This window comes from Psychrobacillus sp. FSL K6-2836, assembly GCF_038003085.1.
Classification (GTDB): Bacteria; Bacillota; Bacilli; order Bacillales_A; family Planococcaceae; genus Psychrobacillus.
On the sequence record NZ_JBBOOM010000003.1, the window covers coordinates 57,672 to 99,544 of the forward strand.

Genomic DNA, 41,873 nt, shown 5'->3' on the forward strand with positions numbered 1-41,873 from the left:
AAATGACCGTGTTAAAACGATTTTAGGAATTTAATCCAATTTAAAAACAAAGGCAATTTGGGATAAAAAATAAGTTTCTTATTCAACTAACGGGTGCTTTACTTCAAGAAGGAGTGCGGCCTTTTTTCTTATTGAACTAACGCAGCAGGTTAGTTTAATAAGAAAAATTGATTTATGCTTATTTCAAATGGAAAGTAATTTAAATTTGGAACCTCTATTTTTTATAAACGTATTAAAGTAAGTGGCAGGTTAGTTGAACTAGAAATTATAGATGAGGAGATAAAGGTATGAGTGAAGACAACCTTAACCATCTAAGTGATGGTATCAGACAAATTGAAAGTCAATTTAAAGAAAAAGTTGAACCGTTTCGTTCAGATTTGTGGCGATACTGTTATCGGCTTACCGGATCTCCTTGGGATGCAGAAGATTTAGTACAAGATACCATGCTGAAATCACTTTCAATCTTGGCAAAATTGTACCAGCCTGTTAAGACAAAATCTTATTTATTTCGGATTGCAACAAATCTCTGGATTGATCAACTAAGGAAGGGAAATGGCAGATTTACACTCTCTAACTATGAATTATTAATAGAGGATAAAACCACACAGAATGATTTTTTAGTAATGGAAAACTTGGAATTGCTTATACAACAACTTACCCCTATCCAATATGTTTCCTTACTATTAGCAGATGTATTTCTATTCAAAGGGAAAGAAATTGCAGAAATTTTAAATTCGAGTGAAAGTGCCGTACATACAAACTTAAGCAGGGCAAGGAGTACATTAAAACAAAAAGAAAAAGGAACAATCAAAGAAAGAAGCTCATACATAAGAGAATTAAAACCATCTGAAACGTTTAAAGTTATGCTGAAAGGGCTGCGAAATAAAGATCCTAATTTAATTATCTCTGTATTAGACGACAACATAGTAACCGACATTACACATTCCAGCTTGGAAATCGGGTTGGAAGAATTAAAGAAAAATTCTTTGAGGGATTGGAAAGAAGTTGTGGATAATCAGAACGTGATCGTTCCTCACTATATTGAATTATGGGGAAGGCCCGTCATTGTAGAATTGGAAAAGAAAGAAGATGCCCAATTATACTTGAACAACATCTACTTTTTGGAAGCGAGCAATACCAAGATAACATACTGGAAGTATTACTGTTTCTCATGGGATTTGATGAACTATGCTGCTGCTGAGTTGAACGTAAAATTAAATGCTAAATATTTTTATCACATTTTTTAATATTCTTCGTAAGATTTTCCCTCTAAACTACGTTATATAGTTGAAGTTCCTTTACAGGATTTCAATTATTAGAGAAGGAGTGATTGGATGACTAGTCCAATTAGAAATCAAATAAACACAGTGTTTATCCATGTGAAAAATTTAGAGAGATCGGTCGAGTGGTATTGCCGTTTGCTCGGCCAGGAGTATGAACCTTCTGAAATTATAAGACCGGTTTACAATCTGAAAATCAATCATTTCACAGGATTGACTTTGGATGCAGGACCCGAAGGAGAAATAAAGGAAGTAGAGGCACTCCCCTATCCTTTGTTCAACTTTCATACGGATCAAATTCAGGATGCTTATGCATATGTGGAAGAACTGAATTATGAAATTGCTTCAGAAATTGTTCAATTTGATGATTTTGCATTTTTTACAGTTTTAGATCCGGACAAAAATACAGTGATGGTTTGTACAGGTTAAATAAAAGATATTGCATGCGCTAATCTGAAAATGGTTGGCGCATTTTTTGTAGAAACAGTTTATATGCTAATAAAAGGAAGTTTGTGAATAAATGTACTTAAACTAACGGGTGCTTTACTTCAAGAAGGAGTAAAGCCTTTTTCTTATTTAACTAAAGACGCAGTTTAGTTGAATAAGAAGGATTTTTTATGGTTGTGTTGAATAAGTTAATATATGTAAATTATTGAACAAAGGGGATGCTTTACTTTCAATCTGAAGGTGGGTGGCACTTTTTGAAAGAATGTCAAAAGTAAGCCGTTAAGGAGGGGTAGGTATTCCTAAGATTAAGAAGAGGTTTTTACCTTTATTTATTTATATTCCTTTGATAACAATACTTCTTTTAACATTGAAGACCAACTTCAATTTGACTGGTTATAATTATTACTTGGATGAAGAAACGATGAAGTTAACGATTGAAGAGGGCTTCGTAAAAAAAGAAACGTACAATGTGCAAGATTCTCCAATTCAAGCGATAAAAGTAATGTTGCCAATTAACAAAGCATATGACATGTGGGGACTTACTATCTTAATATCCTCGCTTTTTATTACAGGCTTTTTCTTATTATTTTTTAAACCTTCGATACCAAGGAAAAATGTGAAATTGTATGTCACCGTATATTTTATATTCCTTACCATCTTTATTATTTGGGATATTTACGTACACAAAGAAATTATTAAGGAAATATCAAATGCTCTAAATAGTTTATAAAGATAGAATGACCTTTATTTTTCAAAATGGTGTTCCATATTTTTTTACCTAACGGAGTGCTTTAGCAGAACAAGACATATGGGTTATCATGGTGATAGGAAGTTGTATAGGGGGTGTCTAAATGATGTTGTTCCTTCAAGCATTTATTGGTTCAATTGTAATTCATGTAGTCTATTTTTTCGGTATGATGTTAGTCGGTTATATTAAAACAAGAAATTATAAACCAGATTTTGCAAGTGCTTGGGATAATGTAGAGACACTTCAAAGTGAAGTGGTTTTTAGTAAGGTTAATTCGCATTTTCTTTACCTATTCACATTTGTAGGAGTAGCTATACTATGTGGAATTATAATAAAATTCTTCAACTAACGGGTGCTTTAGTTTAAGATTCGGAAACCGAAATAAAATGGCGACGTTCAGTAAATCTGAATATTGCCATTTTTTGTATATACTCAATCTCAAAAACGATAGTTATTGAGATCTTTTATTTTGTCTTCATTTTGAGGAGAATCATAGGTAATTTGTGTATCAGAATATTGCTCAAAATCTATGTATCATTAACTACCGTTTATGGTATATTTTATCTAGAGGTGGCTAAAAAATGAGTTCATACATTTACGGGTATGCCCGAGTGAGTACTCGGCAACAAGAATTGGATCGACAGTTAGATTTATTGAAGGAATACAATTGCAATGAAATCTTAACGGAGAAAATGTCTGGTACAAAATCAGATCGACCAGAGTTAAATCGGTTAAAAGACAAATTACGTCCTGGCGATGTGGTAATTGTGGAAAGCTTCTCACGATTAGGAAGAAGCACAAAGGATTTAATTGACTTGGTGAATTATTTCGAGGAAATCAATGTAAAGCTTATAAGTATTAAAGAAAAATTTGATATGTCTACTCCTCAGGGGAAATTGATGATGACAGTGTTCCAAGCATTTAGTCAGTTTGAACGTGATTTGATTGTGCAGCGTACAAAAGAAGGGTTAAAAAGTGCTCGGGCTCGTGGACGTAAAGGTGGTCGACCACAAGTCAATGAGAAAGAAATTAGAAAGGCTATTAACCTGTATAAAACCGAGCAATATAGTGTGAAGGAAATTGTTGAAATGACGGGTATTAGTAGAGCCACGTTGTATCGCTATGTAGAGAAAGAAAAAATAGAAACGAGATGAGTTGTTGCTGTGCAAATCTGGAAGAAGGAGTGCTTTGTATGAACAATGAACCAGCCCCGTTAACTTCTTATTCTGAAGAACAAAGAAAAACAGCTGTTCAAAAGTTTCGTATCATTGAGCCTTACTTGATTGGCGAAAAGAAGTTGAACACGATTGTTGGAGAGACTGGATTCGCTAAACGCACGCTTCATTATTGGATAAAAGCATATGAACTGTATGGATTATGCGGATTAATTCGCCAAAAACGTTGCGATGCCAATCACTTTAAACTGGAAAAAGAAGTAGTATCGGAAGTTGAGCAGTTGATTTACCAATATCCTAAAAACTCACTTACATCAATTCACCGTAAAATCTGTTCCATCTGTGAAGAAAAACAATGGCAGAGACCAAGTTATGCCCAAGTTTATGCAATAGCCAAATCTCTTTCATCAGCGGCCAAGACATTAGCTACTGACGGGACAAAAGCATATAAAAATCAATACGATTTAATCTATCGTCGAGAAGCCAATTACCCAAACGAGTTTTGGCAGGCCGATCACACATTATTAGATATTGTTTTAATGAATGAAAAAGGAAAAGATGAACGACCATGGCTAACAATCATTTTGGATGAGTACAGTAGATCAATTGCTGGTTATTTTTTATCCTTTCAGGCGCCTTCAGCCATTCAAACAGCTTTAGCCCTGCACCAAGCAGTATGGCGAAAGAGTCATCAAGATTGGAGCATTTGTGGTATTCCAGAACATTTTTATACAGACCATGGCAGTGATTTTACATCAAAGCATTTAGAGCAAGTTGCCATTGATTTAAAAATCAATCTTGTATTCTCGACTGTTGGTGTCCCAAGAGGTAGAGGGAAAATTGAACGCTTCTTTTTAACGGTGAATCAATTGTTTTTACAGGACTTGCCCGGTTATATACACAACAAAAAATCCGAACCCCTCCTCTCCCTACATGAACTAGATGCAAAACTAGAAACCTTTATAATCAATGTTTACCATCAACGTGTGCATGGAACGACAAAACAAGAGCCAATGACGCGATGGAACCAGTCTGGATTTTTGCCGAATATGCCAGAAAGCTTAGAGCAACTTGACTTATTATTATTAAAAGTTGCCAAAGCGAGAAAAGTACACTCAGACGGAATACACTTTCAAGGGCTAAGGTATACAGAACCGAATCTCGCTGCCTTTGTTGGGGAAACGGTTGTCATTCGTTACGATCCACGAGACCTTGCGGAAATAAGAGTATTTTATAATGACCGTTATTTATGTACAGCCATTTCACCTGAAATAGCCGATTACACAGTAGACTTAAAAGAGATTGTTGCGGCTAGAAACAACCGAAAACGCACGTTACAGAAACAAATCACACCTGAGAAAACAGTAATTGAAGAGATCGTTGAGTCTAAACAATTTGAAACAAGTTCAGAGAAACCAAAGTCAAACTTGAAGAGGTATTTCAATGAATAGTACACAACCCTTTATTGAGACAAAAGAGTATAAACGGTTCGTGGAATTTTGTGAGGCCTGTATCAAGTATAAATATATAGGCATTTGCTATGGTCTGCCTGGTGTGGGAAAAACTCTATCTTCGAGACACTATTCAAATTGGGACTACGCTGATAGACAAATAAATTATAAAGCTGGCGACAAAGTAAGGATAGATACAGATGATCGGATACTAAACTGTCATACTCTTTTTTATACCGCGCCAGCTATTAGAGCATCCAAGTTAACTGCAGAACTTGATATACTAGGTGCTAAATTAAATTTGGTGAAGTCTAAATATAATGAAAAAACATATGGCATAGAAAAATATACAACAAATTTTTATGAAGGTATTCACTTGATTATTGTCGATGAAATTGATCGCTTAAAATTACAAGATTTAGAACAACTTCGTGATATCTATGATCAACGTAACCTAGCCATAGTATTCATTGGAATGCCAGGGATAGAAAAACGATTAGCACGTTACCCGCAACTTTACTCTCGCATTGGTTTTGCGCACGAATTTCAAAAGCTTAGTAAAGACGAGATGCACCATATCTTAGAATACAAATGGGATGAACTTGATATCTCTATTAAAAAAGAGAATTTCTCCGATTATGAGGCGCTCACAAGTATCATGAAAGTCACAAATGGAAATTTCAGACTCATTCATCGGCTATTTACTCAGATGGAACGTATTCTTGAAATCAATCACCTGACATCCATTACCTCAGAGGTCGTAGAAGCTGCACGAAATAGCTTAGTGATTGGACGTAAATAAATGAAGAAACCCAGCTAATTTTCTAGTAGATAGTTAGCTGGGTTTTAACGTTTTCAGTGCAAAATAGCACTTAAAACTAGTGCAATTAATACCCTAAAGTGACAAAGAGCGTTTTTTTATACTTATGATGTAACAAAACCCTGTACATTATTCTATGTTCAATAACGAATGGCATTTTATCTTATGTTACAATTAGAGTATAGAGAAAATGCGAAAAGAGTGATTTTATTGTTAATTGGCTATGCACGTGTATCAACAGGATTACAAAATTTGGATTTACAGACGGATGCGTTAACGCAACATGGTTGTTCTAAAATTTTCCACGATAAAATGAGTGGGACAAAAAAACAACGACCTGGTTTGGAAGAAGCATTGGAGTATGCACGTGAAGGAGATACGATTGTTGTTTGGCGATTGGATCGATTGGGACGCAATATGCAGGATTTGATTCAGATTGTAAACACACTGAATGAGCGTGGTGTGACTTTCCATAGCTTGCAGGAAAATTTAACAATGGATAAAAGCAATGCAACAGGGCAATTGATGTTCCACTTATTCGCTGCCTTTGCAGAATTTGAACGGAATCTGATCGAAGAACGATCTGCAGCTGGTCGAGCAGCTGCAAGAGCACGTGGCCGTCTTGGTGGTCGGCCTGAGAAATTTGGACCGAAAGATATTGAAATGATGAAAGATCTTATTAATGGAGGTACACCAATCAAAGATGTGGCGGAAAGATGGGGTGTTTCCCGAACCACTATTTATCGCTATTTGGAACGTAAGTGATCTGACATCTAAGAGAGACAAGTTGATTTTGCAGCACAAGTAGGTCGATATTACAAAAAACATCCAAGCAGATATCGTCGTGATAGATATGCCATTGTTCGACAATACCCAATATAAACATAGCTTAGGACATTTATTGCGGACCTTGTGTTAAAGACCCTATCTTGGATGGCAAAAGAGGAACACGATCATATTGGAAAACGCCGAAGTGAAGGAACTCATCTGGCTTCGCAGAACCGTATCACCTTCAGCTTACCCTTTCTAAAGAAGAGTTCAAATTGTTCTATGATCGGTGGAAATCTGAGGATATTACTGCACTGGAGGATATTTGTTAATTACATACATCCTAGAAAATATGAAAATATTTACTAAAGATGTATAATAGAAGCACCTCAAAAAGAGGTTGAGTCAAGATCATCTGGATCGAATTCAGTAATATGGCTAACTTGTAGAATAATCTGCAAATTCCGAGGAATATGTGAATTATTTATTAGCGACAATTTAAAACTTAAAGTGGTTTTCTTTAATTGAATACCGCCCATCACTTATGATTTTTATAAAAAGGGTTTATTTGGAGGAATTAGATGAATAAGATCTTTAATCAATATAAATACTTTTTGGATGAAAACTACGAAAAAATGGATATCTTTGAAAAAAGAATCTCTTCACTAATATACGAGAATTTTGAAGAAATAAAAGGTTTGTCAAGTAATCAAGGTAAACGTGGTAAAAAAGTAGCTGATTTGATAGATAAAAATAAGAATAATATTAAATTAAAACCAGAGAATATAAATCTTGGACTGAAAGAAAGAGTCGGAATATTTAGACTGAAAAATATTCAAATAAAGAATTTCCGTGGTTTTTCTGAGGAAGTAGATATTGATTTATCAAAGAACTTCACATTTGTTTATGGTCCCAATGGTACTGGTAAATCAAGTTTTTGCGAGGCATTGGAGTACTCACTATTAGGTAGTATTGAAGAAAGCTTAATGAAGAAAATACCACTAGATCAATACATAAAAAATGTCTATACAGATACAAGCAATGATCCTGTAATTTATTGTTTTAATGAAAAAAATGAAACTGAAGTATTACAAAAAAATAATGAAATGTTTTCTTTTTGTTTTATTGAGAGAAATAGGATAGAGAAATTTTCCAGGATTTCTGCTGATACTCCGAATTTAAAACAGCAAAGATTATCTTCTTTATTCGGCTTAGATGAGTGGAATAATTTTGTGAAAAACTTTAATTCAGAGATTACAAATTATTTAGTTGATAGTAATGCAGACGAGAGACTCTATACAAAAGAGAAGAATACTTTTGATATAGATATAGGATTCCTTTCTTCTATTGATAAACAAGTTAGTCAGTATGATGATAGAGTCAAAAAGGTCTTAAAGAACTATCATGAATTTAAGAAAATAAGTGAATTTATGAATTTTGCAGAAGGTCCTTCTGGTGAAAACGGAAGAATTCAAGTATTAACTGATTTAATAAGAGAAAAAATGCAAATAAAGAAAGAATCTAAAGAAATGGTTTCTCAGTTGACAGAAAAATCAAATAGTATAATAAAATTAAATGAGCAAATTATTTCAAATGTAAAAGAACTATCTGAATTTAAGGAAAAAATGTCTTTGAAAATTTTTTATCAACAAATAATAAATATGAAATCTTCTGATAAAAATATTTGTCCTGCTTGTCATTCAGTACTATATGATGAAAACCAGCACCTCTGTGTTCCTACTGACCCTTATAATGATGCCAAACAATATTTATCTAAGCTACATAAAGCAATTAGTTTAGAAGAAGCAGTTAAAAGTGACAAGACCCTATTTTCTAAAGAAGTTATATCCTTGAATAAAATTATGAGAACATTGCTTAATTCAATCAAAGTCATTGACTACAAATCAAATAATGATTTTAACTTTATGGATTTTTCAAGTTTTGTTGAAGATTTAACTACTAACAACAAGAATTTTTCGAAAGAACTTTTTGAAAGTTTTAATGTTGAATTAGTATTAATAGATGAAAAAATAGGGTTACATAACAAGAAAGTAGATAATGTAGAATTGGACAAAAAAGTATTAGAAGAAGAATTATTGAAATTGAAAAAAGATAAAAAAGAAATTGAAGAAATAAAAATGGGTTATAAGATTTTAAAGAAATCAGAAACGGAAAAAAATATAAAATTAGAAGAATTCCAAAAGAAATTAGATCAGCTAAAAGAAAGATCTGAAATGGAAGTCCAAGAAAATGCTATAAATAATGAATATAGAATGGCTTATAAAAGATTATTGATTAAGTTGGAGGAATATTCTCAACAATTACCTATTCAACTAGTCTCATCACTGGAGAGTAAGACTCTTGAAATTTACAATGAAATTAATAATAATGATTTGGTTGGTGAACAGTTCGAAAGTATAAAACTTCCTAATAATCCCAATGAAAAAATACTGATATCCTTTAATAATAATCCTAAGAAGAAATTAGACGCACTATTAGTATTGAGTGAAGGACACATACGATGTTTAGGTTTATCAATTCTTTTAGCAAAAATTATTCACGACGATCTACCGTTTATCATTTTTGATGATGTTGTAAATGCTATTGATGATGAACATAGAACGACTATTGCTAAATTGATAACAAGTCATGAAGAAATAATTTCTAAACAATGTATTATAACAACCCATGGCAATAATTATATAGAAACCCTTGAAAATGAGTTTAGTCCACAATCTTATAAAGAAAAGGTAAGTAGAGTTACTTTTAAAAAGCCTTTAGAACAAGGGAAAATACATGTTGATGGAACTAAAACTAACAATCTCTTGATAAAAGCACAAAATTATTTTGAAGATTATGATTTTAGTAATTGTCTAACTTGTTGTAGAAAAAGTGCAGAAAATCTTTCTGAACAAGTATGGAATACTTATTATAAATTTTTTAGAAAACCAATAAAAATAAAATTGGATAGAAAAAGTTCTTATGCCCAAGCAAAAGATGTTTTTGATGTATTAATATCTGAATTAAGTAAAAGTAAGGTCTCTGCATTTGAGAATTTAGTAGGTTTAATGAAAGAAGTTGTTGAGCATGACAAAAAAACACATATACTATGGAATATAATGAATTCTGGAACTCACCATTCTAATAGAGACTTTGAATTCGATAGTATTCAGATCAATGAATTGTTGAGTTTGTTAAATGATATTAATAATGAAATAAGTATAGAAATTAATGTTAATGGTTCCAGTGTACTTACGTATAAAGGAGAACGTCAAGTTTTACAGAGTAAGTCTGAGATTCTTTATTCACAACAAAAGGATACTGTTTTATAAAAACTGAATTTAATAAACAAATAAGCACTACGAATTGCAGTGCTTATTTGTTTTTTTGATTATCTTTTTAATCCGTTATTTCAATGTTTGTACTTCAAAACAGAACCCGTTAGGTAAGCATCAAATAATAATGCTGTAACAGAAAAATGGATACGCTCATGAAATTTTAGAGATTATATAAACATTTGTTGCATAAATCCCTTTTTTTGATTCTTTAGTGATTCAATTTTACTGTTTTCATAATCAATTTTATTATCAAGTGTTGAGAAAAAACCGGATATTTTTTGTTGTTCTTTTATCGTCGGAATCATAAATTCCATATTTGAAATAATATTCCAATCGACTCTTGGCATTTTTGACCCGGAAGACTTGTTTGCGTACACCATAAAGTATTCAGTTTGAATAAAATAATATAGAAATTTTTTCTCAAGATTTGAAACACATGGACTTAAAACCCAAATCTCTGTTGAACACATACCTTCTGAGTCGGAAAACCAATATTTTTTTAAGTACGGGCGTAACTTCCCAAATAAAACCGATTCTCTGCTAAACTTGTTTTTCATACTTGTCTGATCAACATAGTTTGTATCTTTTATTATTCTTCCACTTCCAGATTCAATATTTTCAAGCTCAATACACATGTTTAAATCAGAACCATCTTCTGGATTTACTTTAGGACTCTTATTTGATACTACATTCCCAAACAAAAAAGACTCCCACTCCCCAAAATCCCCCCCATTCTCATCCTTAAACCGCAACTCTTGACTAAAAATCTTCTGCATAAGCCCTTTTTTCTGCAGTTTCAACAACTCAACTTTTTCTTGTTGCTTTTGGATTTTTTTATTCAATCTGTCAAAAAAATTAGCAATCTTAGCTTGTTCTGCTAGCAATGGAACGTTTAGTTCAAGTTTACTTAATCCTACAATTGTTAGAGCCTTTTGATTAGATCCGCTAGCAAGATCCATTACTTTTTTCTTAACCACACCTGAATCTAATGAATGGTAAAGAAAATTATTATTGATATCTTCACTTATATTATTAATCCAGATTAAATTTCCATCTTTAAAGTAAAAAGTAAACTCTTCTGGTACAATCATCAAATTACCAATGGTTCCCACTGCAGTAATTAAAATATCTCCACCATTTGGCGCACCAAACTTCGAATTTAACTCATTATACTTTTCTTGGGATATATATAAGATATCCTTTGGTGTTTTACCAGCATTAATTTCTGATATTTCTTTACCTCTAAAAAAAGGAATACCCTCATTGACATAATCATTAGCATATATTCTCTTGCTAGACCCAACATTTGCTAAGTCTCTTAACCTGAATTTTTTATATTTAATATCCTTTGTAAAGGTTAATTTAGGCACATTCATCTCCTACACCCCTAACTCTTTAAAATAATTCGTTAATTCCACATCAATTTCTGCGATCTCTTCATTAATTTCTTTCAAACGTTTTGAAACAGCTTCTAAATCGATTGCTTCTTCTTCTTCAAATGTATCAACGTAACGAGGAATGTTTAAGTTATAGTCATTTCCTTTGATTTCATCTAATGATGCTGCATATGAATATTTCTCAATGCTTTCACGACTCACGTAGGTTTCAATAATCTTTTGCACGTTTTCATCTGTTAAGTTGTTTTGATTCTTCCCCTTTTCAAACTCGTTAGAAGCATCTATAAAAATTACGTTATCCCCAGCTTCTCTCCATTTCTTGAATACTAAAATACATGTAGGAATCGATGTCCCAAAGAAAACATTAGCTGGCAACCCAATAACTGCGTCTAAATAGTTCTTATCTTCAATTAAATATTTGCGAATAACACCCTCTGCACCGCCTCTAAATAGAACGCCATGAGGAAGTACAACAGCCATAGTTCCGTTATCATCTAACTGGTGAATCATGTGCTGAATAAACGCGAAATCGGCTTTCGATTTTGGCGCGAGCTTTCCGTATGCACTGAAACGGTCATCATCTAAGTATTTCGAATCTGCACTCCAGTTAGCGCTGTATGGAGGATTCGCTACCACAGCTTCAAAACGCATGTCGATGTGGCGAGGGTTTTCTATAGTATCGTCATTTTTAATATCAAAGTCTGTGTAGCGTAAGTCATGTAGCAACATGTTCATTCGCGCTAAGTTGAATGTAGTTGTCGTAAGTTCTTGTCCATAAAATAATCGAACATTGGATTCTTTGGCAACACGCAACATAAGTGATCCTGATCCACATGTTGGGTCATACACATTTTTTAAATTGCGTTTATTGTGCGTGACTATTTTCGCCAATATTTTAGAAACTTGTTGTGGTGTGTAAAACTCGCCCGCTTTCTTCCCAGCGTTGGCAGCGAATTGAGAGATGAGATACTCGTAGGCATCACCTAATACATCAATATCAACGTCATCATGTAAGAACGGAATTTCATTTATGCTCACCATGATTTTGGCAATAAGCTTTGAACGTGACTTCACATCACGTCCCAATTTAGTAGAGGTTAAATCCATGTCGTCAAATAAATTTTCGAAATCCTGTTGGCTACTTGTTCCTAAAGAAGACTGTTCAATTGCTTTAATAGCTTTATGTAGAAGTTCAATATCGAAGGTCCCTTTTTCACCTTTATGAATTTCTTTGATCATCGAAGAGAAAAGAAATTCAGGTTCAATAACGAAACCGATTTCTACAAGTAATGTTTCAATTAATCCTTCTTTATATTCTTCATCTTTCCATGCATCTTCGTAAGCAATGTTGTCTTCTTCTAGTAACTTTTCAATACGTGTTTCTGTCTTTTCAGAAAGATAGCGATAGAAAATTAATCCTAATATGTAGTTTTTAAAATCATAAGCTTCCATTTGGCCACGTAAGTCATTCGCCATCGTCCATAGTTTTTTATGCAATTCTGCCTGTTGCAGACGTTGTTTTTCTGAAGTTGTCATATATAAAATCTCCTCAATTTATGAATACTTTCGTACGTTTGAATAAATAAAATCTTTCACGGCTTGTACGCGTTTTCGCTTTTCTTTAAATGGTGCTTTGATAGCATCATTGATCTCTTGGTCAGGGGAAACCCCTTTATATTCAAATTCACGTAAGAAGTATTCTAGTTTTTCTTCCGCCACTTGGACTTGCTGTGACATGTCTTTAATTTCTTGTTTGCGTCTTTCATGTTCGAAATCACGAAACTTTTGATCCACAGAATCGTTTTTCGAAAGCGTTGGAGCTACTTGTTTTAAGAATTCAAGTAATAAATCTCGTTTTAATCGCATTTCATCACTAGCTGAAGCATTTACTTCTTTAATCGCTCTTCGAACAGCTGCATCACGTTCATGTTTATTATCAAAGTTTATATTACGTAATAATTCCAGTATGTAATCCACATCAATACGATCCGTTTGCATGAGTTCAATTTCAAAATCAACGTCATCAATAACTGATACTTTCAGCCCTTCTGGTTTCTTATTGATTTCATACAGGTGCAGATATTTACTTCGATAATCTTGGTACGTTTGTTCATCAATCCCCAAATCCTCTGCTATAAAATCAAATTCTACAAACGTTTTAAGTTTTGTAAGGACTTTTGTGAGGTCTCGGAAAGCTAGAATGAATTCTTTTTGTTTTGTTTCTCCCTCAAGATTATCCACCACTTGAGGAGACTCGGCAATTTGAAGTAAAACTTCCAACTGATCCTTAAAATCGGCCAGATATTGACTATATTCTTTCATTAATACGACACCTGTATCTCCCGTTTGAGAGAACAAACGTATCGCTTCGTCAGTAGCGTCTTTTAAGTTGCGATAACAAACGATATTTCCGTACACCTTCTTTGCACCTTCTATACGATTCGTGCGGGAAAAAGCTTGAATTAAGTTATGGTACTTCAAGTTGCGATCGACATAGAGAGTGTTAAGTGTTTTCGCATCAAAGCCCGTTAAAAACATATCAACTACTATTAACAAATCAATTTGTGCAGTCTTTACTTTCTTCGAAACATCTGCAAAATATTGAGAAAAGGTATCTGTTGAGAAGTTGGTGCCAAATTCTTCATTATAGTCTGTAATGATACGCTCTAAAGAATGTCTAGAATGTTCTTGATTTTCAACGCTTTCTTCATTGGTTCCATAAGTAAAAATAGAGTTAATCTTCAGTGAAGTGTCTAGTTTCTTGAAAGCATCGTAATATTTAATAGCTGCAGAAATACTTTCAACTGTGAAAATAGCTGTGTATTTTTTATTGCTTGTTTTATTTCCGTGAATTTCAGTAATGTGCCTTGCAATCATGGTGATTCTAGAATCTGCTATCCACAGCTCTTGTTGATCAATACCAGGGGCTTTTGTTACATCGTCTACCCCTTCTTTCCCTTTAATGGTCCGAATATATTCCACCGAAAAACCTAATACGTTACCATCATTAATAGCATCTTTAATCAGGTACGTATGAAGGCAGTCTTTAAATAAATCAGATGTTGTACGACCATCTTGGCTTTTATTTGCTACAAAGCGAGGGGTACCTGTAAATCCAATATATTGTGCTTGTTTGAAATGTTTTTTAATGAGACGGTTCATTTCACCAAATTGAGAACGATGACATTCATCAATAACAAATACGACCTTTTCATTCTCATAAAGCTTCATGATAGCTTCGTACCTTGGATTCTTCACAGCATTTGCCATCTTTTGAATCGTGGTGATAATTCGCTTTCTAAGTGGATCTTGCAGTTGTTTCACTAAGACGTCTGTTTTATCTGTTGTATCAACTGAGCCTTTTTCAAACTTGTTAAATTCTTGCATAGTTTGCGTGTCTAAGTCTTTTCTATCGACTAAGAAAATCACTTTTTTAATCTTCTCTTCTTGCGACAGAAGTTCACTTGCTTTAAAAGAGGTAAGGGTCTTGCCACTTCCCGTTGTATGCCACACATAACCGTTTTCTTCCTTCTCAAGCGTTTGTTTGATGATGCGCTCTACAGCATAAATTTGATAAGGACGCATGACCATTAAGTGCTTGTCAGTTTCGTTTACAATCATGTATTTACTGATAAGGTTTTGAATCATTAGGGGGTGGAAAAATGATGTTGTGAAATCATCTAACCGTGCAATTCGCTTATTCGAATCATCTGACCAGAAAAACATATGACTCTTCATCGGTTCGCGATCAGAGTTAGCAAAATACTTTGTATCCATGCCATTTGAAACCACGAAAATTTGCAAATAGTTAAATAAACCACCGTAAGAGTCTTTGCGGTATCGCATGATTTGGTTGAAGCCTTCCGAAAAGTGTAGTCCACGTCGTTTTAACTCGATTTGCACAAGTGGTAGTCCGTTAATGAGGAGCGTCACATCATAGCGGTTTGTATACCTGCCTATTACAGTTGTTTGATGCGTTACTTGAAGATGATTGTTCTTGTAATTTTGTGTATCAAATAGCAGTAAGTACAGCGTGCTATCGTCATCTCGAGTAATCGTTTCTTTATCACGCAGAATTTTGGCAGATTCAAAAACACTTTTCCCTTCTATTTTCAGGAGTAAGCGTTCAAATTCTTTATCGGATAATGGAGATCCATCTAGCTTTTCTTTATTTAGGCGGTTAATTTGATTGCGAAAATTTTGCTGTAAGTGTTCTATGGAAGGGATTGAAACTTTTTCGTAGCCAAGATGAGTGAGCTGACGAATCATTTCATTTTCCAGTTGTTGTTCAGATTGATACGCCACGTAAATCCCCCTCACCTTCAATGAATCTATATAAGACAATTCTACCATATTTTGAAAGAACTATTCTCTTAATAATCAACTGTTATGTGGCAAGTGTATTGTTTTTTTAAGCGTTAAAAAATGCATTATTATGCTTTTAATTTGTAACGTTAGATGTGAAGAATAGTAATTATAAAATACAAGAAATGGGTAAAATCATTCCCATTTATATGTTTCGTATTTTAAATAATTAAGCTTACTAGTCCATCTTAATCCAGAAAGCTCTGGAAGTAGATTCCTATGATGCCCCCAATTAAGAATATGTATATTCTGCAACTCAGAATCTGGAAGCGAGGATATGCTTTTCGAATTATAAGCAGGTTTATGAACGTAAATTAGTAAGCGTTCAGCTAAATCAATTTCTTTTGACCATATTTCATAAGTTGGATTTTGCGGGCCATGTAATCTTCCAACATAAATTTTAATATTATTTGAATCATTAGTATTAATCCAATCCTCTTGAAAAACTCTTTTTCCGATTGTTTGACAATCTGATTTACCAATATACAATAAAACATCATTACCATAAATTGGATGATTACCGTAAATCTGATAGATTCCATAATCAGTATCTTCTCTCATTAAAGAAGGGAGTTCTATTAATTTATATGGACCTTCCCATTGAATCTGAATCAAATGTGCTTTAGCAATCTCCATTATTATCTACATCCTCTTAAATTGTAATTATAATTTACTATATATTAACAAGTATAATTTGGATATGTATGTATGATTCCAATAGCTAGGTTTAACACAGAGCAAAGTATAAATAAAAAGAACCGCAAAACCATTAGTGGTTTTGCGATTTTATAATCGAGCATTAAATTCAGACTAATTTTGCAATAATAGAGTTTGATCACTTTTAGTGGTTTTACTTTTAACCAGATCAATAATATATTGTCGGCGGGACCATATCATAAAATTCATATCATTTTCGTATATAAACGGTGGTTTAATAGATAAAAGAGCTTAAAATGTATTATCAACTTCTTATGCCTGGATCTATTATGATTTCCGACTTCTCATTCTCATCATGTTCTTTAGAATCTAATTCTTTGGGATCCGATATTATTACGTCCATCTCAACTCCTATAATGTTGACTTCCAAATTACTATCAGTAAAATTATATAAATTAACTTGTGGAGCATCCCCACCTTGCATGGTGATAATTAAGCTTAATATTGAGATTAAATCTCTTAATGATTGAAAGACGAGAGAGGAATTTACAACACCATAAGTCTTGATTATTTGTTTGTATATTGTAATCCAATACCTGGTAAACTCATTATCTTCAACCTTGAATTTTTCATCTGGATCTGATGCATCTGAAAGCTCTAAGGAGAGATTTAAACTACTTAATGTTTGTAATGTTTCACTTAAATTTAGGTTTTTTGTTGATAATTCATTAAGAACTGAGTTTACTGTTTCGTGGATTTTTGGTATTTTCAATGCTGCTGTTGCAATTTCATTTCTCCGCGTTGCGATTATTCTCATGGTGTCCATTAAAGCTGTTGATGAACCAAAAGAACCTAGTACTACACCCATATCTCTTATGCTGTCCAATAAAGCTGGCGATGAACGTAATGATTCTTGTACTGCACTAATACTTCTCATGGTGTCCATTAAAGCTGTTGATGAACCAAACGAACCTTGTACTACACCCATATTTCTTATGCTATCCAATAAAGCTGGCGATGAACGTAATGATTCTTGTACTGCACTAATACTTCTCATGGTGTCCATTAAAGCTGTTGATGAACCAAACGAACCTTGTACTACACCCATATTTCTTATGCTATCCAATAAAGCTGGCGATGAACGTAATGATTCTTGTACTGCACTAATACTTCTCATGCTGCCCAATAAAGCTGGCGATGAACGTAATGTTTCTTGTACTGCACTAATACTTCTCATGCTGTCCAATAAAGCTGGCGATGAACGTAATGTTTCTTGTACTGCACTAATACTTCTCATGCTGTCTAATAAAGCTGGCGATGAACGTAATGTTTCTTGTACTGCACTAACACTTCTCATGCTGTCCAATAAAGCTGGCGATGAACGTAATGTTTCTTGTATTGTACTATTACTTCTCATGCCGTCCAATAAAGCTGGCGATGAACGTAATGATTCTGCAGTGTAATTTTGAAGACTTTCTTTCAAATTGTTCTTATTATTTTTTGGACTCTTAACCATTTGTTTCAGCTCTCCTTTAATTTAAATAGATTCACTACAAATGGATTATCAACAAACAGTTCTAGATTGTAGTTTAGATTGTATATCCCCTTGCTAGATTACCTTGTTGACAATTCGAGACTCGCTTCTATCCACTTATTTTCATTTAGAGACAACAAAACACCTACACTCTTAATTGTACAATAATATCTTTTAAGTTATGTAAGTGAAATGAGCGTTTAAATAAAAGACGATTTGACCCTTGCACAGGCTAATCGTCTTAAAATCATTATTGATTCATATATTCAATTAACTTCTTAATGCCTTCTTTACTAATCCACGCTTCCCCAATTTTCACTGCCTCATTCGATACCTTACCCGTTATGGCGCAGACATACGATTCCCGGTGAGGTTCTACAATTATCTGAGTATCAGTATGAGAAATATCAATTAGATCACCAACTTCTAACTTAAAGCGATCTAGGATATCTTTTGGAAGTACTATCCTCCCTAATTTCCCTACTCTTTTCGTATGCAAATGCTACACCTCACAATTCTTCTACTTTTTTAACTCATTTATCTTTTTATTCACTTCATTTATCTTCTGTTTCGCTTCAGAAACTTTCAACTGGTCTTCGCTTTCATCGATGGTTTTCTGTAATAGTACTTGTTGTTCTTCTAATGCTTTTAATTCTACAGCATTTTTCTCTGCAGCTATTACAGTATCCATCAATCCATCATTTTCTGGAGCTTTTTCACTCACAAACATTTTAGCTTTTTCAACTTCACCCGTTTGAAGCAATGCGTTCACAACATGTGTTTTTCGTTCATCTGTTAATTCTACCAAATTCCTGTTATTAATAACTGTCTCAGGATCTTTTGCTAAAACCCCTTTTGCAAATGCTATATGTGGATTATCTACCTTTATCAACTCTTGCAGCCTATCTAGCTCTTTTGTTTTGTTTTGATTCGTTAGATACTCCGTGATAAGACTTACAGCCTTTTCATCCTGTTCAAGTAATTTTTGATATTCACCTTGTTCCAACCATAGTTGGGTCAATAGATTTTGATGGTCTTCACTCAAAGAATCATACTCGTTTTTCGAAAGTCTATCCATCAATTCTTTTGATTCACCAAGAAGCGCTTGTACATACAAGGGTTCCATGTTCGTTTCTCCACTAGCAGATGATACTGACTGATTGGTGGATAGTGCACTTTTGTTAGCATTAGTCAAAACCAAGTTAAGTACAATCGCAATTATTACTATCCCGACGGTTCCCAATAGAAACCGTTTGTTATTTCCTCTAGATTTTCCAACCACCATCGGCTTCTTTGTATGATTATTATCTAAACTCACTATACGACGTTGGTCCGTATTGTTTGTTCTAGCAATTTTGAAAGGAGTACGTTGCAAAAACGATGCAACCTTATTATTGGCCATTCGTTTCTCAAATTCTGCTTGTTCCTGTCGCTTTCTTTCTTGAACTTCCTCATTCATTACTTCAATATATTCTTTTATCTGGTGAAGCGAATTCAACCGTAAATAAATCATTTCCGTGAATTGAATAACTTCTTCTCTTTGTTCAAAAAAGTCACTACGTTTTGGACGCCCAAAAACTTGTTCCAGATTTGTTAGTGAAATTACTATAAGCTCTTTCACTATATTTAAAATAGATGTATCGTTCACAATGTCTAAAGCGTCGTTCTCTATAACCATAACTTTGACTAACTGGTTTTCCTCATCTATCAGTAAATTTTGTGCGTTCCATAGAACCTTTATTTCTTTATTCTTTGCAAGCTCAATTAAGGATAAATAATATGGTAGCTTATCTTCCAAATACATCGTTTTAAGCGAATTAAACGATTTATAACCCGTAACATCATAAGCATAACAAACCTGCCCAGACTGAAAGTTAATATCCTTGGCAGGTACTACTTGAGGGTGCCCCTGTAGCAAGTTCATTTTTTCCCTATACCTTTTTTCAATTAAATCCATTTCTTGTGTATTAAAAGTCGATAATGGCTGTAAATAGGAAATGGTATTGCCACTGACCTCAATAGTACCGACTTTATTAGCAACCGTTCGAAGTACCATCTCACTTTCACCCTTTCATCTAATTGATAATTATTGAAGTGGCGGATATTTCGCTAAAACTTCATCTACTTCTTTCCTAAATTCCTCTTCTTCAGCTTTAACTTCACTTTCAGGAACATCAGATTTTATAGATGCAAACTCTTGATCCCATTCTTTAAGATTGAAATTTAAAGAGTTAATAATTGGGTTAAAAGAAAAATATAGTTCGCCTGATTCACCTTTTACAAAGCTAATATAAGTCGATTCACTACCTTGTTCATTTGAATAGATCATATCTACATTTGATAATGTTAATTCATCAACTTCAAATTCTTCGGAACTATAAATAACCCACTCCTCTTTACCTACATCCAGTGTAGGGACATTAATAGAATCATAATTACAATTACCAAAAGTACAATCATCTGCACTCTCTGGAGAATAAATAGCTTTCAAATCTCCTCTATTACTAATTAGAGCTCCTGGAAATTTTTCAAGAAAAGGTTTAATTACTACTTTTTCACTCATTGCATTCAACTTTTCAATAAATACTTCATTATCTCCAATATCAATTTCCTTTTGAGATATTGCCCTATTAGCTTCACTTTCGAAGACTTCAAGCTGTTCATTTAAGTCCTCAACCATTTTAATTGCTTTTTCTTTATCTTTTTCGGAAAATACTCTGTTTGTTTTTTCTTCATCACTATTTTTGGTTTCAACCTGGTTACATCCAGTAATGAAGAATAAAAGTAACACTGAAAATAGGCTTAACAAGATTCTCTTTTTCACGATATTCATCCCCTTATCTTTTCGCATATCTAGCCACATACTTCACGGTTGATCCAACTGCTTTCGCAGAGCCGGTGGAAGATCCAAATTGATTTAATAAAGTAGGGATGGTTAGCCCTACAATGAAAAACAACATGCCAATTAACATATTGCCACTTTCCAAGCTAATCAGCGTTTTGACACCGAGCACAAAACACAACAACTGCAGTGTTAACGTCAAAATGTTACTAACAACAATCTTGAGCCATAATCCGAAGAAATTATACTGATCATTGACTATAGTAGGAATCGCTAATACACCAGAAATATAAAGAATTACAAATAGCACGGTTCTATACATAATGGATAAGAAGAATACAAACAGAATAACAGACACTACAAACATTAAAATAATTCCATATCCCACAGAATTAACCGCCATTACTTGCATGACATTATAGTGCGTAGCTGGATTGGTTAGCATCGTCTCCGTCAAAAGATGTGTTAATTCTAGTATCCAATTGAATAATTGCGGGTATATACCTAGTAATATTGCTCCTGTTATAATCGCCACAACTTTTTCATAAAGGGTGTTCATGCCTTCATCCCCATTAGCTGAATACAAAACAACGATTTTAACCGTCTGCCACAATATAAAAATAGAAGTAATCGTCCAAGCTAAGGATTTGAAGTTCAGCATATATCCTTCATATGTGGGGTTTCCAGTGATCGTGGTAGAATCTAACTGGAACTGACTAAAACTATCAAGTGCCGCAAATACAAAACCACTAACAGTCGTAAAAATAAAGCCATTAGTTTGGCACATGACTTCATACCACTTACAGTCAAATTGGTTGGTTTCGTAATCGTATTTATCTAGAAATAAAGTCTTCTCCATATATCCTTCTGCACGATTTACTTCTTCTGCAGGCTGAATTTTTTCGTATTCGGTTAGGGTATCTTCCATAAAATCTCCTTCGGCAGCACTCACAATCAAACTACCTAAAGATGAGAATCCAATCAGGAAAAGTATCAAAACTAATATCTTCTTCATCCTGTTCCACCTCCCATGAGTAGCAGGAAAAGAATAAGAGTTGGAATGAACACGAAGAAAGCGAGGCGGAGGACAATGCCTTTTTTGATTTCGATTTCTTCTTGCTCACTCAGTGACTGGCCATACTGCAATTCATAATAGCGTTTTGATTTATCAATCTCTTTTTTGGCTAGACGATCGATAACCTGATCGATGAGTCGTTGCATCTGTTGTTGCCTTCTTTGGATCACAGCCAATAAATCCATTCTTAACACCTTCCTTCAACTCACTTAAGACGTGATTTTTTTTACTACTTCTTCTGCAGAGCTAAGCGGCTCTAATGTATGCTTATCGACTTTATATTCTCCTTTCTCTTTCACCCACTCAATCGTTGACATGAGGAATAGCACGGATTGATCTCCTGGTTTTACAAATTCACCTTCAATACCTGTTAACGTCACTTTATAGATAGCATATACGCGCATATCTTCATCTTGCTTTCGCACCGAAATATTAAAGACTTCAATCTCTTTCATTTCGCTGATAGAACCATCGTTAAATTCACCAGCATCTATCATTTTTTGTGATTCTTGTTGATACCTTTTGGTAAAATGATCCATCGCTTTACCTTGCATCGAATCATGCAAAAATGTCTCTGTCTTCGTAAACAACTCATTTTCTTCGCTGGCAGCTAGCTTCATACCGTCAATAGTATAGGACAGCTTTTCATTCTTGTTCTTTAGCTCATTGTTAGAGGACCATAAGTTAAAAGCCAGTAACAATGAAGCCACTATTCCGATGAGTAGTAAAATACTCAAGAGTCTCGGTCTTCCTTCCATCTCCTTACTCACTCCTTCGTTTCTTGGGTAAGATATGTCATTGGATCAACACGATTGTTAAACATACTGCCCAAATGGATTTCGAAATGAAGATGGTCGCCTGTCGAACGTCCTGTTGTGCCACATGCACCTATAACCTCTAACTGACGTACTTCTTGTCCTACTTCCACGCTGATTACACTTAGATGAGCGTAAGCACTGTAGACATTGTTTTCATGCTGAATGACAACGATATTGCCGTATGTGTGAAGAGGTGCATCCGGAAACTCTGCAAAAACTACTCGCCCATCTTTCGCTGCATAAATTGGATCAGGGTTACTACAAGCAAGGTCCACACCCTCATGTTTGCTTATCGCACCTGTGATAGGATGAACGCGCACTCCGAAGTTTGAATTGATTGTGACGTTCGGTATCGGCTGCACAAAATCCCCAATCTGAACTGTACAGTTCATTGTCAAACCACCAAGGGAACTGACAATCGTTGTGATATTCGGTACCCAGTGTGCATTTAAATTAGTTGGATCATTATCTGCCCCTATCGGTGCATACACCGACCCCAAATCAGCAATCGTGACCAATCCATCTTTTATAATGCGGTTGTGTAGCGTCTGCCCCATCGCTTCTAATCCTTCCTCTAACGTCAAAAACGTCATCAATCCATCAGATCCCATTAACCCTCCAGGATTATTCTTCTTTATAACAGCGCTCGAGGTACCATTCGTGGTTTCATGTAAAGCAATCGCAGCCATCAAAACGGGATCAATTCCTTGTTTGCTTGCAATTTCAATAAAAAGTTCTCCTTTATCCGAAAAGACACCTGAGATGCTCATTTTCGCGTTCCAGCGCTCTTCGTTGATTTCTCCATCTACCGAACAATAAGCACCTCCTGCGAAGCCTGAGAGGGCATTTATGTTGCTATTGGGGTCCTCCAGGTTAAAGGATTTATCTTTTCCGTTCATAGCCATTACAAAAGGGATGATGAGCACCAAAGCTACGCTACCTAAAACAATTAGCCCTAACGGATTGAACAACACTTTCAGAAGGAGGAAATGTCCAATTGTCTTGGCCGTTTCTTTCATATTCATCCCCTCCCCTTCTAAATGGTGATATCGTTGATACTTTTTTGGTCAAACCACAGCATTTCCGTGACTTCGTTGAGCTGGACTTCGAGTTTGATCTTTTTGGAACCAGTGTAGAAAATTCCCTTTCCTGCCTGTTCTTTTTTCTTCCCATCTTTTAAGATGAGCGTCTCTCTTTCCCCTTTGGAAAAGGTGTTGCCTAGTTCTTCTTCCAGATACTTCAGCTCTTCCTCACTCATCGGTAAATACAGACGCTGAATGGATTGGGTAATGATCGCTTTTCCATAATTCCGGTTTTCGTCTCTTGCGGAAAGAAAATCTTCTACCGATTGTGAGGCAGTAGTGATGCCACAATTGAAGGAGCGCAAGACTTTCATCATAAAATAGATAAACTCCATTGCTTTTGGAACTTTCGGATCGGCGATCACATGTGCTTCATCTATAAAAATCTCACTAGGCTTTCGATCACCACTCATAATCTCGTAAGTCGTATGCGACAGAATGTTATAAAAAAGAATGCGTTGAATCTTTTCATTGTTGCTCATCTCTTTCAAGTCATAGCAAACCAGCTCATTATCGATGTTTATGTTCGTGTGACCGTTAAAGAGCTCCGAATACATCCCCGATACATACGTTTTAAGCGTCGTGTGGAAGTCTTGCATGGACTCATATAAATACGTATCTTTATTCCGGTCCTCTTCAATCAAATCATATAGATCCTGCAGCGTTGGATAATCGGTCACTTGTAGACCATTCGTGTTCGTTGAATCACTGATGCCTTTATTTGCGTAAGCCTTTTGAATATAGCTACTCAGAATCTCTTCTTGGAGATCTGTCATACCGCTGTACATTAACCGGAACATGACGAGAAGATTAGAGATTTTCGTTAACAGGATATTACCGAACTCGGTCTCTTCTAATTTGATTTTGTCGTTCACTTTCGGTAAATCAAGCGGGTTTATTCGGTTCCCTCCTTTTAGTTGAAACTTCACCCATGCACCGCCTAAATCAGAGTAAGCTCGTCCAAATTCACCCTTTGGATCAATGGTGATTATTTTTCTGCCTAGCATGTGTTTATTGGTCATGTTCGCAAAGAGGTACGTAGACTTTCCAATCCCGGAAATCCCAATAACGAACTCATGTCGGTTTAGTAGAGTCGTATCGTCTACAATGACTACATTTCCAGTCGTCATGTTACGACCCTTGATCAGTCCTGTTTGGGAGAACATTTCATTTTCATGGAACGGAAAAAAGTAAGATATGGCTTCTGAGTTACTCATTTTGTACGTCAACTCATTCACTTTGTTTTCATTTAGGGGCAAAAAGGAACGGTAGGCATCAATGGCACGGTCTGTCGGGTTATGAACAATACCTATTTTGGAGAACTTGCTTTTAACGGTTGTTGTCAATTGATCTAGCTCGCTGACGGAACTTGCGACCAAATGAATGAGTGTATGAAATAAGAAGATTTTATCGTTTCGGTATGCCAGATTTTTTAACATCTCCGATGCACTATCAATTTGACCCTGCGCATCAATCAACGTGTTTTCATCGGCAAACCTCGTATTCATCTTCATCCGGTTTTGTTTAATACTTTTAACGAGCTGCGTGCGAACTTCACCCGTCTGATACTCCTGGACATAATTGACGATGGAAACATTCTCGGGAAGTTCTGTGACCTGCTGAATTTTATTTTGATCTTGCACCGGATCATAATCAACAATCAGTAATGTTCTCGTGTAGTTTGCACCGACACGTACATACGAGTCAAACTCAGTGATATTGTCTGGAGCAAGTACCGTTAAGAGGGATCGATTCATCCCACCAATCGACTCTTCAAATGTCTCTTCCTGCTTTTTTTTAGAAAACTTCTGTTTGAACCAGTTCATCCCTACACCTCCTACTCGAACCGTTCATTCATCTGGTTCTTATAATAGTTTAAGAGTTCTTTTGCTGTATTCTTCCCGATGATCACGTCTGCATTGGCATTTGTCTTATTGATGATATTTTCCCCTTGCGCCTGGGCACTTTCAAAATCAATACATGCATAGTAGAACTTTAACAATTCATCGTTATGAAGGATTTTCACATCTAGCTTTTCATAACCGCTAAGCATCTGTTCTAACTTTGCTTTTAGGATATTCGCGGTTGTATCGATTTTCATATAATCCTTATCCGTACTTGTCATGGGTGTTGATATTACGACATAGCGCTTTCTCGTCACCATATTCTTTGATTTTTGAATACGTTCAATTTGATTAAAATACCCCTGCTTCAAAACTCGCTTGGCATAAGAAGAATCCGACTCCAATTGCTCATTGAACCACATCAGATAATTCGTTAAGTTTACCGGTTGGGCCACTTGCATCAGCTGGACCTGCTTTTCTCCCGTGTCATTTAAAAATGACTGATAGGCTTCCAAAACTCGTTCTTTTGATAACTCATTCATTAGTGATAGATTCACAGAGGACACTTCTAGTACTTTAATCAACTGATGACTGGAGGATTCGATGCAACCATTGGCAATATTGGATAACCCTAGTTCCATTCGTGTATCGCCAGCTTTTCGGTTCATCGGTAATTCCCCTTTCGCGTAATAGAATTCTTTTTTGCGGTGATTCGCTTTAAACTTCCAAATGATTTTATATTGCAACAACGACAAGTTTTTCCGAACAGGATGCTTGTTTAATTGAAAAACAGCAACGAGTAGAGTAGGTGTAAAAGCTATTAATATCGTTTTTTGATCTAGCATCCCCATACGATAAATAAAATAAGAAATCACAATCCCTAAAATAATAAAGGGTGAGAGGATGAAAACATCTTGGAATGAGATATTCCCATACAGATATTTCTTCGTATCAATGTTTAAGGGCAACTCTACTTTTCCAGAAGCTCTTAATCGTTCCTGCCGATCAAAATATTCTTCTGAACGCATCTTCATCACATCTTTCTAGTTACAGATTCGTTTGAACATATTCAATCACTGGTTTAGCAAGTAAGAATAACACCACCCCTATCACACATAATTTAATCCCGTTCTTAAACTTCGGAGACGATTGTTCATCACCCGCCCAAACCCCAATGGCACAAATAAGTAACCCGATTGCGAAAATAGTAATAAACGTTCCTTGCATATCACTAAACAATGTATTTAAGAATCCCTGAATTCTCTCAAACATTTTTCCACCTCCCAAATCTTGTTATTTACACCTTAACAATTTGCCGACATTTAGGCAAGTGAAAAATCCATAATTTTCCTAGGCATTAATAACCCTTTTAAAATAGTACTTAAGTATTGTAATTCATCAAATAAAGCTTACCAACAGACTTTATTGTTAAAATAATCAAAAATAATTTTAACATTTAGGATAAAAAGAGCTAAAAGAATTATCCTCTTAGCTCTTTTAACAATTGTTCTCTTTTCATTTTCATTTCCTCACTCAGTTCCTCTATTCCTTCGCTTTTTTTAACACGCGATTCTCTATGTTCTTCAAACCACTCTGGTACCATTTCTTCTTTCTTGATTCCTTGTGAAGCTTGCTGTTCTCTAATCCATTTCTGTTTATCTTCCACCGCTTTGGTTAACCTGGCAGATATATTTTTGATCTTCCCTTTGGTCTTTTCCAGTGAATATTGAAGCGCACTAGCGTATTGATAGTCGGTTAATATCCCAGCATGTGCTTTATAATGGCGCTCGATGTCTTTTACCTTAATCATGTCATCCATCAATCGCTCTTGATTATCGATCAAAACCTCTTGTAGCATAACCGGTATATCTAAACTTGCAATACCCTGATGGATAGATACTTCAGTATCATTAAAGTCAGTATGACTAAAATCAGTATCATTAGTGTTAAAATTTTTAACTTCTTGAAGTAAAGAATTTTTACTTCTGGAAGTTAAAATATTTAACTTCTGTTGAGGCTCTAAGGATGAAGAGGTTTTTTGTTCTAAATTAAATGCTTTGATATCCTCTAGATCTGCCACAGGTTTCAATAAAAATAACCTGTTGGACTTAGATAACCCCATCCTTTTTTCCTCCAGCAAATCACATTTCTGGAGTTCTTTTTTTATCTTTATCACGGTTGGTTTACTGCAGTTCAAAATCTCTCCTAATTGTTCATTCCCAAATAGGAAATAAATACTGCCCTCTTCATCAAACCAATCATTTTTTATGGACAACTCTAATCGATCTTGTAACAATGCATAAGCAATTTTAGCGTCATTGCTCATTTTTTTATATAAATCATTCGTAAAAAAGACTTTGGGAAGACGATAAAAGCGCTCTGCTACTTGATCCGATATATTAAATTTATTGTTCATCAAAGATTCTCCTTTCTCCTTAATTCCTTAAGAAAATGCTGGGTATATCTAATGCTGCAAAGAGTTTATATATAAAGTCTCTTTATTCACAAGCCCGGAAACCCATGCTATACTGAACATAATTGAACTAATACATTCAAAAATTTATTGAGGTTAAGTAATCAAATTTTTTATGATGAAAATTCTCAAAAAGTATTATAATCATCAAATTTTAACTTATAAGATAAATTTTAAATGCAGTATACCATACAATGCGTCAAAAGAATATGATTCCTTGAAAGGACTTTCCAACTATGACATCCAATATTGAATTAGATATATATCAAAAAATCGGAAAAGCCTTAAAAGACATACGTCTGGAAAAGAAATTAACCCTCCAACAGATTGAGAAAATGAGCGATCAATATGCCACCAGGATTTCTAAAGCAGAGAATGGTAAAGTAAACCTCTCCATCGGTTGGATTATTCATTACTGTAACGTTCTCGATGTTAACCCTTCCGAAGTATTCACAAGAGCTTTTGCTGAAGACTTTAAATCTAAGCAGCTAGATATACTGTTCGATAAATTTGAAACATATAAGTCATCGCAATCATCCAAAGAATAGGTATCCATCCGTTAATCGATGGATACTTTTTTTGTTGAAAAAATGATGGATTGATGGATGCAGAAATAAATTGATAAAGGAAAAGTCTAAATACGTATACAGATATGTAATGGCAGACTGGACAATTAAGAAGTATTGAACGTAAATAGGTCATAGACCCTTGGTCTAACTGCATTTTCAACTGTTTTTAATGTTTCCTGTAACAATTCCATAGCTACTGCATTGTCCTTTTCCTCTAGCATGCTATTGATAGCCTCATAATAGATTGCACGATTCGTCTGGTTGTAATTTAAGGCACATTGAAGAAGCACAGAAACAGAAGTTAATCCCGTTTGTGCCTTGCAGCCTTTTCCTTTTGATCTCATCATTATTTTTGTCGATTGCTTCACTACCTCGTTAAATGTGCTTCGTGATATACCGATCTGTTTACACAACTGATTTTGTGTGGTCCAAATGACTGGACTTGAAGTGCTTGCTTGTTCGTTGATAAAAGCTAAAATATCCGTCTCCCATTCATCATAATGACTTCGTTTCCGATCTTTTCGTGCCTTTTTGAATTTGTGCCAACCATTACTCGACTGGATATTAACCTCTTTTCCACTCCCCCACTCTTCTAAGAGTTGTTGTATGTAGGATGAATGGGGACCTTTAAAGCGACCTTTATAAGCGCTGGCTACTATTTTTCTAACCTCAGAATGTTTAAGTGGTGCATGTAATGACGAATTAACCTCATCTAGCAAGTTAAACGTATTACTTTCTTCTTTTCCAGCACTGTAGCAAGCAAGTGCCAATGTAAACAAAAGATTGTCTCGCCCTATTTGCCCTGCTTGTCCTTTTACATGTTTTGCAGCGAGTAATTGCTGGAACCACTCTTCTTGGGTAACATCATGCATGGCTTTCTGTTCATGAACCACAAACAAGTGTCGTCCATGATCATCGTCTTGTCGTCTAGACCATTCGATCAAACTCCCAAAATCAAATGTCATTTCTTTTGAAAACCAACGAATATTTTCATCTTTAGGTATTCTAAAAAAGCCAAAGTCATTGCAAGAAACATCCACACCCTGCAAAACTTTCGCTAAACTTTTTTTTATATTTTCTGATATACGCTTGGCAACTTTTAATCCACGATAATTATTTTTATTCGAAATAAATAAAGGCTTGTCCAATACAAAATAAACTTGAAAACCTTTTGGTGTTTCCAAGATAAGTGTAGGGACTCCGATACTTTGATCCAACGCTGCAGACAAAATTTCTGTATAAGATTGTCTTTTCGAATCAATATCTACAACAAATGTATTAATTTGTTGTAGATTCGTCTCCACATGGCCTTTTATGTATTTTCGATGCTCATTAGTATATGTGCCATAGTTAAATATATTTGGTGTCCAATGAGAAAGTGACTCGCTGTCTTCTATAACGGATTCTTTTGACGTTATAATATAACCTTTTACTCCTGAAGAAGAATGTAAGTCTTCTTTGGAACGTGTCACAAAGACAACACCTTTTTTATTTCGGCTATATGTCTCATCTTCATTCAATCGGTTTGGTAAGGATGCGCGTGAACCGATCTTTTTATATTTCATTAATCCTTCGTGCAAAATTAAATCAAACAATAATGTCAAATCTTTCACTACGCATCTCCTTCCTTTGTTATTAATTCCGAGTATTTTTAGAATCTCTCGAACTATTAACAAAGTATAGAAGATAAAAAACCCTTGTACAATAAGGGTTTGAGCGTTTTTCGAAAGCTGTCTACATGTATACAAATATACATGTAGACCCATATACATGTAGACAAATATACTTGTAGACTCATATACATGTAGATAAATCTATCCATATACATGTAATCACGTATACAAATATACATGTAGACAAATCTACATGTATACAAATAGGAATAATATTTTATAGGAGAAATTGTTGTTATATAGGGATTTTTTTGTTTCTCAAGTTCTAAATTCCAACAATTTCTTAAAACAAATAAACTACGTTTTTTACTTTTCTTCATTCATATACATATCTACTTGTAGACTTGTATACGAATATACTTGTAGACTCGTATACATGTAGACAGATTTACATGTATACGAGTCTACATATCTACATGTATATTCGTATACAGCTTTTTAAAAAGGATGAGTTAGCGTATGCTATCCCATCCTTTCCTGTTTTATTTCATTTTTCTCTTATAAAGTTCCAATATAATCTCAAATTGCTTTCTCTCGTCTTTGGTTAAAATATTCGTCAAATAGTCATTAATCAGTAAATCTGTCACCTCATCGACTGTCTGTGCAATACCTAACGTCACAAGAGCGTTGAGTTTGCTTTTGGTACTCATATTCACCCGAACCGTAGTGGATTTTTCAGCAACCAGATTACTGACCGTCGTTTTCTTAGGTACCGATACTGGAGTAGATTCAGGTTCTTGCACTTTCTCTGGAACTGTTTCCAGATCTTTAATATTAAATGTATTTTTAGGCACGACCGTCTGGCTTCTCTGAATTTTTCCAGGCTGTTTTTTTCTAAGTAAATCAGACATCTACAACCTCTCCATTCTCAGTCGGTGTGTGTTCTCCATTAATAGCAATATCCAGCCGTTCAACAAACTCCCTAGCAACCTTTGTATAACTTTCAATAACGTTTTTATCATGCATGTCATTTTCTGTGATTCCTGTCATGTCAAAACGTTTTAATCTCTCCATTTGTTTAACCACATTTTTAAAAATATTGTGATCTCCAAAAATTTCTTTCGCTGTATCTAATGTTTGAATATCAACCGCAGCCCCGTTCTTCCATAATACAGGGAGTATACCTAAAATATCTAAATCTGCATCATAATCATCGATTAGTGTCTGTAAGTAAGTAGTAAACCCTTCCGCACCTTGTAAACTTCTTTCTTGTGTTTGTAATACCACGACTACAAAGTCTGATGCATATAAGGCTGAATCGGTAATGATCGAGATGGTAGGAGGAACATCAATAAAAATGAAATCATAGTCTTCTTTTAATGGCTCCAATAATGTTGAAAAGAACTGCACACGGTCAATTTCTTGAGGAAATTTCTTTTCCAATAGTTTAGGATATTGTGCAAAATCGCTAAAACTAGGAAGCAAATATAAATTTTCTTTTATCTCGGTAACAATCGAGCTTAAATCTTCCTCTTGAATAGCCGACATTAATGTTTTTTCATACGTTACAATATCATCTTCAATTGTTGCTTTTGTTCTTAAAAATAGACTCGTAGCATTGGCTTGAGGGTCTTGATCACTTAATAATACTTTATATCCTAGGTTTGCCAGACAGTAAGCGATCATCGTACTATTAGTCGTTTTACCAGTGCCACCTTTAAAGTTTCCAAATGTAACGACTTGGCATGATGCGTTTTTCATGAAGAGTCCTCCTTTAATTAGTAAATTATGTTTTATATTAATGTATACTTGTAGACACATAGAAAAAACTGATAATTTAAAAGTAACACTAGTAATATATAATTGCAATATAATCTATGATATTTATTGATATTATTAGCTTTTAAATTATTTTTTCATTTGTATACATGTATATTAATATACATGTATACTTGTATATTCGTATACATGTATATGAAAAACCCCTAATTCTATTTTGAATTAGGGGTTTTGGTAATATTTATTTCGTTTATTATAAAGTACTCTTAGATGCCTTTATCAGCTCACCAATTTGTTGGGGAGACAGACTTAACACCTTATGAATGGATTCGATCACATTTTCGCGAGGTCTATTTACTGATAACTCATCTACTAACTGATTAAACTTATCACTTATTATTTGCTTATCCATGGATGCCTCCTACTTTTTATGCCCACCAAGTAATTTAGACCTCTTCACTGCAGTTCCAGCATCCGTATAAGAAATAGCTCGAAGTAGTGCGGCGGAGCCATATCTATTACGTATACTATCCATCGCAGTTGCAAGCTTCCGATTCTTCCACTTTTCTTTTTCAAATAAGCTTAACTGCATAGAGTGCTCATCTTCTAATTTAGTGATGGTCACTGAAAGTTGTCTAACTGGTTTTTGGGTATAATTTTCTTTGAACAACTGCTTACATACTTCATAAATTTTCATCGTGTCATTCGTCGCTTCATGTATGGTTCTAGATCGACTAAAACCTCCACCGAAAGCATTCTTACTATAACCTAACCCGAGAGAGATTGTACGTGCAGCCTGATACTTATCCCGTGCACGTTTTCCGACATCCTCACACATTTCCAGAATGACCGCTAAAACCTCTTCTTTCTTGTAATAATCCCGCATAAGTATCTGACTTTTACCGTAGCTTATTTGTTTATCTATTATGGGTGCACCAAGTTCCGATAAATCAATACCGTTAGCATGATAAAGGAGTTGATTCCCCATAACGCCAAAGACCGATTCAAGGGTTTTTAAATCAGAGTTAGCCAGATCTCCCACTTTAAAAATGCCCATTTTGTTAAGGTTTCTTTCCATATTGGGACCGATCCCCCACATTTCGGATAAAGGGGAAACTGGCCATAGCTTCGTTGGAACATCATTAAAAGTCCATTTTGCAAAACCTGTCTTCTTTCCTTCCAAATCAAGGGCTAGTTTTGCCATTAACATATTTGGTCCCATACCAGCTGTACTGTTTAATTGAAGTGTGTCTAGTATTTCACGTTGAATTTTAATAATTGTTTCCTCAGGTGGACCCCACAATTTCTCGGTTCCAGTAAGATCGATAAAACTTTCATCAATCGAATAGACATGTACTGCCTCTGCAGGCACATATTTGTGGAGGATTTCCGTTACAGCCATCGACATATTTAAAAAATATCCCATCATGGGTTCAAATAATTTAATCTCCGGGCTGTTGGGTATTTCAAATAAACGCGTTCCAGTTTTTACTCCAAATCGTTTCTTCATGGCTGGACTTGCGGCTAAGACTACACTTCCTTTTTGATCTAAGCTTCCCACAACTGCAATAGGAACCGTTTTAACGTCTAGATCATGTAGAACTGCCATACAGCTAGCATAGAAACTCATCATATCAATGCAGGCGATGGAGCGATTCGGAACCTTGCTATAGTCAATCATCGGTATAGCCCAGATTATCGTTTTCGTCCTGTTGTTGTTCCCTCATTAAACAGCGCCTCTTTCTTTAGGAAACACGGGAGCAACTGCGAGTACATTATCGATTAGAAACGTTCTTTTCGCATGTTGGTTAAAACAATAGGCGTGGAATAGATCACCTTGAACCTTAATGATTTTCACTTTTCGCTTACTAATTTCACCGGCTTTGGAAAGATACATCAACTCAACCAACCATCCATGCTTCAAATACTTTAACAATTCACTACGCACATTTGTTCGCTCCTTTTCTCTTCATTATATGCGAACGTATGTTTTATATCCATAGAAATTATTGTTAATTAAAGAGATAAAATTGTCTCTCAATAAGCAAAGCACTGGTCATATAATGCCTTAACAAAACAAAAGAAGTAGTCAATAGCATGCCAAGATCAGTAAGTCCCTAAAAAGAAAGAACGCTAAAATCAGCGTTCTTGTATTAGGGCATTTTTTCGATTTCTCTCGCCATACGGAAACGCCAAGGGCGTGCGTTCCCTTCAACATTGTGCGTTCAACTAAAGCAATCAGCCCGGCAGATTCTGCCTACCACTCTGCTATCTAAGTTTCACCTAAAAATGCAAGGACCGTTAAATTTTTTTTGCTTAACGGTTACTCCTACAAAATAAATTTAAGCTATTGCTGTGCAATTCCTTGTCATTTTTATTGCTGCACATGTTTACATGGCATGCCAAGAAATCGGAAAAAATTCAGCCTTCCGACTTCGATTGCGGCTCACAAAATCCAAAAAACATAGGAGGAAGTAAAAATGACAAAATTCAATCCAATCTTTGAAATCGTTCGTATCAAACAAGAGGTTCGCGAAAATCATGAGGCAACAGAAGTTTATAAGGTCCGGAGTCCAAGGGATTGTGGCATGTTAGCAGTAGATTTAATAGGTAGCGAAGATAGAGAAGTATTGCTTGTATTATGTTTAAACACAAAAAATGATGTTGTAGCCATCCATCGTTGTCATGTAGGTTCTCTAAATTCAAGCATAGTACATCCCCGGGAAGTATTTAAGTCAGCAATTCTCAACAATGCTGCAAGTATCATCATTTCACATAATCATCCTTCATTTAATTGTTCGCCAAGTAGTGAGGATATTGAAGTCACCAAACGCATACACGAAGCCGGTATACTGCTAGGAATCGAACTTCTTGACCATATTATCGTGACACCAAGTACGTTCTTAAGTCTAAAAGAAAAAGGATATATGTAAAACAAGAGGGGAAATCCCCTCTTGTTTATCTTTTGATAAAAACACGGCGGATTAACTTTGAAAGTTTAATCCGTCGTGTTTTTCTAAATAATAGATCCAAATACTTTTTTAGTTGATTTAAAAAATCTGCTATTTCAATACTATATATATCTAATGTGCATATATTATTAAAAAATCAAAGGGTGAAAACCATGAATGAAAAGACTAGAAAAGATAGTTGGACGGTTGAAGAAGACAATCTTCTTAAAAAGATTATTTTAACCAAGATTGAGCAAGGATTAACGCAAATTTCTGGTTTTGAAGAAGCAAGCACCTTGTTAGGACGAACCAAACAAGCTTGTGCATTCAGATGGAATAAAAACCTTCGCCCATTCCTAATAAAGAAAGAAGAAACCCCTAAAAAGACAACAGTTAACGAAAGTTTTGTTTTACCATCTATTAAAAACCATCTGGAGCTAGCAATGGAAAGCTATGGCGAGCTTGAACAATCGTATGCTCATATCTCTCAAGAATATAACTTGTTGAAAAGAGATTATGAGCAATTAGTGAATTGGGTAAAGCAAGGAATTACGCAAATAGATAAAGAAAGCACACTATCTTAGAATAGTGTGCTTTCTTTATCTATTTTAACGGTTTTGATATATCAAAGTGACCGATTATTTCGGAAAGCGAATATTTAACTAAAGCACGACGTTAGTTGAAAATCACCTTCTCATTTATTACACATTATGGTCGTATTACGTCTCAATAATCTTCTAATATGGTTGTTTACATAAAGTGACTAGGCCCACTCTTCAACTCCATACCAATGTTGAAATCTAAATCGTTAATAGAACGAACAAAGGCTAGTTCATCACACCCATATAATCCAGATGTATTAATATTGTTGTATTCCACTACTTTTAGGCCATTCTTTGTTTCCGCTACGTCAATTACAAATGCCTTGGCTAGTGGAAATCTATCAATCATTTTTTTTGTATATTGCAAAATGTCCTTAGAGGGTTTTCGAGTAGTATCTATGTTATTTCCTACCTTATAGCTTGAACCAGTAACAATTTCTTGATTCACTACGAAGAAACGATATTCTGCTTCTATTTCTTGTATGGGTGAAATCATTAAAGATTGTCCGATATAAGGGCTATTTTCGTTCTTGCTTTCACGTTCTTTCCAAGATAAAAAATCCTCTTTTGTTACTGTCATACCCGGAATTAGCTTTGTATTTCCGGTAGGTCGAATAAAGAATTCGTCCGCCATCGGTTCAAGTTCTGACAGTTCGCCGATTACAAAATGCTGATTTAACAATTCGCTACCTAATACATCACGAAACACATCAAATTCAAATTGTTCATTCATGAATGAACCCGGTTCTAACTCCATATCTTCTGCTATCTCGGCAAAAGTCTTAGAGCCATAGACCATGACTGGCTCATTTAAAACATATTCTTGTATTACCTTCCCTGAGTTATCCAGCGGCATCTTATTTTCCTTATCAATAACAGAAAGCGTTTCATCTTTATTTACTCGAACCAGTAAATAATCAATAGAGCATTTCTCTAACGCATTTGCGATTCGGATACTATTTGCTGAGCTGTTTAAGAACTCCTGTACCAACCATTTCATGTTTAAATTCACCTGTTTTCTCTTTATGGATTTTCTATCTAAGTTTGGTCTAACTGCACTAACAAGAATGGAAGTGCACTGGCTAAAGCGATAGCAATCTCTTTTTTATTACTAACTATTTTATCTGATATAAATAAAATTATTAAAATCAAGAAATTGAAAGCTGATTAAATTTCAGGTTTTTTAGTACGCTATTGCGACATAAAAACTCCCATTTTCTTGTTCAACTAAACTGCAGCGTTACTTTAAGTGAAACCTTTCACAATTTATAACTATTTTACTATAAAAATCCAACAAAAAAAACACCTCTCAGTCCAGAGAGGTGTTTTTAACGTTCTTTTATAAATATCAGTAACCTACTTTAATGTTAAGTTACCAACTTTAATATCAGGTTACCAACTATAATGTAACTGTCCAATAATTGTCCAGTTACATCATAGTTGGTAACCCCAAAAATCAATAGAAGCAACGAAATATGGATGTTTCAAAAAACTTTAATTTACATCATAGTTGGTAACCCATTCAATGCCGCTTTATGGTTTTTACATTATAGTTGGTAACCCACTGTCTTTCTTAATGTTATGTTTTTAGTTTTACAATATACAATTATTTTTATATTGTTTGACTAGTTCGAGAAACGAATATTCAACTAAGCACCTGTTAGTTTAAGTGCATTGTTTCACAAAAATACTTTAAATTTTGCTAATTGCCAAGAGCTATTTTCCTTATGGTTAATAATTCCGTTTAATCATTAGGGAAATAAATTTGAATCCAATCTAGCCATTTTCCTTTAAGTGAAGAAATCAGTTCTCCGCCCCCAAAGGTAATAGAACCTTAGTGTGAAGCCTAGATAATCCAATCCAAAACTTTATTGAACCAAAACCTTTCGCCATAGCCATCCCTTTCTTTCTTGTTAATAAATTCGGTATGTTCTACCATTTTTTTCTAAAGCTTAAATTAGGTTTAAGATCAAGAACTTTCATAAAAATTACTTCAAAACTGTAAAAAATCAGATTATCCAACCTATTACCAATTACATTTCCTTTTTTAAAAATCAATCAGATAGCTATTTTCGTATTCAATTAACCCCCCTCTTAATAAAAAAAGTAATTATCAAAGTAACTTATTCTAAACCTATCTGAAGAATATTCCCATCTGGATCAGATAAAAAGAATACTCTTATATTATTTTCTCTTCTACTCAGAACTTTAAAGTTCTCTGACTCCAATAATCTATAGTAATAGAATATTTTATATGGATTTTCTTCCTTTATTGCTAATGAAAGCTTTTTAATCGATACAAAACTATCAGAGGGATTTTTAAATGAACCATTATCAGTTTCCCTTAAATTCATTCTAATTCTGTGAAGAGATGTCTTTATCGATTCATTACTTACCCTTAACATTTGAGATATTTCTTTTGAACTGAATTGAAAAACGTCCTTTAATGTAATTAACATTGCTTGTCGCAAAGGTAGTTTGTAAAAGAGGATTTCTAATAAACTATCCCACTCGGGGGAATGATAAGAACCTGCAAAAATCTCTGTTCCTTCTATTAGAATTTCAGACTTTTTCCGTTTACCATCAATGAAATGATTTCTTGCTGTTTTGTACAAAAACGATAAATTTAAGTCCCTCTCAGAATCTCTCAGAAAAGCTTTATAGCATTTAATAAAAGCTTCTTGTACCAAGTCTTCAGCGTCCCATTTATTGTTGGTTAGAGTAAGACAATACCTATATAATTTATCCGTATGATCCTCAAGTTGTAGTTTCATAAAAACCTCCTTGAACTAAATAATAAATTTTTGTAACTTTTCATTTATTATAATCGTTAGTAATATGAAAAATAAACAAGGAGGAAAAATTATGTTTAAAGTAGGCGGGATTTTCATTCCAGTAACAAATCTTGAACGTTCAAAGAAATGGTATGAAAAAAACTTAGGATTAATAAAAGTTGATGAATGGCAGGAAGAGGGACAAGATTATGGAGTTGGCTATATTTTTAAAGGTGACACTGTAGGGCTAACCTTAATTAAAGTCGAAAAACCACAGGTAACGGAGTTTTCAACAATCGGGAAAAACAAAAATGTTTATTTTAATTTTTTGGTAGAAGATATTATGCCTGCTTATGAACAGCTCAATAAGAATGGAGTCGAGACAACAGAAATCCATGATTACGGTCTTATGAAGGGTTTTGACTTTGTAGACCCAGATGGAAATTCCTTTAGTGTTGTTAGTGAGGAAAAGCATTCACCTTATCATCCTGAAAACTTACTTAACTTATAAGATAAGAACTAAAAAGTGGACTTCATTTATTTTGGTCAGTCCACTTTTTAAAACCATATTTTACAAAAACGACTCCTCCATCTACAATCGTTCATAAACTAACCTGTACCGTTAATTCAAGAAGAAAAAGCTTTCCTTACAGGCAGCCACTTGTTTAAGTAAACCAGCTAATAGGATGTCAATATTTTTCTTTAAAATTTGTATTAATCTTATGATATACTATTTTGTGCATGACAAATAGCCCTCCAAAAACCTTCTGGAAGGTTTTCTCTTAATTACTTGTAACCAGTAATTACGCTATATCCTGGAAAGATTCTTTTCTATTTAATAAAGCATAAACCCAATGAAGCAGTTTGTTTATGCAGGCTACTATTGCCACTTTGGAAGGCTTTCCTTCTGATTTCTTCTTGTCATAGAATTCTTTCAGCTTTTTGTTTCTTGAGCTTCTGATACCGCACAATACGGCAAGATACAAAGCATGGCGCAATCTACTCGAACCTCGTTTAGTAATCCGATTGGTTGTGGCGGTGAACTTTCCTGATGAGTAAACACTGGGATCCACTCCCGCAAAGGCAACCAGTTTTTTCGGATGACTAAACCGATCGATTTCACCAACTTCGGAGATAATCGTTGCAGCGATTTTTTCTCCGATCCCTGGAATTGATTGAACAATCTCGTAATCTTCTAATTCATTTGCCAAGGTCACTATACGAATTTCCAACTCTGAAAGATGCCCTTGGTACTGAAAAAGCATTTCAATATACATTTGAAGATTGATCAAATGACTGTGATACACGACTTTTTGAAATGGATTTCGAGATGCGGAATCCATTAATTTTTTGGCCTTATCCAATGCCCATAGACTAGACCGTCTTGGACAAAACTCCATCACACATTCCGCTAACTTACTTTCTCCAGCCGCTAGTACATCTTCTGAAGTAGGATATTTCTTTAACATCATTAAAGAAACCTTCGAATAAAGATCTCCAAAAACCTTGCGGTATTCAGGAAACACTTGATCTAAAATAGTGTGAAACTGCAGTTTCGCTTCTACATACATATTCGTCACAATCTCTTGTTGTCTGGAAAGATTTCTAAGGTTTAATAATTGGATTCCTCTGTTTTTATGAGGTTCAAAATCTTCTTTGTAATAAAGCACACACAACTGATACGCATCAATCGCGTCTGTTTTTACCTTTCTTAAACTAGATCTCTTCGCCTGATAAGAAATGATCGGGTTAAGCAAAATATATAAAACTTCATGGTCCTCCAAGTATTGAATAACAGGAGAATGATAATGACCTGTAGATTCTAAAATGACCATAGGCATTTGCCCAGTCATCCCTTCAATCTCCTTTAAAAAGCCTATAAAACGGTCTAACTCCTCTTTTGTATGCTTCATAGAATAACTCTTTCCAAACGGCTTCGATTTATCTAAAAACGCCTGAACTTGGCTCTCTCCTTTAGCCACATCCAGACCAACTACTGGGTTCATTTAGCTTCCTCCTCTGACTTCTCTCACCAGTACCCCTATTCCTCCATGTAGTATCATAGCTTCGCTTGTTATACGAGATCTATGTCCCAACCAGCCTCAAACATGTTTCTACAAGTAGGGGGTGGACAGTTTAGTTCACGGGATCATTGTCCCACGCACCCGTACGGCCTACCCTGGCTACTGATATATTAAATCCTATAAAAATAAGGTCAACCAGTAAAAACTGGTTAACCTTATAATACGAAGCACCCGTTAGCCATCCATGTAGCGCAAAATCAGCGCTACACCACAGAGAATGAAAATGTGAAAACCTGGGTATAGGATACTACGGCTGGGAGAGGAAGGTCGATGAACTATGGTGCCATAGAGCCCATCCGTTAGTCTGACTCCAACGACCACGGTGCATCACAGACTGTCGCTCCCTTACGGGAAGCACTCATGGGAGATTAATCCTACTCTGGTTATTGCACCAGCCTCCAATACTATTTGCCGTAGAAAGGATGATTACAATGGAAGTAATCATTGAACGTGCTTGTGGAATGGATGTCCATAAGGATTCCATTACTGCTTGTATTATTACCCCAAAAGGAAAGGAGATTCAAACGTTTTCCACTAAAACTGTATTTCTATTACAGTTAATTGACTGGATTAAGGAGCATGATTGTACTCACGTAGCAATGGAAAGTACAGGTGTATTTTGGAAGCCTATTGTTAACTTGCTGGAAGCCGAGAGCATTGAGTTTTTAGTAGTGAATGCTCAACATATGAAAGCAGTACCAGGTCGCAAGACCGATGTAAAGGATGCAGAATGGATTGCCAAACTTCTTCGTCACGGTCTACTTAAAGCAAGTTTTATTCCTGACCGAAATCAGCGTGAATTACGGGAGTTAGTTCGATACCGTCGAAGTATTATTGAAGAGCGTGCGAGACAACATAATCGGATTCAAAAGGTTTTAGAAGGAGCGAATATCAAACTCGGTTCCGTTGTCTCCGACATCATGGGTGTTTCGTCGCTTGATATGCTTCGTGCTATCGCCGATGGCGAAAATGATCCTGAGAAATTAGCCAGCTTTGCCCGCCGATCAATGAAGAAGAAAAAGAGTGAACTAGAACTAGCTCTTCGAGGGTATATCAATCCACATCAACGTCTCATGTTAAAAACCATTCTGGTTCATATAGAATTTCTAACTGAGCAGATTGAGCTATTAAACGAAGAGGTCGCTACAAGGTTATCCTCCCATCAAGAAGATATAGAACGATTGGATTCCATTCCTGGCATCGCCACTCGAATGGCCGAACAAATCTTAGCCGAAGTCGGTACAGATGTGGAGAAGCAATTTCCCAGTTCGGCGCACTTATGTTCCTGGGCAGGATTAGTACCTGGACATAATGAAAGTGCGGGCAAGAGGAAATCAACCAACATGAAAAAAGGAAACAAGTACTTGAAATCGGCATTAATTGAAGC

The 41,873-nt window shown here is 35.0% G+C and carries 40 protein-coding genes (1 of these 40 only partly in view); 15 read left to right on the forward strand and 25 right to left on the reverse strand.

All coding sequences use genetic code 11. The features are described from left to right. The 10 genes from MKY37_RS21720 to MKY37_RS21765 all read left to right on the forward strand — a co-directional run. On the forward strand, positions 1 to 34 hold the 3' end of the coding sequence (locus tag MKY37_RS21720) for a VOC family protein (protein WP_340780290.1). 356 nt of this gene lie to the left of the window's left edge; 34 of the gene's 390 nt are visible here — the last part of the coding sequence; its start codon lies off the left edge, out of view; it ends in the stop codon at positions 32 to 34. A gap of 253 nt (positions 35 to 287) precedes the next feature. After that, on the forward strand, positions 288 to 1,247 hold the full coding sequence (locus MKY37_RS21725; protein ID WP_340780291.1) for an RNA polymerase sigma factor: 960 nt from the start codon (positions 288 to 290) through the stop codon (positions 1,245 to 1,247). 87 nt (positions 1,248 to 1,334) lie between these two features. Beyond that, a complete protein-coding gene (locus MKY37_RS21730; protein ID WP_340780292.1) occupies positions 1,335 to 1,709 on the forward strand; it encodes a VOC family protein in 375 nt (124 codons plus the stop codon). Positions 1,710 to 2,070: 361 nt separating this feature from the next. Then, positions 2,071 to 2,457: a hypothetical protein gene (locus MKY37_RS21735; RefSeq protein ID WP_340780293.1), complete on the forward strand. Its 387-nt coding sequence runs from the start codon at positions 2,071 to 2,073 to the stop codon at positions 2,455 to 2,457. 121 nt (positions 2,458 to 2,578) lie between these two features. After that, positions 2,579 to 2,824, forward strand: a complete 246-nt coding sequence (locus tag MKY37_RS21740; protein WP_340780294.1) for a hypothetical protein — start codon at positions 2,579 to 2,581, stop codon at positions 2,822 to 2,824. Positions 2,825 to 3,056: 232 nt separating this feature from the next. After that, a complete protein-coding gene (locus MKY37_RS21745) occupies positions 3,057 to 3,629 on the forward strand; it encodes a recombinase family protein (protein WP_340780295.1) in 573 nt (190 codons plus the stop codon). A gap of 38 nt (positions 3,630 to 3,667) precedes the next feature. After that, the gene (locus tag MKY37_RS21750) at positions 3,668 to 5,101 is read left to right on the forward strand and encodes a Mu transposase C-terminal domain-containing protein (RefSeq protein ID WP_340780296.1); all 1,434 of its coding nucleotides are present in this window, start codon (positions 3,668 to 3,670) and stop codon (positions 5,099 to 5,101) included. Continuing rightward, a complete protein-coding gene (locus MKY37_RS21755; RefSeq protein WP_340780297.1) occupies positions 5,094 to 5,903 on the forward strand; it encodes an AAA family ATPase in 810 nt (269 codons plus the stop codon). The genes MKY37_RS21750 and MKY37_RS21755 overlap by 8 nt, the downstream gene beginning before the upstream one ends. Positions 5,904 to 6,131: 228 nt before the next feature. After that, positions 6,132 to 6,686 carry a recombinase family protein gene (locus MKY37_RS21760; RefSeq protein WP_340780329.1) on the forward strand — a complete coding sequence of 185 codons (555 nt, stop codon included), beginning with the start codon at positions 6,132 to 6,134 and terminating at the stop codon, positions 6,684 to 6,686. 584 nt (positions 6,687 to 7,270) lie between these two features. Beyond that, a complete protein-coding gene (locus tag MKY37_RS21765; protein WP_340780298.1) occupies positions 7,271 to 10,021 on the forward strand; it encodes an AAA family ATPase in 2,751 nt (916 codons plus the stop codon). Between the two features lie 173 nt (positions 10,022 to 10,194). On the opposite strand, the gene MKY37_RS21770 is transcribed toward MKY37_RS21765, so the two are convergent. From MKY37_RS21770 to MKY37_RS21845, 16 genes are all read right to left on the reverse strand, one after another. Continuing rightward, positions 10,195 to 11,403 carry a restriction endonuclease subunit S gene (locus MKY37_RS21770; protein WP_340780299.1) on the reverse strand — a complete coding sequence of 403 codons (1,209 nt, stop codon included), beginning with the start codon at positions 11,401 to 11,403 and terminating at the stop codon, positions 10,195 to 10,197. Between the two features lie 3 nt (positions 11,404 to 11,406). Beyond that, entirely contained in the window at positions 11,407 to 12,960 is a 1,554-nt protein-coding gene (locus tag MKY37_RS21775) for a type I restriction-modification system subunit M (protein WP_340780300.1), read from the reverse strand. Positions 12,961 to 12,978: 18 nt separating this feature from the next. Next, complete coding sequence (locus tag MKY37_RS21780) at positions 12,979 to 15,729, reverse strand: type I restriction endonuclease subunit R (RefSeq protein ID WP_340780301.1); 2,751 nt, start codon at positions 15,727 to 15,729, stop codon at positions 12,979 to 12,981. 195 nt (positions 15,730 to 15,924) lie between these two features. Beyond that, positions 15,925 to 16,425 (reverse strand): hypothetical protein, encoded by a 501-nt coding sequence (locus tag MKY37_RS21785; RefSeq protein WP_340780302.1) that lies wholly within the window; start codon positions 16,423 to 16,425, stop codon positions 15,925 to 15,927. Between the two features lie 325 nt (positions 16,426 to 16,750). Continuing rightward, positions 16,751 to 17,962, reverse strand: coding sequence for a hypothetical protein (locus MKY37_RS21790; RefSeq protein ID WP_340780303.1), 1,212 nt, complete (start codon positions 17,960 to 17,962; stop codon positions 16,751 to 16,753). 268 nt (positions 17,963 to 18,230) lie between these two features. Next, positions 18,231 to 18,479 carry an AbrB/MazE/SpoVT family DNA-binding domain-containing protein gene (locus MKY37_RS21795; RefSeq protein WP_340780304.1) on the reverse strand — a complete coding sequence of 83 codons (249 nt, stop codon included), beginning with the start codon at positions 18,477 to 18,479 and terminating at the stop codon, positions 18,231 to 18,233. Positions 18,480 to 18,500: 21 nt separating this feature from the next. Further along, complete coding sequence (locus MKY37_RS21800; protein WP_340780305.1) at positions 18,501 to 20,036, reverse strand: hypothetical protein; 1,536 nt, start codon at positions 20,034 to 20,036, stop codon at positions 18,501 to 18,503. Between the two features lie 30 nt (positions 20,037 to 20,066). Beyond that, positions 20,067 to 20,804: a hypothetical protein gene (locus tag MKY37_RS21805; RefSeq protein WP_340780306.1), complete on the reverse strand. Its 738-nt coding sequence runs from the start codon at positions 20,802 to 20,804 to the stop codon at positions 20,067 to 20,069. Positions 20,805 to 20,817: 13 nt separating this feature from the next. After that, positions 20,818 to 21,837 (reverse strand): conjugal transfer protein TrbL family protein, encoded by a 1,020-nt coding sequence (locus MKY37_RS21810; protein ID WP_340780307.1) that lies wholly within the window; start codon positions 21,835 to 21,837, stop codon positions 20,818 to 20,820. Continuing rightward, positions 21,834 to 22,082, reverse strand: coding sequence for a hypothetical protein (locus MKY37_RS21815; RefSeq protein ID WP_340780308.1), 249 nt, complete (start codon positions 22,080 to 22,082; stop codon positions 21,834 to 21,836). The genes MKY37_RS21810 and MKY37_RS21815 overlap by 4 nt, the downstream gene beginning before the upstream one ends. A gap of 24 nt (positions 22,083 to 22,106) precedes the next feature. Further along, positions 22,107 to 22,655: a hypothetical protein gene (locus MKY37_RS21820; protein ID WP_340780309.1), complete on the reverse strand. Its 549-nt coding sequence runs from the start codon at positions 22,653 to 22,655 to the stop codon at positions 22,107 to 22,109. Between the two features lie 8 nt (positions 22,656 to 22,663). Further along, the gene (locus MKY37_RS21825; RefSeq protein WP_340780310.1) at positions 22,664 to 23,734 is read right to left on the reverse strand and encodes a peptidoglycan DD-metalloendopeptidase family protein; all 1,071 of its coding nucleotides are present in this window, start codon (positions 23,732 to 23,734) and stop codon (positions 22,664 to 22,666) included. A gap of 17 nt (positions 23,735 to 23,751) precedes the next feature. Further along, on the reverse strand, positions 23,752 to 25,623 hold the full coding sequence (locus MKY37_RS21830; RefSeq protein ID WP_340780311.1) for a VirB4 family type IV secretion system protein: 1,872 nt from the start codon (positions 25,621 to 25,623) through the stop codon (positions 23,752 to 23,754). Between the two features lie 11 nt (positions 25,624 to 25,634). Beyond that, positions 25,635 to 26,675, reverse strand: coding sequence for a TrsD (locus MKY37_RS21835; protein ID WP_340780312.1), 1,041 nt, complete (start codon positions 26,673 to 26,675; stop codon positions 25,635 to 25,637). A 13-nt stretch (positions 26,676 to 26,688) separates the two neighbouring features. Then, positions 26,689 to 26,913 (reverse strand): hypothetical protein, encoded by a 225-nt coding sequence (locus MKY37_RS21840; protein ID WP_340780313.1) that lies wholly within the window; start codon positions 26,911 to 26,913, stop codon positions 26,689 to 26,691. Positions 26,914 to 27,121: 208 nt separating this feature from the next. Continuing rightward, a complete protein-coding gene (locus MKY37_RS21845; RefSeq protein WP_340780314.1) occupies positions 27,122 to 28,057 on the reverse strand; it encodes a replication initiator protein A in 936 nt (311 codons plus the stop codon). A 293-nt stretch (positions 28,058 to 28,350) separates the two neighbouring features. On the opposite strand from MKY37_RS21845, the gene MKY37_RS21850 reads away from it, so the two are divergent. After that, a complete protein-coding gene (locus MKY37_RS21850) occupies positions 28,351 to 28,662 on the forward strand; it encodes a helix-turn-helix domain-containing protein (RefSeq protein ID WP_340780315.1) in 312 nt (103 codons plus the stop codon). A gap of 125 nt (positions 28,663 to 28,787) precedes the next feature. On the opposite strand, the gene MKY37_RS21855 is transcribed toward MKY37_RS21850, so the two are convergent. From MKY37_RS21855 to MKY37_RS21880, 6 genes are all read right to left on the reverse strand, one after another. Beyond that, on the reverse strand, positions 28,788 to 30,296 hold the full coding sequence (locus MKY37_RS21855) for a primase C-terminal domain-containing protein (RefSeq protein ID WP_340780316.1): 1,509 nt from the start codon (positions 30,294 to 30,296) through the stop codon (positions 28,788 to 28,790). 542 nt (positions 30,297 to 30,838) lie between these two features. After that, positions 30,839 to 31,207, reverse strand: a complete 369-nt coding sequence (locus MKY37_RS21860) for a DUF5388 domain-containing protein (RefSeq protein ID WP_340780317.1) — start codon at positions 31,205 to 31,207, stop codon at positions 30,839 to 30,841. Beyond that, a complete protein-coding gene (locus MKY37_RS21865) occupies positions 31,200 to 32,057 on the reverse strand; it encodes a ParA family protein (protein ID WP_340780318.1) in 858 nt (285 codons plus the stop codon). Before MKY37_RS21865 ends, MKY37_RS21860 begins: the two co-directional genes overlap by 8 nt. 271 nt (positions 32,058 to 32,328) lie before the next feature. Beyond that, positions 32,329 to 32,487, reverse strand: a complete 159-nt coding sequence (locus MKY37_RS21870; RefSeq protein ID WP_340780319.1) for a hypothetical protein — start codon at positions 32,485 to 32,487, stop codon at positions 32,329 to 32,331. 9 nt (positions 32,488 to 32,496) lie between these two features. Next, entirely contained in the window at positions 32,497 to 33,756 is a 1,260-nt protein-coding gene (locus MKY37_RS21875) for a Y-family DNA polymerase (RefSeq protein WP_340780320.1), read from the reverse strand. A 45-nt stretch (positions 33,757 to 33,801) separates the two neighbouring features. Next, the gene (locus MKY37_RS21880) at positions 33,802 to 34,023 is read right to left on the reverse strand and encodes a transcriptional regulator (RefSeq protein ID WP_340780321.1); all 222 of its coding nucleotides are present in this window, start codon (positions 34,021 to 34,023) and stop codon (positions 33,802 to 33,804) included. 532 nt (positions 34,024 to 34,555) lie between these two features. On the opposite strand from MKY37_RS21880, the gene MKY37_RS21885 reads away from it, so the two are divergent. Together MKY37_RS21885 and MKY37_RS21890 are read left to right on the forward strand one after the other, a co-directional pair. Further along, positions 34,556 to 35,008: a JAB domain-containing protein gene (locus tag MKY37_RS21885; protein WP_340780322.1), complete on the forward strand. Its 453-nt coding sequence runs from the start codon at positions 34,556 to 34,558 to the stop codon at positions 35,006 to 35,008. Positions 35,009 to 35,199: 191 nt separating this feature from the next. Then, positions 35,200 to 35,610 carry a hypothetical protein gene (locus MKY37_RS21890; RefSeq protein WP_340780323.1) on the forward strand — a complete coding sequence of 137 codons (411 nt, stop codon included), beginning with the start codon at positions 35,200 to 35,202 and terminating at the stop codon, positions 35,608 to 35,610. Between the two features lie 166 nt (positions 35,611 to 35,776). On the opposite strand, the gene MKY37_RS21895 is transcribed toward MKY37_RS21890, so the two are convergent. Together MKY37_RS21895 and MKY37_RS21900 are read right to left on the reverse strand one after the other, a co-directional pair. After that, positions 35,777 to 36,628 (reverse strand): ATP-grasp domain-containing protein, encoded by an 852-nt coding sequence (locus MKY37_RS21895; protein WP_340780324.1) that lies wholly within the window; start codon positions 36,626 to 36,628, stop codon positions 35,777 to 35,779. A 1,123-nt stretch (positions 36,629 to 37,751) separates the two neighbouring features. Beyond that, positions 37,752 to 38,402, reverse strand: coding sequence for an RNA polymerase sigma factor (locus MKY37_RS21900; protein ID WP_340780325.1), 651 nt, complete (start codon positions 38,400 to 38,402; stop codon positions 37,752 to 37,754). A 64-nt stretch (positions 38,403 to 38,466) separates the two neighbouring features. Here MKY37_RS21900 and MKY37_RS21905 point away from each other — a divergent pair, with 64 nt between their 5' ends. Next, positions 38,467 to 38,913 carry a VOC family protein gene (locus MKY37_RS21905; RefSeq protein ID WP_340780326.1) on the forward strand — a complete coding sequence of 149 codons (447 nt, stop codon included), beginning with the start codon at positions 38,467 to 38,469 and terminating at the stop codon, positions 38,911 to 38,913. A 292-nt stretch (positions 38,914 to 39,205) separates the two neighbouring features. On the opposite strand, the gene MKY37_RS21910 is transcribed toward MKY37_RS21905, so the two are convergent. Beyond that, positions 39,206 to 40,408 carry an IS110 family transposase gene (locus MKY37_RS21910; RefSeq protein WP_340780327.1) on the reverse strand — a complete coding sequence of 401 codons (1,203 nt, stop codon included), beginning with the start codon at positions 40,406 to 40,408 and terminating at the stop codon, positions 39,206 to 39,208. 509 nt (positions 40,409 to 40,917) lie between these two features. On the opposite strand from MKY37_RS21910, the gene MKY37_RS21915 reads away from it, so the two are divergent. Further along, a partial coding sequence (locus tag MKY37_RS21915; protein WP_340780328.1) for an IS110 family transposase occupies positions 40,918 to 41,873 on the forward strand: 956 nt, incomplete at its 3' end.

What these genes read in the sequence shown, in the direction of transcription:
- MKY37_RS21725 (WP_340780291.1), top strand. Translation starts at nt 288, where the DNA reads ATGAGTGAAGACAACCTTAACCATCTAAGTGATGGTATCAGACAAATT.
- MKY37_RS21730 (WP_340780292.1), top strand. Translation starts at nt 1,335, where the DNA reads ATGACTAGTCCAATTAGAAATCAAATAAACACAGTGTTTATCCATGTG.
- MKY37_RS21740 (WP_340780294.1), top strand. Translation starts at nt 2,579, where the DNA reads ATGATGTTGTTCCTTCAAGCATTTATTGGTTCAATTGTAATTCATGTA.
- MKY37_RS21745 (WP_340780295.1), top strand. Translation starts at nt 3,057, where the DNA reads ATGAGTTCATACATTTACGGGTATGCCCGAGTGAGTACTCGGCAACAA.
- MKY37_RS21750 (WP_340780296.1), top strand. Translation starts at nt 3,668, where the DNA reads ATGAACAATGAACCAGCCCCGTTAACTTCTTATTCTGAAGAACAAAGA.
- MKY37_RS21755 (WP_340780297.1), top strand. Translation starts at nt 5,094, where the DNA reads ATGAATAGTACACAACCCTTTATTGAGACAAAAGAGTATAAACGGTTC.
- MKY37_RS21765 (WP_340780298.1), top strand. Translation starts at nt 7,271, where the DNA reads ATGAATAAGATCTTTAATCAATATAAATACTTTTTGGATGAAAACTAC.
- MKY37_RS21770 (WP_340780299.1), bottom strand. Translation starts at nt 11,403, where the DNA reads ATGAATGTGCCTAAATTAACCTTTACAAAGGATATTAAATATAAAAAA.
- MKY37_RS21775 (WP_340780300.1), bottom strand. Translation starts at nt 12,960, where the DNA reads ATGACAACTTCAGAAAAACAACGTCTGCAACAGGCAGAATTGCATAAA.
- MKY37_RS21785 (WP_340780302.1), bottom strand. Translation starts at nt 16,425, where the DNA reads ATGGAGATTGCTAAAGCACATTTGATTCAGATTCAATGGGAAGGTCCA.
- MKY37_RS21790 (WP_340780303.1), bottom strand. Translation starts at nt 17,962, where the DNA reads ATGGTTAAGAGTCCAAAAAATAATAAGAACAATTTGAAAGAAAGTCTT.
- MKY37_RS21800 (WP_340780305.1), bottom strand. Translation starts at nt 20,036, where the DNA reads ATGGTACTTCGAACGGTTGCTAATAAAGTCGGTACTATTGAGGTCAGT.
- MKY37_RS21810 (WP_340780307.1), bottom strand. Translation starts at nt 21,837, where the DNA reads ATGAAGAAGATATTAGTTTTGATACTTTTCCTGATTGGATTCTCATCT.
- MKY37_RS21815 (WP_340780308.1), bottom strand. Translation starts at nt 22,082, where the DNA reads ATGGATTTATTGGCTGTGATCCAAAGAAGGCAACAACAGATGCAACGA.
- MKY37_RS21820 (WP_340780309.1), bottom strand. Translation starts at nt 22,655, where the DNA reads ATGGAAGGAAGACCGAGACTCTTGAGTATTTTACTACTCATCGGAATA.
- MKY37_RS21825 (WP_340780310.1), bottom strand. Translation starts at nt 23,734, where the DNA reads ATGAAAGAAACGGCCAAGACAATTGGACATTTCCTCCTTCTGAAAGTG.
- MKY37_RS21830 (WP_340780311.1), bottom strand. Translation starts at nt 25,623, where the DNA reads ATGAACTGGTTCAAACAGAAGTTTTCTAAAAAAAAGCAGGAAGAGACA.
- MKY37_RS21835 (WP_340780312.1), bottom strand. Translation starts at nt 26,675, where the DNA reads ATGAAGATGCGTTCAGAAGAATATTTTGATCGGCAGGAACGATTAAGA.
- MKY37_RS21840 (WP_340780313.1), bottom strand. Translation starts at nt 26,913, where the DNA reads ATGTTTGAGAGAATTCAGGGATTCTTAAATACATTGTTTAGTGATATG.
- MKY37_RS21845 (WP_340780314.1), bottom strand. Translation starts at nt 28,057, where the DNA reads ATGAACAATAAATTTAATATATCGGATCAAGTAGCAGAGCGCTTTTAT.
- MKY37_RS21850 (WP_340780315.1), top strand. Translation starts at nt 28,351, where the DNA reads ATGACATCCAATATTGAATTAGATATATATCAAAAAATCGGAAAAGCC.
- MKY37_RS21860 (WP_340780317.1), bottom strand. Translation starts at nt 31,207, where the DNA reads ATGTCTGATTTACTTAGAAAAAAACAGCCTGGAAAAATTCAGAGAAGC.
- MKY37_RS21865 (WP_340780318.1), bottom strand. Translation starts at nt 32,057, where the DNA reads ATGAAAAACGCATCATGCCAAGTCGTTACATTTGGAAACTTTAAAGGT.
- MKY37_RS21870 (WP_340780319.1), bottom strand. Translation starts at nt 32,487, where the DNA reads ATGGATAAGCAAATAATAAGTGATAAGTTTAATCAGTTAGTAGATGAG.
- MKY37_RS21875 (WP_340780320.1), bottom strand. Translation starts at nt 33,756, where the DNA reads ATGATTGACTATAGCAAGGTTCCGAATCGCTCCATCGCCTGCATTGAT.
- MKY37_RS21885 (WP_340780322.1), top strand. Translation starts at nt 34,556, where the DNA reads ATGACAAAATTCAATCCAATCTTTGAAATCGTTCGTATCAAACAAGAG.
- MKY37_RS21890 (WP_340780323.1), top strand. Translation starts at nt 35,200, where the DNA reads ATGAATGAAAAGACTAGAAAAGATAGTTGGACGGTTGAAGAAGACAAT.
- MKY37_RS21895 (WP_340780324.1), bottom strand. Translation starts at nt 36,628, where the DNA reads ATGAAATGGTTGGTACAGGAGTTCTTAAACAGCTCAGCAAATAGTATC.
- MKY37_RS21900 (WP_340780325.1), bottom strand. Translation starts at nt 38,402, where the DNA reads ATGAAACTACAACTTGAGGATCATACGGATAAATTATATAGGTATTGT.
- MKY37_RS21905 (WP_340780326.1), top strand. Translation starts at nt 38,467, where the DNA reads ATGAAAAATAAACAAGGAGGAAAAATTATGTTTAAAGTAGGCGGGATT.
- MKY37_RS21910 (WP_340780327.1), bottom strand. Translation starts at nt 40,408, where the DNA reads ATGAACCCAGTAGTTGGTCTGGATGTGGCTAAAGGAGAGAGCCAAGTT.